This window comes from Polynucleobacter sp. KF022, from assembly GCF_027924105.1.
Lineage (GTDB): Bacteria > Pseudomonadota > Gammaproteobacteria > Burkholderiales > Burkholderiaceae > Polynucleobacter.
The window spans coordinates 1-57,671 of the sequence record NZ_AP026972.1 but is presented as its reverse complement, the minus strand read 5'-3'; the positions used below and the strand labels follow the sequence as shown (position 1 = coordinate 57,671).

49 protein-coding genes, 7 tRNA genes, 3 rRNA genes and 1 pseudogene (1 of these 60 running past the window's edge) are annotated in these 57,671 nt (G+C 46.4%); 6 read left to right on the top strand and 54 right to left on the bottom strand.

Going from position 1 to position 57,671, the window contains the following annotated elements; genetic code table 11:
• The 23 genes and pseudogenes from rpsJ to PKF022_RS00190 all read right to left on the bottom strand — a co-directional run.
• A protein-coding gene (rpsJ, locus tag PKF022_RS00300; protein ID WP_011901899.1) for a 30S ribosomal protein S10 crosses the window boundary here: on the bottom strand, nt 1-15 show its 5' portion. It extends 297 nt beyond the left edge of the window; only the first 15 of its 312 coding nucleotides appear in the window; its start codon is at nt 13-15; its stop codon lies off the left edge, out of view.
• 116 nt (nt 16-131) lie between these two features.
• On the bottom strand, nt 132-1,322 hold the full coding sequence (tuf, locus tag PKF022_RS00295) for an elongation factor Tu (protein ID WP_114637476.1): 1,191 nt from the start codon (nt 1,320-1,322) through the stop codon (nt 132-134).
• Between the two features lie 45 nt (nt 1,323-1,367).
• Nucleotides 1,368-3,470, bottom strand: coding sequence for an elongation factor G (fusA, locus tag PKF022_RS00290; protein WP_281776767.1), 2,103 nt, complete (start codon nt 3,468-3,470; stop codon nt 1,368-1,370).
• 27 nt (nt 3,471-3,497) lie between these two features.
• The gene (gene rpsG / locus PKF022_RS00285; RefSeq protein ID WP_068320103.1) at nt 3,498-3,968 is read right to left on the bottom strand and encodes a 30S ribosomal protein S7; all 471 of its coding nucleotides are present in this window, start codon (nt 3,966-3,968) and stop codon (nt 3,498-3,500) included.
• A 160-nt stretch (nt 3,969-4,128) separates the two neighbouring features.
• Nucleotides 4,129-4,509: a 30S ribosomal protein S12 gene (rpsL, locus tag PKF022_RS00280; protein ID WP_068320100.1), complete on the bottom strand. Its 381-nt coding sequence runs from the start codon at nt 4,507-4,509 to the stop codon at nt 4,129-4,131.
• A 177-nt stretch (nt 4,510-4,686) separates the two neighbouring features.
• A complete protein-coding gene (gene rpoC, locus PKF022_RS00275; protein WP_215360610.1) occupies nt 4,687-8,949 on the bottom strand; it encodes a DNA-directed RNA polymerase subunit beta' in 4,263 nt (1,420 codons plus the stop codon).
• A gap of 1 nt (nt 8,950) precedes the next feature.
• On the bottom strand, nt 8,951-13,051 hold the full coding sequence (rpoB, locus tag PKF022_RS00270; RefSeq protein WP_281776766.1) for a DNA-directed RNA polymerase subunit beta: 4,101 nt from the start codon (nt 13,049-13,051) through the stop codon (nt 8,951-8,953).
• A 226-nt stretch (nt 13,052-13,277) separates the two neighbouring features.
• Nucleotides 13,278-13,655, bottom strand: coding sequence for a 50S ribosomal protein L7/L12 (rplL, locus tag PKF022_RS00265; protein WP_068320094.1), 378 nt, complete (start codon nt 13,653-13,655; stop codon nt 13,278-13,280).
• Between the two features lie 153 nt (nt 13,656-13,808).
• A pseudogene (gene rplJ, locus PKF022_RS00260) lies at nt 13,809-14,324 on the bottom strand (50S ribosomal protein L10); the annotation flags it as partial.
• A 237-nt stretch (nt 14,325-14,561) separates the two neighbouring features.
• Nucleotides 14,562-15,263 (bottom strand): 50S ribosomal protein L1, encoded by a 702-nt coding sequence (rplA, locus tag PKF022_RS00255; RefSeq protein ID WP_215348179.1) that lies wholly within the window; start codon nt 15,261-15,263, stop codon nt 14,562-14,564.
• 2 nt (nt 15,264-15,265) lie between these two features.
• Complete coding sequence (gene rplK, locus PKF022_RS00250) at nt 15,266-15,697, bottom strand: 50S ribosomal protein L11 (RefSeq protein WP_068320088.1); 432 nt, start codon at nt 15,695-15,697, stop codon at nt 15,266-15,268.
• A gap of 178 nt (nt 15,698-15,875) precedes the next feature.
• Nucleotides 15,876-16,448 carry a transcription termination/antitermination protein NusG gene (gene nusG, locus PKF022_RS00245; RefSeq protein WP_114637484.1) on the bottom strand — a complete coding sequence of 191 codons (573 nt, stop codon included), beginning with the start codon at nt 16,446-16,448 and terminating at the stop codon, nt 15,876-15,878.
• Nucleotides 16,449-16,455: 7 nt separating this feature from the next.
• Nucleotides 16,456-16,833: a preprotein translocase subunit SecE gene (gene secE / locus PKF022_RS00240; RefSeq protein WP_216231084.1), complete on the bottom strand. Its 378-nt coding sequence runs from the start codon at nt 16,831-16,833 to the stop codon at nt 16,456-16,458.
• A 20-nt stretch (nt 16,834-16,853) separates the two neighbouring features.
• Nucleotides 16,854-16,929: transfer RNA gene (locus tag PKF022_RS00235), tRNA-Trp, on the bottom strand.
• A 14-nt stretch (nt 16,930-16,943) separates the two neighbouring features.
• Nucleotides 16,944-18,134 carry an elongation factor Tu gene (tuf, locus tag PKF022_RS00230; protein WP_114637476.1) on the bottom strand — a complete coding sequence of 397 codons (1,191 nt, stop codon included), beginning with the start codon at nt 18,132-18,134 and terminating at the stop codon, nt 16,944-16,946.
• Nucleotides 18,135-18,198: 64 nt separating this feature from the next.
• A tRNA-Thr gene (locus tag PKF022_RS00225) sits at nt 18,199-18,273 on the bottom strand.
• Between the two features lie 21 nt (nt 18,274-18,294).
• A tRNA-Gly gene (locus PKF022_RS00220) sits at nt 18,295-18,368 on the bottom strand.
• Between the two features lie 5 nt (nt 18,369-18,373).
• Nucleotides 18,374-18,458 (bottom strand) — tRNA-Tyr (locus PKF022_RS00215).
• A 105-nt stretch (nt 18,459-18,563) separates the two neighbouring features.
• Nucleotides 18,564-18,677 (bottom strand): 5S ribosomal RNA (rrf, locus tag PKF022_RS00210).
• Between the two features lie 106 nt (nt 18,678-18,783).
• Nucleotides 18,784-21,657 (bottom strand): 23S ribosomal RNA (locus tag PKF022_RS00205).
• 266 nt (nt 21,658-21,923) lie between these two features.
• A tRNA-Ala gene (locus PKF022_RS00200) sits at nt 21,924-21,999 on the bottom strand.
• Between the two features lie 30 nt (nt 22,000-22,029).
• Nucleotides 22,030-22,106 (bottom strand) — tRNA-Ile (locus PKF022_RS00195).
• 59 nt (nt 22,107-22,165) lie between these two features.
• Nucleotides 22,166-23,698: ribosomal RNA gene (locus PKF022_RS00190) — 16S ribosomal RNA — on the bottom strand.
• The 16S, 23S and 5S rRNA genes sit together here with 5 tRNA genes alongside, the layout of an rRNA operon.
• 490 nt (nt 23,699-24,188) lie before the next feature.
• Between PKF022_RS00190 and PKF022_RS00185 the strand changes: the two genes are divergently transcribed.
• Complete coding sequence (locus PKF022_RS00185; protein ID WP_281776765.1) at nt 24,189-24,845, top strand: GNAT family N-acetyltransferase; 657 nt, start codon at nt 24,189-24,191, stop codon at nt 24,843-24,845.
• Between the two features lie 11 nt (nt 24,846-24,856).
• Here the strand turns inward: PKF022_RS00185 and PKF022_RS00180 are convergent, their stop codons facing one another.
• From PKF022_RS00180 to PKF022_RS00170, 3 genes are read right to left on the bottom strand one after another with little or no spacing between them, the layout of a single operon-like run.
• Nucleotides 24,857-25,210, bottom strand: coding sequence for a c-type cytochrome (locus PKF022_RS00180; RefSeq protein WP_281776764.1), 354 nt, complete (start codon nt 25,208-25,210; stop codon nt 24,857-24,859).
• 18 nt (nt 25,211-25,228) lie between these two features.
• Nucleotides 25,229-25,879, bottom strand: coding sequence for a BON domain-containing protein (locus tag PKF022_RS00175; RefSeq protein ID WP_216231081.1), 651 nt, complete (start codon nt 25,877-25,879; stop codon nt 25,229-25,231).
• 34 nt (nt 25,880-25,913) lie between these two features.
• Nucleotides 25,914-26,516 carry a phosphoheptose isomerase gene (locus PKF022_RS00170; protein WP_281776763.1) on the bottom strand — a complete coding sequence of 201 codons (603 nt, stop codon included), beginning with the start codon at nt 26,514-26,516 and terminating at the stop codon, nt 25,914-25,916.
• 103 nt (nt 26,517-26,619) lie between these two features.
• Here PKF022_RS00170 and rsmI point away from each other — a divergent pair, with 103 nt between their 5' ends.
• Nucleotides 26,620-27,513, top strand: a complete 894-nt coding sequence (gene rsmI, locus PKF022_RS00165; RefSeq protein ID WP_281776762.1) for a 16S rRNA (cytidine(1402)-2'-O)-methyltransferase — start codon at nt 26,620-26,622, stop codon at nt 27,511-27,513.
• A gap of 52 nt (nt 27,514-27,565) precedes the next feature.
• Here rsmI and PKF022_RS00160 read toward each other — a convergent pair whose 3' ends face one another.
• Entirely contained in the window at nt 27,566-28,066 is a 501-nt protein-coding gene (locus PKF022_RS00160) for a c-type cytochrome (protein ID WP_216231078.1), read from the bottom strand.
• A 102-nt stretch (nt 28,067-28,168) separates the two neighbouring features.
• Between PKF022_RS00160 and PKF022_RS00155 the strand changes: the two genes are divergently transcribed.
• From PKF022_RS00155 to PKF022_RS00145, 3 genes are all read left to right on the top strand, one after another.
• Nucleotides 28,169-28,244: transfer RNA gene (locus tag PKF022_RS00155), tRNA-Arg, on the top strand.
• Nucleotides 28,245-28,434: 190 nt separating this feature from the next.
• Nucleotides 28,435-29,469 carry a fatty acid desaturase gene (locus tag PKF022_RS00150; RefSeq protein ID WP_348773183.1) on the top strand — a complete coding sequence of 345 codons (1,035 nt, stop codon included), beginning with the start codon at nt 28,435-28,437 and terminating at the stop codon, nt 29,467-29,469.
• Between the two features lie 41 nt (nt 29,470-29,510).
• On the top strand, nt 29,511-29,696 hold the full coding sequence (locus PKF022_RS00145; protein WP_041396810.1) for a hypothetical protein: 186 nt from the start codon (nt 29,511-29,513) through the stop codon (nt 29,694-29,696).
• Nucleotides 29,697-29,717: 21 nt separating this feature from the next.
• Here the strand turns inward: PKF022_RS00145 and PKF022_RS00140 are convergent, their stop codons facing one another.
• Entirely contained in the window at nt 29,718-30,356 is a 639-nt protein-coding gene (locus PKF022_RS00140; RefSeq protein WP_281777506.1) for an MBL fold metallo-hydrolase, read from the bottom strand.
• Nucleotides 30,357-30,444: 88 nt separating this feature from the next.
• Between PKF022_RS00140 and gcvH the strand changes: the two genes are divergently transcribed.
• A complete protein-coding gene (gcvH, locus tag PKF022_RS00135) occupies nt 30,445-30,837 on the top strand; it encodes a glycine cleavage system protein GcvH (protein ID WP_281776760.1) in 393 nt (130 codons plus the stop codon).
• Nucleotides 30,838-30,840: 3 nt separating this feature from the next.
• On the opposite strand, the gene priA is transcribed toward gcvH, so the two are convergent.
• From priA to dnaA, 26 genes are all read right to left on the bottom strand, one after another.
• Nucleotides 30,841-32,967 carry a primosomal protein N' gene (gene priA / locus PKF022_RS00130; RefSeq protein ID WP_281776759.1) on the bottom strand — a complete coding sequence of 709 codons (2,127 nt, stop codon included), beginning with the start codon at nt 32,965-32,967 and terminating at the stop codon, nt 30,841-30,843.
• 266 nt (nt 32,968-33,233) lie between these two features.
• On the bottom strand, nt 33,234-34,352 hold the full coding sequence (hemE, locus tag PKF022_RS00125) for a uroporphyrinogen decarboxylase (RefSeq protein WP_281777505.1): 1,119 nt from the start codon (nt 34,350-34,352) through the stop codon (nt 33,234-33,236).
• Nucleotides 34,353-34,361: 9 nt separating this feature from the next.
• Nucleotides 34,362-34,778: a F0F1 ATP synthase subunit epsilon gene (locus PKF022_RS00120; protein WP_215299186.1), complete on the bottom strand. Its 417-nt coding sequence runs from the start codon at nt 34,776-34,778 to the stop codon at nt 34,362-34,364.
• Nucleotides 34,779-34,790: 12 nt separating this feature from the next.
• On the bottom strand, nt 34,791-36,191 hold the full coding sequence (atpD, locus tag PKF022_RS00115; RefSeq protein WP_071467468.1) for a F0F1 ATP synthase subunit beta: 1,401 nt from the start codon (nt 36,189-36,191) through the stop codon (nt 34,791-34,793).
• Between the two features lie 55 nt (nt 36,192-36,246).
• Entirely contained in the window at nt 36,247-37,116 is an 870-nt protein-coding gene (atpG, locus tag PKF022_RS00110) for a F0F1 ATP synthase subunit gamma (protein WP_281776758.1), read from the bottom strand.
• Nucleotides 37,117-37,133: 17 nt separating this feature from the next.
• Complete coding sequence (atpA, locus tag PKF022_RS00105) at nt 37,134-38,675, bottom strand: F0F1 ATP synthase subunit alpha (protein ID WP_215348165.1); 1,542 nt, start codon at nt 38,673-38,675, stop codon at nt 37,134-37,136.
• Between the two features lie 45 nt (nt 38,676-38,720).
• Nucleotides 38,721-39,257 (bottom strand): F0F1 ATP synthase subunit delta, encoded by a 537-nt coding sequence (locus tag PKF022_RS00100; protein ID WP_216231072.1) that lies wholly within the window; start codon nt 39,255-39,257, stop codon nt 38,721-38,723.
• Between the two features lies 1 nt (nt 39,258).
• Entirely contained in the window at nt 39,259-39,729 is a 471-nt protein-coding gene (locus tag PKF022_RS00095; RefSeq protein WP_281776757.1) for a F0F1 ATP synthase subunit B, read from the bottom strand.
• 63 nt (nt 39,730-39,792) lie between these two features.
• The gene (atpE, locus tag PKF022_RS00090) at nt 39,793-40,059 is read right to left on the bottom strand and encodes a F0F1 ATP synthase subunit C (protein WP_012357116.1); all 267 of its coding nucleotides are present in this window, start codon (nt 40,057-40,059) and stop codon (nt 39,793-39,795) included.
• Nucleotides 40,060-40,104: 45 nt separating this feature from the next.
• Nucleotides 40,105-40,980 (bottom strand): F0F1 ATP synthase subunit A, encoded by an 876-nt coding sequence (gene atpB, locus PKF022_RS00085; protein ID WP_281776756.1) that lies wholly within the window; start codon nt 40,978-40,980, stop codon nt 40,105-40,107.
• 40 nt (nt 40,981-41,020) lie between these two features.
• Nucleotides 41,021-41,515 carry an ATP synthase subunit I gene (locus tag PKF022_RS00080; protein ID WP_281776755.1) on the bottom strand — a complete coding sequence of 165 codons (495 nt, stop codon included), beginning with the start codon at nt 41,513-41,515 and terminating at the stop codon, nt 41,021-41,023.
• A 69-nt stretch (nt 41,516-41,584) separates the two neighbouring features.
• On the bottom strand, nt 41,585-42,475 hold the full coding sequence (locus tag PKF022_RS00075) for a ParB/RepB/Spo0J family partition protein (protein WP_281776754.1): 891 nt from the start codon (nt 42,473-42,475) through the stop codon (nt 41,585-41,587).
• Nucleotides 42,476-42,498: 23 nt separating this feature from the next.
• Entirely contained in the window at nt 42,499-43,269 is a 771-nt protein-coding gene (locus PKF022_RS00070; protein WP_281776753.1) for an AAA family ATPase, read from the bottom strand.
• Nucleotides 43,270-43,287: 18 nt separating this feature from the next.
• Entirely contained in the window at nt 43,288-43,956 is a 669-nt protein-coding gene (rsmG, locus tag PKF022_RS00065; protein ID WP_216231066.1) for a 16S rRNA (guanine(527)-N(7))-methyltransferase RsmG, read from the bottom strand.
• Complete coding sequence (gene mnmG / locus PKF022_RS00060; RefSeq protein ID WP_281776752.1) at nt 43,949-45,871, bottom strand: tRNA uridine-5-carboxymethylaminomethyl(34) synthesis enzyme MnmG; 1,923 nt, start codon at nt 45,869-45,871, stop codon at nt 43,949-43,951. The genes rsmG and mnmG overlap by 8 nt, the downstream gene beginning before the upstream one ends.
• Nucleotides 45,872-45,977: 106 nt before the next feature.
• The gene (locus PKF022_RS00055; RefSeq protein WP_281776751.1) at nt 45,978-46,715 is read right to left on the bottom strand and encodes a TSUP family transporter; all 738 of its coding nucleotides are present in this window, start codon (nt 46,713-46,715) and stop codon (nt 45,978-45,980) included.
• Between the two features lie 124 nt (nt 46,716-46,839).
• Complete coding sequence (locus PKF022_RS00050; protein WP_216231061.1) at nt 46,840-47,769, bottom strand: branched-chain amino acid ABC transporter permease; 930 nt, start codon at nt 47,767-47,769, stop codon at nt 46,840-46,842.
• Nucleotides 47,770-47,771: 2 nt separating this feature from the next.
• Nucleotides 47,772-48,692, bottom strand: a complete 921-nt coding sequence (locus PKF022_RS00045; protein WP_216231060.1) for a branched-chain amino acid ABC transporter permease — start codon at nt 48,690-48,692, stop codon at nt 47,772-47,774.
• Between the two features lie 16 nt (nt 48,693-48,708).
• Nucleotides 48,709-49,935, bottom strand: a complete 1,227-nt coding sequence (locus PKF022_RS00040; protein WP_281776750.1) for an ABC transporter substrate-binding protein — start codon at nt 49,933-49,935, stop codon at nt 48,709-48,711.
• Between the two features lie 22 nt (nt 49,936-49,957).
• Nucleotides 49,958-50,662, bottom strand: coding sequence for an ABC transporter ATP-binding protein (locus PKF022_RS00035; RefSeq protein ID WP_281776749.1), 705 nt, complete (start codon nt 50,660-50,662; stop codon nt 49,958-49,960).
• Nucleotides 50,659-51,426: an ABC transporter ATP-binding protein gene (locus PKF022_RS00030; protein WP_216231056.1), complete on the bottom strand. Its 768-nt coding sequence runs from the start codon at nt 51,424-51,426 to the stop codon at nt 50,659-50,661. Before PKF022_RS00030 ends, PKF022_RS00035 begins: the two co-directional genes overlap by 4 nt.
• Before the next feature lie 106 nt (nt 51,427-51,532).
• Entirely contained in the window at nt 51,533-51,757 is a 225-nt protein-coding gene (locus PKF022_RS00025) for a DUF3717 domain-containing protein (RefSeq protein WP_216231910.1), read from the bottom strand.
• 2 nt (nt 51,758-51,759) lie between these two features.
• Nucleotides 51,760-52,254, bottom strand: coding sequence for an SET domain-containing protein-lysine N-methyltransferase (locus PKF022_RS00020; protein ID WP_281776748.1), 495 nt, complete (start codon nt 52,252-52,254; stop codon nt 51,760-51,762).
• A gap of 2 nt (nt 52,255-52,256) precedes the next feature.
• The gene (gyrB, locus tag PKF022_RS00015; protein WP_281776747.1) at nt 52,257-54,755 is read right to left on the bottom strand and encodes a DNA topoisomerase (ATP-hydrolyzing) subunit B; all 2,499 of its coding nucleotides are present in this window, start codon (nt 54,753-54,755) and stop codon (nt 52,257-52,259) included.
• A gap of 11 nt (nt 54,756-54,766) precedes the next feature.
• Nucleotides 54,767-55,882, bottom strand: coding sequence for a DNA polymerase III subunit beta (dnaN, locus tag PKF022_RS00010; RefSeq protein WP_281776746.1), 1,116 nt, complete (start codon nt 55,880-55,882; stop codon nt 54,767-54,769).
• Nucleotides 55,883-56,146: 264 nt separating this feature from the next.
• Nucleotides 56,147-57,571, bottom strand: coding sequence for a chromosomal replication initiator protein DnaA (gene dnaA, locus PKF022_RS00005; RefSeq protein ID WP_281776745.1), 1,425 nt, complete (start codon nt 57,569-57,571; stop codon nt 56,147-56,149).
• Nucleotides 57,572-57,671 lie beyond the last annotated feature (100 nt).

Sequence of the window (57,671 nt, the reverse complement as noted above, 5' to 3'; positions counted from 1 at the left end):
TTTTTGGTTTTGCATATTAATTCCAAAGAGCGTTGTGGTGCTGCCACGTTATACATCTAAAGAGCTCGGTGACATCAGCAGCACTGATGTCACCGGTTAGCAAACCGCTAAATATTGATTACTAGTAAAACTTAAGCCAAAATCTTTGCAACCACGCCGGCGCCAACAGTACGGCCACCTTCACGGATCGCAAAACGTAAACCTTCTTCCATCGCGATAGGAGCGATGAGTTTTACGGTAATTGTTACGTTATCACCAGGCATTACCATTTCTTTGTCTTTTGGCAACTCGATTGAACCAGTTACGTCCGTTGTACGGAAGTAAAACTGTGGACGATAGTTGTTAAAGAATGGAGTATGACGGCCACCTTCGTCTTTACCCAAGATGTAAACCTCGGCTGTAAAGTGAGTATGTGGAGTGATTGAACCTGGCTTAGCCAATACTTGGCCGCGCTCAACTTCTTCACGTTTTGTACCGCGTAACAAGATACCAACGTTATCGCCTGCTTGACCTTGGTCGAGCAATTTGCGGAACATTTCAACACCAGTACAAGTGGTCTTGAGTGTTGGTTTGATACCGATGATTTCGATCTCTTCACCAACCTTAACGATACCGCGCTCGATACGGCCTGTAACAACAGTACCGCGACCGGAGATGGAGAACACGTCTTCTACTGGCATCAAGAACGCGCCGTCAACAGCACGCTCTGGAGTTGGGATGTAGCTGTCTAATGCTTCAGCCAATTTCATGATGGCTTCTTTACCCAATGGGCCTTCGTCGCCTTCGAGAGCTAACTTAGCAGAACCTTGGATGATTGGTGTGTCATCGCCAGGGAAGTTGTACTTAGATAAAAGCTCACGAACTTCCATTTCAACTAACTCGAGCAATTCAGCGTCATCAACCATGTCGCACTTGTTCAAGAACACGACGATGTAAGGAACACCCACTTGGCGCGCCAAGAGGATGTGCTCACGAGTTTGCGGCATTGGGCCGTCAGCAGCAGAGCAAACTAAAATTGCGCCGTCCATCTGAGCAGCACCAGTAATCATGTTCTTAACGTAGTCAGCATGTCCTGGGCAATCCACGTGAGCGTAGTGACGGTTCGCTGTCTCATACTCAACGTGCGCTGTATTAATCGTAATACCACGTGCTTTTTCTTCTGGAGCAGCATCGATCTGATCGTATGCTTTCGCTTCGCCACCGAATGCTTTAGAAAGCACGGTTGCGATTGCTGCTGTCAATGTGGTTTTACCGTGGTCAACGTGACCGATGGTGCCTACGTTTACGTGCGGTTTTGTCCGCTCGAACTTTTCTTTTGCCATTTTTGTCTGCCTTCTTTAGCTAGTCAATATTCAAAAATTAATTAATTATTTCGCTTTAGCAGCCATAACTGCTTCTGCTACGTTCTTAGGTGCTTCTGCGTAATGCTTAAATTCCATGGTGTAAGTAGCGCGACCTTGGGTCAACGAGCGCAAGCCAGTTGAGTAACCAAACATCTCTGCCAATGGCACTTCAGCGCGAACGATCTTACCGCCGCCTGGAATGTCATCCATACCTTGCAAAATACCGCGACGTGATGAGAGGTCACCCATTACGTTGCCCATGAAATCTTCTGGCGTTTCAACTTCAACAGCCATCATTGGCTCTAGCAACACTGGAGCCGCTCTACGCATACCGTCTTTGAAAGCCATAGAACCCGCCATCTTAAATGCGTTTTCATTGGAGTCAACGTCGTGGTATGAACCGAAGAACAAAGTGGCTTTGACATCTACGACTGGGTAACCAGCCAAGACACCGGAGTTCAATGTTTCGATAATGCCTTTTTCAACTGCAGGGATGTATTCACGTGGAACTACACCGCCCTTAATAGCGTCAACGAATTCAAAACCTTTGCCTGGGGCTTGTGGCTCTAACTTCAAGACCACGTGACCGTATTGACCGCGTCCACCAGACTGCTTAACGAACTTACCTTCAACTTCGTCGCAGTTCTTGCGAATCGTTTCACGGTAAGCAACTTGTGGCTTACCAACAGTTGCTTCTACACCGAATTCACGCTTCATACGGTCAACCAAAATTTCCAAGTGGAGCTCGCCCATACCGGAAATAATTGTTTGGCCTGATTCTTCGTCGGTCTTCACACGGAAAGAAGGATCTTCTTGTGCTAAGCGATTCAAGGCAAGACCCATTTTTTCTTGGTCAGCTTTTGTCTTAGGCTCAACAGCTTGAGAGATCACAGGCTCTGGGAATACCATGCGCTCCAAAATAACGATGCTATCTGGATCACACAATGTTTCGCCTGTAGTTGCATCTTTTAGACCAACTGCAGCTGCGATATCGCCAGCGAACACTTCTTTAATTTCTTCACGTTCGTTTGCGTGCATCTGCAACAAACGACCAACACGCTCTTTCTTACCCTTGATTGGGTTGTAGATTGTGTCGCCAGATTTCATTACGCCTGAGTAAACGCGGAAGAAAATGAGCTGACCTACAAATGGGTCAGTCATGATCTTAAATGCCAATGCAGAGAACTTCTCAGCATCGTCAGCTTTACGTGTTGCAGGAGTGCCGTCTTCTAATTCACATGGAACTGGTGGCACATCTAGAGGTGATGGCAGCAATTCAACTACAGCGTCCAACATCGCCTGAACGCCTTTGTTCTTAAACGCCGTTCCGCACAGCATTGGAACGATTTCGTTAGCGATAGTACGTTGACGTAACGCTTTCTTGATTTCATCTTCGGTCAAGCCTTCACCACCGAGATATTTTTCCATCAACTCTTCTGAGCTTTCAGCTGCAGCTTCGAGCATCTTCTCGCGCCACTCTTCAGCGGAAGCTTGCAATTCAGCCGGGATATCTTCATAGGTAAACTTAGTGCCTTGTGAAGCTTCATCCCAATACACGGCCTTCATTTTTACCAAATCTACAACGCCTTTGAAGTTTTCTTCTGCGCCGATAGGAATTTGGATCAAGATTGGGTTTGCCTTGAGGCGAGTCTTCATTTGGTCGTAGACCTTGAAGAAGTTTGCACCAGTGCGGTCCATCTTGTTTACGAATGCTAAACGTGGAACTTGATACTTGTTAGCTTGACGCCAAACAGTTTCAGATTGTGGCTGAACACCACCCACCGCACAGTAAACCATGCAAGCGCCATCCAAAACACGCATTGAACGCTCAACTTCAATGGTGAAGTCTACGTGTCCTGGAGTATCAATAATGTTGATACGATGCTCAGGCATATTGCCTGCCATGCCCTTCCAGAATGTTGTAGTAGCAGCAGAAGTAATCGTGATACCACGCTCTTGCTCTTGCTCCATCCAGTCCATGGTTGCAGCACCGTCATGAACTTCACCAATCTTGTGATTAACACCGGTGTAGAACAAAACGCGTTCTGTAGTTGTTGTCTTACCTGCGTCAATGTGCGCAGAAATACCGATATTGCGGTATTTGTCGATAGGGGTTTTACGTGCCACTGTTGGTGCCTTTTCTTTACTATTTGGTTAGAAGCGGAAATGTGAGAAAGCTTTGTTAGCTTCTGCCATACGGTGAACTTCTTCACGCTTCTTCATTGCGCCGCCACGACCTTCAGCAGCTTCTAATAATTCGTTGGCTAAACGTTGAGCCATAGATTTTTCGCCACGCTTCTTAGCGGCTTCACGCAACCAGCGCATTGCCAAAGCGGAACGACGTGACGGACGAACTTCAACAGGAACTTGATAGTTAGCGCCACCAACACGACGACTCTTTACCTCAACCATTGGCTTAACGTTGCCCATGGCTGTTGAAAAAATTTCGAGTGGTTCTTTATTCGCTTTTTTCTCGATGTGATCAAAGGCACCGTAAACGATACGCTCTGCAACCGATTTCTTGCCGTCCAACATAAGGACGTTCATGAATTTAGCTACTTCTACATTGCCGAATTTTGGATCCGGCAAAATTTCCCGTTTGGGAACTTCACGACGACGTGGCATAACTACTCCTTCAGTTCAGTTAGGGATGTTCACATGAATCATCCGCTCCGGCTGTCCTACTATCTAAGGAGTTTCTTAGACGGAACAGCCACTTACTTGTCTTTTAAGTCTGACAAACAATGACTTACTACAAAAAACTACACTGCTTAATTACTAAAAATTAAGCAGCTTTCTTAGCGCGCTTAGCACCGTATTTAGAACGGGCCTGCTTACGGTCTTTAACACCCTGCAAGTCAAGTGAGCCACGAACGATGTGGTAACGAACACCTGGCAAATCCTTTACACGACCACCACGAATCAACACTACTGAGTGTTCCTGGAGGTTATGGCCTTCACCACCAATGTATGAAATCACTTCAAAACCATTGGTTAAGCGAACTTTGGCTACTTTACGTAGCGCAGAGTTAGGCTTTTTAGGAGTAGTTGTGTACACACGTGTACATACACCGCGGCGCTGCGGGCTGTTTTGCATCGCAGGGCTCTTGCTTTTAACGGTAAGCTTTGCTCTTGGCTTGCGTATTAATTGATTAATTGTTGGCATAAAATAGCTCGGTTAGTACTTCTTTGTTGCTTTCTTCAAGAAAATCAATGACTTAGAGAATTTCTAGGTCAAAAAGACCCTCTTCTGAATCAGTAGAACTCAGCATTCTAGCTTGGCCAGCCTTTTCCGTCAACCAAATGGGGAAAAAACTGGCCATTTATGGCCAGAATTACCAAATTAGCTTGGATCAGCCTCCCCAGCAGGAGCAACGACTTCAGCCTCGATTTCTACAGGCATATTGGCCATTGCTTCCTCTTCGGCGGCAATCATTTGAGCGCGATCACGCTCGAATTGCTCCCTGACCTTGCGTGCACGGCGATAAGACAAGCCGGTACCAGCAGGGATCAGACGACCAATAATGACGTTTTCCTTGAGGCCACGGAGTGTATCGGTCTTGCCCATAATTGCGGCTTCGGTCAATACACGGGTGGTTTCTTGGAAAGAAGCCGCTGAAATGAAGCTGTCGGTCGACAAGGATGCCTTAGTAATACCTAGCAACACGTTATCGAACTGAGCTGGGTGCTTACCTTGGGCGATCACTGCATCGTTAGCGTCATACAACTTAGAACGCTCAACTTGCTCACCAGTGATGAATGATGTGTCGCCTGGATCAGTTACCTGAACACGACGCAACATCTGACGCACGATAACTTCAATGTGCTTGTCATTGATCTTCACACCTTGGAGACGGTAAACGTCTTGAACTTCGTCAACGATGTAGATTGCCAACTCTTCGATACCTTTGAGAGTCAAGATGTCGTGTGGATCAGCAGGGCCTTCCACAATCATCTCGCCCTTGTTCACAACTTGACCGTCGTGAACGAGAACTTGCTTCTCTTTAGGAATCAAGAATTCATTGGCTTCACCGTCCATATCAGTAATCACCAAACGTTGTTTACCTTTGGTTTCTTTACCGAAGGAAACTGTTCCAGTAACTTTCGCCAATACAGCTGCATCTTTTGGTGAACGTGCTTCGAACAATTCTGCAACGCGTGGCAAACCACCGGTAATGTCGCGAGTCTTCTGTGATTCGATTGGAATACGTGCCAATACTTCACCGACTTCAACCTTCTGACCATCTTTAACGGTAATCAAAGCGCCTACCTGGAGGCCAATGTTTACTGGATGATCAGTACCAGCGATCATGACTTCATTGCCCTTTTCATCAACCAAGTTGATCATTGGGCGAACGCCTTTGCTTGCTGCTGAACGACGCTTACCGTCAATCACCACCAAAGTGGAAAGACCGGTAACTTCGTCAACCTGCTTAGCAACAGTTACACCTTCTTCGACGTTGTCGAAGCGAGCGATACCAGCGTACTCAGAAATAATCGGACGTGTTAATGGATCCCATGTCGCCAAGCTTGCGCCAGCCTTAACAGCCGCATCTTCTTTCAACAAGAGAGTTGCGCCGTAAGGTACTTTGTGACGCTCGCGCTCGCGGCCGTTCTCATCAACGATCAAGGCTTCACCAGAACGTGAAATCACGATCTGCTCACCCTTCGCGTTCTTCACAACACGCATCGTGCCGGAGAACTTCAAAGCACCGTTAGATTTGGCTTCAATATTGCTTGCAACCAAGGCGCGTGACGCTGCACCACCGATGTGGAAGGTACGCATCGTCAACTGTGTGCCTGGCTCACCGATCGACTGAGCAGCGATAACACCAACTGCCTCACCAACGTTAACCAAACCACCGCGACCTAGATCACGTCCGTAGCACTTAGCGCATAAGCCAAAGCGAGTTAAGCAAGACAATACTGTGCGAACTTTAACTTCGTCGATGCCCAATGCCACGATTTGATCAACGTGATCTTCATCAAGCAATGTGTCGTTAGGAACGATCACTTCTTGTGTGTCAGGGTGAACGATGTCACCGATACATACACGACCCAAAATACGGTCACGCAATGCTTCGATAATCTCGCCGCCTTCAACAAGCGCCTTCATTGTTACGCCAGTAGTCGCGCCGCAATCCTCTTCGATCACCACGAGATCTTGAGTAACGTCGCACAAACGACGTGTCAAGTAACCAGAGTTCGCTGTCTTCAATGCTGTATCAGCCAGACCTTTGCGAGCACCGTGGGTTGAGATGAAGTACTGCAACACGTTCAAGCCTTCACGGAAGTTCGCAGTAATTGGGGTTTCAATGATGGAGCCATCAGGCTTAGCCATCAAACCACGCATACCAGCTAACTGACGAATTTGCGCTGCAGATCCACGCGCACCGGAATCCGCCATCATGTAGATGGAGTTAAAGGATTCTTGGCGAACAGTCTTGCCGTTACGGTCGAGTACGTCAACGTGTGACAACTCATCCATCATCGCCTTACCAACTTGGTCGCCTGCGGCACCCCAAATATCAACCACGTTGTTATAACGTTCTTGGTTGGTTACGAGACCTGACATGAACTGCTTGTCATACTCTTTAACCTTGGCAGAAGCTTCAGTGATGATGCGCTCTTTAGATGTTGGGATCAACATATCGTCGATCGCAACAGAGATGCCAGCATTGGTTGCCAAGCGGAAACCAGACTGCAGGAGGCGGTCAGCAAAAATGACTGTTTCACGCAAACCGCACTTACGGAATGATGTGTTGATCAAACGTGAGATTTCTTTTTTCTTTAAAGGCTTGTTGATTTCCTCGAAAGACATGCCTTTAGGCAAGATCTCAGACAAGATTGCACGGCCAACTGATGTTTGATAGATCTTGGTCTTCTCAGCAAAACGCGCATCGCCTTCTGCCTTCTTGTCCACGATCTCATACTCAGTAATACGCACAGCAACACGAGAAGCCAATTCAACTTGACCTGCTTCGTATGCACGTACTACTTCAGTAATGTTGGCGAAAACCATGCCTTCGCCCTTACCGTTGATCTTGTCACGTGTAGCGTAGTACAGACCCAACACTACGTCCTGTGAAGGAACGATTGATGGTTCGCCGTTAGCTGGGAACAATACGTTGTTCGAAGCCAACATCAATGTGCGTGCTTCCATTTGCGCTTCAAGCGACAAAGGAACGTGAACCGCCATTTGGTCACCGTCAAAGTCCGCGTTAAATGCCGCGCAAACTAATGGGTGCAATTGGATTGCCTTACCTTCAATCAGCATTGGCTCGAAAGCCTGAATACCGAGACGGTGCAATGTAGGCGCACGGTTCAACATGATTGGATGTTCACGAATCACTTCTTCGAGAATGTCCCAAACGATTGGAGTCTGGCTTTCAACTTCTTTCTTCGCAGCCTTGATAGTGGTTGCAATTCCCAAAGTCTCAAGCTTGTTAAAAATGAATGGCTTGAACAATTCCAAGGCCATCAATTTTGGTAAGCCGCACTGATGCAATTTCAATGTAGGTCCAACCACGATGACTGAACGACCTGAGTAGTCAACACGTTTACCCAACAAGTTTTGACGGAAACGACCGCTCTTACCTTTAATCATCTCAGCCAAGGACTTGAGAGGACGCTTATTAGCGCCAGTCATAGCCTTACCGCGACGACCGTTGTCGAGCAATGAGTCAACCGCTTCTTGCAACATACGTTTTTCGTTACGAACGATGATCTCTGGGGCGCGCAACTCTAACAAACGCTTTAAACGGTTGTTACGGTTAATCACGCGACGATAAAGGTCGTTCAAATCGGAGGTAGCAAAGCGACCGCCATCCAATGGCACCAATGGGCGCAATTCAGGTGGCAATACTGGCAATACTTCCATGATCATCCAGTCAGGCTTGATGCCTGAAGTCTGGAACGCTTCGAGCACTTTTAAGCGCTTAGCGTATTTCTTGATCTTGGCATCGCTACCAGTAGCTTTCAAGTCAGCACGAATGGTTTCTACTTCACGATCGATATCAATCGAACGCAAGAGATCACGAATACCTTCCGCGCCCATGATGGCAGTGAATGCACCGTCACCATACTCTTCAGTCTTAGCAATGTACTCGTCTTCAGACATGATCTGACCACGCTTCATTGCGCCTTCAGGAGTCATGCCAGGATCAACTACTACATATGCTTCAAAGTAGAGAACGCGCTCGATATCACGCAAAGTCATATCGAGAACCATACCCAAACGGGATGGCAGGGACTTCAAGAACCAGATGTGCGCTACAGGGGCTGCCAACTCAATGTGGCCCATGCGCTCACGACGTACCTTAGCGAGAGTAACTTCAACACCGCACTTCTCGCAGATAACGCCACGGAACTTTAAGCGCTTGTACTTACCGCATAAGCACTCGTAGTCTTTGGTTGGTCCAAAAATCTTGGCGCAGAACAAACCATCACGCTCGGGCTTAAAAGTCCGGTAGTTGATGGTTTCTGGTTTGCGTACTTCACCAAAAGACCATGAGCGAATTTTCTCAGGAGATGCGAGACCAATTTTGATGACATCAAACTGCTCTTCGCCCTGCGTTTGCTTAAATAAATCGAGCAATGCTTTCATATCAGTTGCGCTCCATGTCAATGTCAATACCCAACGAACGGATTTCTTTTACCAGCACGTTGAAGGATTCGGGCATGCCAGCATCAATCGTGTGCTCGCCCTTGACGATGTTTTCGTAAACTTTGGTACGGCCTGCGACGTCATCGGACTTCACTGTCAGCATTTCCTGCAAGACATATGAAGCACCGTATGCTTCGAGGGCCCAGACTTCCATCTCACCAAAGCGCTGACCACCGAACTGAGCTTTACCGCCCAATGGCTGTTGCGTTACTAAAGAGTAAGGTCCGGTTGAACGAGCATGCATCTTGTCATCGACCAAATGGTGGAGTTTCAAGACGTGCATTACGCCAACAGTTACTGGACGCTCGAACTGATCGCCAGTACGGCCGTCGCACAAAATCATTTGCTGACGTGAAGGCGTCATCTTCAAAGAAGTTGCTACTTCTTCTGGATAAGCCAACTCGAGCATACGTCCGATTTCTGCTTCTGTAGCACCGTCAAACACTGGAGTTGCAAATGGCAAGCCTTGGCGGAGATTCTCAGCCAATACTGTGATTTGCTCGTCAGTGAAGTTGTCGATGTCTTCAATACGGCCTGTTTCGTTGTAAAGCTGTTTGAGGAACTTACGGAGTTCAGCTTGTTTAGCTTGTTGACGAACCATCTCGTCGATACGCTTACCAATACCTTGAGCAGCCCAACCTAAGTGGGTTTCCAAGATCTGACCAACGTTCATACGGGAAGGAACACCCAATGGGTTCAAGACGATGTCAACAGGGCGTCCGTCAGCCATAAATGGCATGTCTTCAGCTGGAGCGATTTTAGAAACCACACCTTTGTTACCGTGACGACCGGCCATCTTGTCACCAGGCTGTAAGCGACGCTTAACAGCCAAGTACACCTTAACCATCTTCGTTACGCCAGGTTGCAAATCATCGCCCTGGGTAAGCTTGGTGCGCTTCTCTTCAAAGGCTTCATCAAACTGTTTGCGTTTCGCTTCGATAGAAGATTTAATCGCTTCAACTTGTGAGGCAACCTCATCATCTGCTGGACGAACATCAAACCAATGGTATTTATCCAAGCCAGCAAGGTATTCCTTGTCGATCTTAGTGCCTTTAGCTAATTTCTGAGGACCGCCATTGGCAACTTTGCCAATCAACAGTTTTTCTAAACGCATGAAGGCATCGCCTTCAACAATACGCAACTGGTCGTTCAAATCCAAACGATAGCGTTGCAATTCTTCTTGAATGATTGACTGTGCACGGGCATCGCGCTCAATACCTTCACGGGTGAAGACTTGAACATCGATAACAGTACCGATCATTCCTGATGGAACGCGCAAAGAGGTATCTTTTACGTCAGATGCTTTTTCACCGAAGATCGCACGGAGGAGCTTCTCTTCAGGGGTGAGAGTTGTCTCGCCCTTTGGAGTTACCTTACCAACCAATACGTCGCCAGCTTCAACTTCAGCACCAATGTAGACAATACCGCTCTCATCCAAGCGGGAGAGTTGTGACTCAGCCAAGTTGGAGATATCGCGAGTAATTTCTTCTGAACCAAGCTTGGTATCACGCGCAACCACTGACAACTCTTCAATGTGAATAGAGGTGTAACGGTCGTCAGCAACAACTTTCTCAGAGATCAAGATTGAATCTTCGAAGTTGTAACCGTTCCATGGCATAAATGCCACAGTCATGTTTTGACCCAAAGCCAACTCACCTAAATCGGTAGATGCACCGTCAGCAACTACGTCGCCGCGGGCTACACGATCGCCAACCTTCACGATTGGACGTTGATTAATGTTGGTATTTTGGTTTGAACGGGTGTACTTGATGAGGTTATAAATATCCACACCAACTTCACCAGCTGCAGTTTCATCATCATTCACACGAATCACAACACGATTCGCGTCAACGTAATCAACAATACCGCCACGCGCTGCCAATACGACAGTGCCGGAGTCAACCGCAACAATACGCTCTAAACCTGTGCCAACCAATGGCTTATCTGGACGCAAGCAAGGAACCGCTTGACGCTGCATGTTCGCACCCATCAACGCACGGTTCGCATCATCATGCTCTAAGAATGGAACGAGTGAGGCAGCAGCAGAAACGATCTGGCTAGGAGCAACGTCGATGAAATCAATGCGCTCTGGGCTAACCATCATGGTTTCACCAGCTTGACGGGCTGAAACCAGCTCGTCAGCCAACTTACCGCTCTTGTCGATAGTTGCATTTGCCTGAGCAATCACATACTTCGCTTCTTCAATCGCAGAGAGGTAAACCACTTCGTCGCTTACTTTGCTGTTAGCAACTTTACGGTATGGAGTCTCAAGGAAACCATGCTCATTCAAACGCGCAAATAACGCGAGTGAGTTGATCAAACCAATGTTTGGTCCTTCTGGAGTTTCGATTGGGCAAACACGTCCATAGTGGGTTGGATGCACGTCGCGCACTTCGAAGCCTGCGCGCTCGCGGGTCAAACCACCAGGTCCCAATGCAGAAATACGACGCTTGTGCGTGATCTCTGAGAGTGGGTTGGTTTGGTCCATAAACTGGGACAACTGTGAAGAGCCGAAGAACTCACGAATAGCAGAAGAGATTGGCTTGCTGTTAATCAAGTCATGCGGCATGAGGTTTTCTGTTTCGGCTTGGCCGAGACGCTCTTTAACCGCACGCTCAACACGTGACAAACCAGCACGGAATTGGTTTTCTGCCAATTCGCCAACGCAACGTACACGACGATTACCTAAGTGGTCGATATCGTCTACTTCGCCTTTGCCGTTACGCAAATCTACTAGGGACTTAATGGTGTCGAGAATATCTTCGTTTGACAGAACCATTGGACCTTCCATTTCTGGACGGTTCAAGCGGCTGTTGACCTTCATACGGCCAACGCGTGACAAGTCGTAGGTATCTTCGCTATAGAACAAGCGCTGGAACAAGGCTTCAACAGCATCTTCTGTTGGAGGCTCGCCAGGACGCATCATGCGGTAGATGGCGATACGAGCAGCCATTTGATCTGCAGTTTCGTCAGTACGCAATGTCTGTGAAATGTACGCACCAGAATCTAAATCGTTGGTGTAGATGGTTTCTAACTGCTTGATACCTGCATCGCGCAATGTCGCCAACAACTCTTCAGTAATTTCATCATTAGCGTAAGCCAAGATTTCACCGGAGTCTGGATCAACAATATTGCGTGCAACTACACGACCAATTAAATAGTCATCTGGTACAGCGATTGTTTTTGTTTTTGCAGCTTCAAGTTCGCGGATATGCTTTGCATTGATACGCTTGTCTTTTTGAATGACTACAACGCCATTCTTGTCGAGCACATCAAAGCTGGCTAACTGACCACGCAAACGCTCTGGCACAAATTCCATTGAACCACCATTAGCAGTCAATGAGAAATGGTCAAAGTTAAAGAAGTTAGCAAGAATCTGTTCGTTGTTTAAGCCAATTGCTTTGAGCAAAATAGTGACAGGCATCTTACGACGACGGTCAACGCGGAAATAAAGAATATCTTTTGGATCAAACTCGAAATCGAGCCATGAACCACGGTAAGGAATGATGCGCGCTGAGAACAGCAACTTACCTGAGCTATGTGTCTTTCCCTTATCGTGCTCAAAGAACACGCCTGGGGAACGGTGCAACTGAGAAACGATCACGCGCTCAGTACCGTTGATTACAAAAGAGCCGTTTTCTGTCATGAGTGGAATTTCACCCATGTAGACTTCGCTCTCTTTTACCTCTTTAACCTTAGTAGGCGCTTCGCGATCATAAATAATCAAGCGAACTTTTGCGCGTAAGGCAGAGTGGTATGTGTAGCCACGTTGTTGACATTCTTTAACGTCAAATGGTGGCTGTGATAACTGGTAAGACACGTATTCCATACGTGCATAGCCGTTGTTAGACACAATTGGGAATGCTGATGTAAAGGCAGCTTGAAGTCCCTCAGTAAGACGAGACATTGCCGGCTTATCAGCCTGTAAAAATTTAGCGTAGGATTCCAGCTGCGTTGCGATCAGGTACGGAACCTGGTGGTTGTTTACTCGCTTAGCAAAGCTTTTACGGACTCGCTTGCGTTCGGTGAAGCTATAGTTCATTTCATCTCCGAATTCAGCGACTGTACAAAGATTTGGCGATTGGCCACTACCAATCACTGGCGGACAACACTAAACCGATAGATCTAGTGTCCGACCAAACTTGCATTCTGCAGTCGTATCAGAAGGCAAACCCGATTTCAATCAGAAATGAAATCGGGTTTGACCTCTAGAGGTCAAACCCAACATGGCTAACGCCCCTTTTTGAGAGGCGCCAGCAGTGTGTTTATTACTTAAGTTCTGCTTTAGCGCCAGCTTCTTCAAGCTTCTTCTTAGCTTCTTCAGCAGTTTTCTTGTCAACGCCTTCTTTGATTGGCTTCGGTGCACCGTCAACCAAGTCCTTAGCTTCTTTCAAGCCAAGACCAGTAATTTCGCGAACTGCCTTAATTACTGAAACCTTGTTTGCGCCAGCTTCGAGCAAGTTAACAGTGAATTCTGTTTGCTCTGCACCACCAGCATCGCCACCAGCTGCGCCAGCAGGACCAGCAACAGCCATAGCTGCAGCTGAAACTCCAAACTTCTCTTCGAACGCTTTAACCAAGTCGTTCAAATCCATAACGGACATGCTACCTACTGCATCAATGATTTCTTCTTTAGTAATCGCCATTTTTAGCTCCTAATACTTAAATAGTTAATCTGTCGCTTATTCAGCGGCAGGGGTTTTGTTTGCTTCTGTTCCAGCTTCTGGGGCTGCGGCTGCAGGCTCAGCGGCTGCTTCTGGAGCGGCTTCAGCGGCTACTGCTGCTGGGGCTGCTGCTTCTGCAGGTGCTGCTGCGGGAGCGGGTGCTCCAGCTGCCTTTTGTGCTGCTACTGCGCCCAATACGCGAGCCATCGCAGATACCGGTGCCAACATCACACCTAACAACTGAGATAACAACTCGTCGCGGCTTGGAATTGTTGCGAGAGCTTTTACACCTGCAACGTCTAACAACTTGCCGTTATATAAGCCAGCTTTAATGACTAGCAAGTCTTGAGTCTTAGCAAAGCTCTGCAATACTTTTGCCGAAGCAATCGGATCAGCAGAAATGCCGTAAATCAAGGGGCCAACCATCGAATCAGCAAGAGGCTCAAACTGTGTGCCTTGTGCAGCACGGCGTGCCAATGTGTTCTTCAAAACGCGAAGATATACACCTTGGTCACGTGCGCTAGCACGTAGCTTTGTCAACTGCTCTACTGGAATACCACGGTATTCAGCGAGCACGACAGTTTGGGCTCCAGCCAATTGAGCGCCGACATCAGCAACAATCGCTTTTTTGTCTTGTACATTCAAAGGCACGGTTTAACTCCATAAAAACCAACTGTTTCCAGTTGGGGTTACACACCAGCGTCTGATCATTTGTTCACAAAGTCTCTTGTGAAAATCTTTTCAGGGTCGCCATCTGCGCTGGCTATTACTTTCGTAACGATTAAGAATTAACTCTGTAATAGCAACTAATTCACCAACGGTCTTTGATGTTCGACTCTCACTCAAAGAGCGGGAGTCGACCCAAAGTTCTTTTTTGTTACAAGCTAATTAAGCTGCAGCCTGTAACGATGCTTGGTCTACGCGTACGCCTGCACCCATGGTGCTGCTTACGGCAACCTTCTTTAAATAGATGCCCTTAGATGCAGGAGGTTTTGCTTTATTCAAAGCCTCAAGCAATGCGAGCAAGTTGGATTTCAATGCAGTTGGTTCGAATGAACGACGGCCAATGCTTGCGTGCACGATACCGGCTTTGTCCACACGGAACTGAACTTGACCAGCTTTTGCATTTTTAACTGCAGTAGCGACGTCAGGAGTAACTGTTCCAACTTTTGGATTTGGCATCAAACCACGTGGGCCCAATACTTGACCTAAAGTACCAACAATTTTCATTGTGTCTGGAGATGCGATCAAAATATCAAAATCAATTTTGCCGCCTTTAATTTGTTCAGCAAGATCTTCCATGCCAACGATTTCTGCACCAGCAGCTTTAGCTTGTTCAGCTTTCTCACCTTGTGCAAAAACAGCAACACGAACATGCTTACCTGTACCAGCCGGGAGCACTACTGCGCCACGCACAACTTGGTCAGATTTCTTAGCATCAATACCCAACTGAACAGCAACGTCGATAGACTCATCAAACTTAGCAGTTGCACACTCTTTAACGAGGTTCAATGCGTCATCTAATGAATAGAACTTGTTACGATCAACTTTAGATTGAATTGCTTTTACGCGTTTAGATAACTTAGTCATGATTAGAGACCTTCCACAGTGATGCCCATGGAACGGGCGCTACCAGCGATAGTTCTAACAGCTGCGTCCATATCGGCTGCTGTCAAGTCTGGCATTTTTGCTTTAGCGATTTCTTCCGCTTGAGCACGAGTAATTGAACCAACCTTATCGGTATGGGGACGTGGTGATCCTTTTTCGATCTTCGCAGCCTTCTTAATCATGATGGTTGCTGGAGGAGTCTTCATGATGAATGTGAAGCTCTTATCAGCGAACGCTGTAATCACGACTGGAATTGGTAGGCCAGGTTCCATGCTCTGAGTTTGAGCATTAAACGCCTTACAGAATTCCATAATGTTGAGGCCGCGTTGACCCAATGCTGGACCTACGGGAGGTGATGGATTTGCTTTACCTGCAGGGATCTGCAGCTTAATAAAGCCAATAATCTTCTTTGCCATGTGTTGCTCCTAAAAGCGCGCCTAACCTCATTAGGAAAGACCGCTGTTGAGTAAACGCTTCGCTAGTTTTTGGCTTTCTAGCTCCGCTCCTCGGTTAAATACAAAAACTAAATAACCATCTAAAACTGTTTTTACTTCTACCGCCACTGCACTGCAAAACTGGACTAAGTCCTTGTTTTTACATCTTTTCTACTTGGCCGAACTCCAGCTCAACTGGGGTACCGCGGCCAAAAATTGTAACAGAAACGCGCAATCTTGACTTCTCATAATTCACTTCCTCAACGTTTCCGTTAAAGTCTGTAAACGGACCTTCTTTAACGCGAACCATCTCACCCACCTCAAACAAGGTCTTGGGCTTAGGTTTATCAACCCCAGCCTGCATTTGATCCATGATTTTGGTGACTTCTGCAGTAGAAATCGGGCTTGGGCGGTTACGAACGCCGCCTACGAAACCGGTCACTTTTGGCGTGTTTTTCACCAAATGCCAGCTCTCATCGGTCATTTCCATCTCAATCAGGACGTATCCTGGGAAGAAGCGACGCTCAGAAACTGATTTTGTACCGGATTTGATTTCCACAACCTCTTCGGAGGGAACCAAAATACGACCAAATTTCTCAGGCATACCAGAACGTGCAATACGCTCTTCAAGGCCTTTTTTCACGCTCTTTTCCATTCCGGAATAAGCATGAATAACATACCAGCGCATATTGCCGGTAGCTTGTGGATTTGCGGCTACTTCAGAATCAATCATTTTTTACTCACTTCCAGCCTAAAAAGACTGAAAAAACTAGCCATTCAATCAATTTGTCTGCAATCCATAAGAACAAGGACATGATCAGAACAAAGCCAAATACGACTAGAGTCATTTGGGTAGTCTCTTTACGAGTCGGCCAAACAACCTTTTTTACTTCATACCAAGAATCTTTGGCATAGGCGATAAAGCGACGCCCATCCGGTGAAATCGCCACAATTAAAACTGCAACCGCAATACCGCCAAACAAAACAGCCAGGCGAACCAACATAGACTGGTCAACCAGCGTGTAGTAAAGCACTAACGCGGCGACAACGATTAAAGCAGCGAGTCCAGAGACCCAGCTGCTTTTTTCTTCAGATTGACTTGCTGTTTGTTGAGACATATTGCTTTCAGTTCAAATCGTGGCAGGGGCGGAGGGCATCGAACCCCCAACCTTTGGTTTTGGAGACCAACGCTCTGCCAATTGAGCTACACCCCTTTATAAAAAACTACTTAAGCCAAAATCTTTGCAACCACGCCGGCGCCAACAGTACGGCCACCTTCACGGATCGCAAAACGTAAACCTTCTTCCATCGCGATAGGAGCGATGAGTTTTACGGTAATTGTTACGTTATCACCAGGCATTACCATTTCTTTGTCTTTTGGCAACTCGATTGAACCAGTTACGTCCGTTGTACGGAAGTAAAACTGTGGACGATAGTTGTTAAAGAATGGAGTATGACGGCCACCTTCGTCTTTACCCAAGATGTAAACCTCGGCTGTAAAGTGAGTATGTGGAGTGATTGAACCTGGCTTAGCCAATACTTGGCCGCGCTCAACTTCTTCACGTTTTGTACCGCGTAACAAGATACCAACGTTATCGCCTGCTTGACCTTGGTCGAGCAATTTGCGGAACATTTCAACACCAGTACAAGTGGTCTTGAGTGTTGGTTTGATACCGATGATTTCGATCTCTTCACCAACCTTAACGATACCGCGCTCGATACGGCCTGTAACAACAGTACCGCGACCGGAGATGGAGAACACGTCTTCTACTGGCATCAAGAACGCGCCGTCAACAGCACGCTCTGGAGTTGGGATGTAGCTGTCTAATGCTTCAGCCAATTTCATGATGGCTTCTTTACCCAATGGGCCTTCGTCGCCTTCGAGAGCTAACTTAGCAGAACCTTGGATGATTGGTGTGTCATCGCCAGGGAAGTTGTACTTAGATAAAAGCTCACGAACTTCCATTTCAACTAACTCGAGCAATTCAGCGTCATCAACCATGTCGCACTTGTTCAAGAACACGACGATGTAAGGAACACCCACTTGGCGCGCCAAGAGGATGTGCTCACGAGTTTGCGGCATTGGGCCGTCAGCAGCAGAGCAAACTAAAATTGCGCCGTCCATCTGAGCAGCACCAGTAATCATGTTCTTAACGTAGTCAGCATGTCCTGGGCAATCCACGTGAGCGTAGTGACGGTTCGCTGTCTCATACTCAACGTGCGCTGTATTAATCGTAATACCACGTGCTTTTTCTTCTGGAGCAGCATCGATCTGATCGTATGCTTTCGCTTCGCCACCGAATGCTTTAGAAAGCACGGTTGCGATTGCTGCTGTCAATGTGGTTTTACCGTGGTCAACGTGACCGATGGTGCCTACGTTTACGTGCGGTTTTGTCCGCTCGAACTTTTCTTTTGCCATTTTTAATCTGCCTTTAGTTAACTCTTAAACCAAACACGAAATACATAATTAATAAAACCAAACATGGTGCCCATGGGCAGGATCGAACTGCCGACCTCTCCCTTACCAAGGGAGTGCTCTACCACTGAGCCACATGGGCGTAATCTAATGCAACAAATTCTGGAGCGGGATAAGAGAATCGAACTCTTGACCGAAGATTGGAAATCTGCTGTTTTACCATTAAACTAATCCCGCACATCTGGTGGAGGGGGTAGGATTCGAACCTACGTAGGCGTAGCCAACAGATTTACAGTCTGCCTCCTTTAGCCGCTCGGACACCCCTCCGCGAACCCAATATTCTGACTCCAAATGGAGTTTCTGTCAATCTCTCTAAACGCTTTGCACAAGTAAAAACGCCCAGACCTAAAAGGGTCTGGGCGTCGCATTGGTGCCCGGCAGTTACCTACTTTCACACGGGTAATCCGCACTATCATCGGCGTAGAATCGTTTCACTGTCCTGTTCGGGATGGGAAGGAGTGGTTCCAATTCGCTATGGTCACCGGGCGTAGAGGGTCGAGTTGCTGATTAAATCAACAACTCTATTTGAGTAAGCATGTAATAAGGATGCAGATTAAATCTGGCAAACATCCAACACAATAGTGCTGGTTATAGGATCAAGCCTAACGGGCAATTAGTATCGGTTAGCTTAATGCATTACTGCACTTCCACACCCGACCTATCAACGTTGTGGTCTTCAACGACCCTTTATGTAGGTTAAACCTACGGGAGATCTCATCTTCAGGCAAGTTTCCCGCTTAGATGCTTTCAGCGGTTATCTCTTCCGTACATAGCTACCCTGCGATGCTTCTGGCGAAACAACAGGTACACCAGCGGTACGTCCACTCCGGTCCTCTCGTACTAGGAGCAGCCCCCGTCAAATCTCCAACGCCCATGGCAGATAGGGACCAAACTGTCTCACGACGTTTTAAACCCAGCTCACGTACCTCTTTAAATGGCGAACAGCCATACCCTTGGGACCGGCTACAGCCCCAGGATGAGATGAGCCGACATCGAGGTGCCAAACACCGCCGTCGATATGAACTCTTGGGCGGTATCAGCCTGTTATCCCCAGAGTACCTTTTATCCGTTGAGCGATGGCCCTTCCATACAGAACCACCGGATCACTATGACCTGCTTTCGCACCTGCTCGACTTGTCGGTCTCGCAGTTAAGCACGCTTTTGCCATTGCACTTTAGGTACGATGTCCGACCGTACCAAGCGTACCTTCGTACTCCTCCGTTACACTTTGGGAGGAGACCGCCCCAGTCAAACTGCCTACCATGCACTGTTCCCGACCCGGATAACGGGCCAAGGTTAGAACCTCAAATAAATCAGGGTGGTATTTCAAGGTTGGCTCCAACAGAACTAGCATCCTGTTATCAACGCCTCCCACCTATCCTACACAGACCGATTCAAAGTCCAATGCAAAGCTACAGTAAAGGTTCATGGGGTCTTTCCGTCTAGCCACGGGTAGATTGCATCATCACAAACATTTCAACTTCGCTGAGTCTCAGGAGGAGACAGTGTGGCCATCGTTACGCCATTCGTGCAGGTCGGAACTTACCCGACAAGGAATTTCGCTACCTTAGGACCGTTATAGTTACGGCCGCCGTTTACTGGGACTTCAATCAAGAGCTTGCACCCCATCATTTAATCTTCCAGCACCGGGCAGGCGTCACACCCTATACGTCCACTTTCGTGTTTGCAGAGTGCTGTGTTTTTATTAAACAGTCGCAGCCACCTTTTTATTGCAACCCTTTCGTCCTCCCGTTGTTCACGGTCAAACTACAAGGGCGCACCTTATCCCGAAGTTACGGTGCAAATTTGCCGAGTTCCTTCTCCTGAGTTCTCTCAAGCGCCTTAGAATACTCATCTCGCCCACCTGTGTCGGTTTGCGGTACGGTCTTGTTAGACTGAAGCTTAGAGGCTTTTCTTGGAACCACTTCCAATTGCTTCGCGAATAAATTCGCTCGTCTCACGCCCTTGAATTACGCTACCGGATTTACCTAATAGCCATCTCCAACGCAAGAACCGGGACTTCCAACACCCGGACAACTTTCCGCGATCCGTCCCCCCATCGCATCTAACAATGGTCAAGGAATATTAACCTTGTTCCCATCAGCTACGCATCTCTGCCTCGCCTTAGGGGCCGACTCACCCTGTTCCGATGAACGTTGAACAGGAAACCTTGGGCTTACGGCGAGGGGGCTTTTCACCCCCTTTATCGCTACTCATGTCAGCATTCGCACTTCTGATACCTCCAGCATCCTTTACAAGACACCTTCACAGGCTTACAGAACGCTCTCCTACCATCACATTACTGTGATCCGCAGCTTCGGTTATATGCTTAGCCCCGTTACATCTTCCGCGCAGGACGACTCGATCAGTGAGCTATTACGCTTTCTTTAAAGGATGGCTGCTTCTAAGCCAACCTCCTGACTGTTTTAGCCTTCCCACTTCGTTTCCCACTTAGCATATATTAGGGACCTTAGCTGGCGGTCTGGGTTGTTTCCCTCTTGACACCGGACGTTAGCACCCGATGTCTGTCTCCCGTGCTTGCACTTGTAGGTATTCGGAGTTTGCTATGGCGCAGTAATCCGCAATGGACCCCACTACCATGACAGTGCTCTACCCCCTACAGTGATACACGAGGCACTACCTAAATAGTTTTCGGAGAGAACCAGCTATTTCCAGTTTTGTTTAGCCTTTCACCCCTATCCACAGCTCATCCCCTAACTTTTCAACGTTAGTGGGTTCGGTCCTCCAGTACGTGTTACCGCACCTTCAACCTGGCCATGGATAGATCAACTGGTTTCGGGTCTACACCCAGCAACTAGCGCCCTATTCGGACTCGCTTTCGCTACGCCTTCCCTATTCGGTTAAGCTTGCTACTGAATGTAAGTCGCTGACCCATTATACAAAAGGTACGCAGTCACCCCTTACGAGGCTCCTACTGTTTGTATGCACACAATTTCAGGATCTATTTCACTCCCCTCCCGGGGTTCTTTTCGCCTTTCCCTCACGGTACTTGTTCACTATCGGTCGATTACGAGTATTTAGCCTTGGAGGATGGTCCCCCCATATTCAGACAGGATTTCACGTGTCCCGCCCTACTTGTCTCTAGCCTAGTACCACCCAATAATTTTCACATACGGGACTATCACCCTTTATTGTTGGACTTTCCATTCCATTCTGTTAATTACTGAGCTATCACTAGAAGGCTCTTCCCATTTCGCTCGCCACTACTTTGGGAATCTCGGTTGATGTCTTTTCCTCTCGCTACTTAGATGTTTCAGTTCACGAGGTTCGCTTCTCATACCCTATGTATTCAGGTATGGATACCACAAAAGTGGTGGGTTTCCCCATTCAGAAATCCCCGGATCAAAGCTTATTTACCAGCTCCCCGGGGCTTATCGCAGGTTATAACGTCTTTCGTCGCCTGTAATCGCCAAGGCATCCATCATGTGCACTTATTCACTTGATCCTATAACGAGCACCATTGCTAGTACCTGTTACAGGTTTACTTCTACTTCTGACATGTTTGCCGTAATCCAAACTGTAAGTACTTTGTTAAGAACTTGGTAAAACTCGTTTGTATTACTGATTGATGATTCAATCTTTACCCTTATTACATTGTCAAATGTCCTCTCAAAGAAACATTTGACACTTTGCTTACTCAAATTTTTAAAGAACAGCCATAAATGGCAAAACTAAACAATAAAAAATTGCTTAGTTTTGACATTTAGATGATGGTGGAGGATGACGGGATCGAACCGACGACCCCCTGCTTGCAAAGCAGGTGCTCTCCCAGCTGAGCTAATCCCCCAACGTCCCACTAAGTCTTGTTTCTGGCTGGTGGTGGGTCTGGTAGGACTTGAACCTACGACCCCTGCGTTATCAACACAGTGCTCTAACCAGCTGAGCTACAGACCCGTGGCTTTTATTGTCAACCGATAAGTGTGGGCACTATAGATCCAGCATCTTTTCTCTAGAAAGGAGGTGATCCAGCCGCACCTTCCGATACGGCTACCTTGTTACGACTTTACCCCAGTCATGAACCCTGCCGTGGCAGTCGCCCCCCTTGCGGTTAGGCTAACGGCTTCTGGCAAAACCCACTCCCATGGTATGACGGGCGGTGTGTACAAGACCCGGGAACGTATTCACCGCGACATTCTGATCCGCGATTACTAGCGATTCCAGCTTCACGTAGTCGAGTTGCAGACTACGATCCGGACTACGATGCATTTTCTGAGATTAGCTCCCCCTCGCGGGTTGGCAACCCTCTGTATGCACCATTGTATGACGTGTGAAGCCCTACCCATAAGGGCCATGAGGACTTGACGTCATCCCCACCTTCCTCCGGTTTGTCACCGGCAGTCTCTTTAGAGTGCTCTTGCGTAGCAACTAAAGACAAGGGTTGCGCTCGTTGCGGGACTTAACCCAACATCTCACGACACGAGCTGACGACAGCCATGCAGCACCTGTGTTCACTTTCTCTTACGAGCACCTAATGTATCTCTACTTCGTTAGTGACATGTCAAGGGTAGGTAAGGTTTTTCGCGTTGCATCGAATTAATCCACATCATCCACCGCTTGTGCGGGTCCCCGTCAATTCCTTTGAGTTTTAATCTTGCGACCGTACTCCCCAGGCGGCTGACTTCACGCGTTAGCTACGTTACTCAGGATGTAAATCCCGAACAACTAGTCAGCATCGTTTAGGGCGTGGACTACCAGGGTATCTAATCCTGTTTGCTCCCCACGCTTTCGTGCATGAGCGTCAGTGTTATCCCAGGGGGCTGCCTTCGCCATTGGTATTCCTCCACATATCTACGCATTTCACTGCTACACGTGGAATTCTACCCCCCTCTGACACACTCTAGCTATACAGTCACAGGCGCCATTCCCAGGTTAAGCCCGGGGATTTCACGCCTGTCTTGTATAACCGCCTGCGCACGCTTTACGCCCAGTAATTCCGATTAACGCTCGCACCCTACGTATTACCGCGGCTGCTGGCACGTAGTTAGCCGGTGCTTATTCTTCAGGTACCGTCATTCCCGGACTGTGTTAGAGCCGGTGTTTCTTCCCTGACAAAAGAGCTTTACAACCCGAAGGCCTTCTTCACTCACGCGGCATTGCTGGATCAGGGTTGCCCCCATTGTCCAAAATTCCCCACTGCTGCCTCCCGTAGGAGTCTGGGCCGTGTCTCAGTCCCAGTGTGGCTGATCGTCCTCTCAGACCAGCTACTGATCGTCGCCTTGGTGGGCTTTTACCCCACCAACAAGCTAATCAGGCATCGGCCGCTCTAATCGCGCGAGGTCTTTCGATCCCCCGCTTTCCCCCTCAGGGCGTATGCGGTATTAGCACAGCTTTCGCTGCGTTATCCCCCACGATAAGGTACGTTCCGATGTATTACTCACCCGTTCGCCACTCGCCACCAGGTGCAAGCACCCGTGCTGCCGTTCGACTTGCATGTGTAAGGCATGCCGCCAGCGTTCAATCTGAGCCAGGATCAAACTCTTCAGTTCAATTCCTGTGATCCTTGCGGATCGTCGCACTCATTCAAGAAATTGACTTGGTAATAAAACCAAATCTTTTTACTGTCTATGAGTACTATTTATTTACATCTGTCCCGAAGGACTGGATGCTTTCACTTAGTACCCACAATTATCGGTTGACTAATTTTTAAAGAGGGCTGACTTGTTTCTTGTTTCAAAAAACATTCAGCAGAGAGGTGAGACTATATCCCACTTTTTCAGGGTCGTCAACACCTTTCGTACTCTTTTACTCAAAAAAGGCAGGGTTTTTTCCTACTTTTTAAATTAATTCAATAAAAACAATGGGTTAGTTTTCAAAAAAAATTTATCTTTTTTTCTAAATGCTCTCTATTTTTAAGTTTTTTGTGGGTGGGTTGAGGAATTTATCCTCTTTTTAAGCCCCGCTTCATGGCTAATGGCATAGAAGCCACATGTTAGGGAAAACCCTGAAAATTATTCTAATTCCTGCTAATATATTGCTATGCACAATAAATTAGCGAATAGTCACTTACCTGCTAGCCCATATACGGCAGGGCAGGCTGTGCCCGTTCGCGAGCTACACGCAGGTTACAGGCAAGAGATCCTGAATCATTTGCTACAACTAAATGATGAAGATAGGCGCTTACGCTTTGGCACACAAACCCCTGATGAAGTCATTCGCCACTATGTAAAACACCTTGATTTCAATAAAGACTCTATTTTTGGCGTATTTGATTTGGACTTAAAACTCATTGGCATGGCACATCTGGCCTATTTGCCAGAACATAAAGGACAAGCGAGAGCTGCTGAATTTGGTGTCTCTGTTTTGCCAGAAGGGCGTGGACAGGGCTTAGGCACAGCGCTATTGCAACGTTCAGCTGTCCATTCGCGCAATACTCGCATTGAAACGCTGTTTGTTCACTGCCTTGCAAACAATAAGGCAATGATGCATTTGGCGCAAAAGGCTGGCATGACAGTTGAGTTTGCTTATGGTGATGCCGATGCCTGCTTAAAGTTACCACCGGCAAGTCCCGCAACCATTGTGGAAGAAGCTGCAAACGAACAGTGGGCTGATATGGATTACGTACTAAAGAAAAACCTCAAGCAATCCAATCAAGCATGGTGGTGGTTTTTGGGTAGACCCGGACTCGCGCGTTAATTAATTCTGCATTAATTTTTGTTGGGTGCGCCACGCAATATCCAACTTGTTAATGCAGATAGATCCGCCTCATTCAATTTTGCATTTGCAGGCATTGGCACAACGCCCCAAGAGCCCGTGCCCCCTTTGGCAATTTTATTTTTTAAAAATGTTTGAGCATTTGGATCGCTCTTATATTTTTCTGCAACCGCCTGAAAGCTTGGGCCAACAATTTTTTTATTGATTGCATGACAACCTAAGCAAGCGTTTTGTTTTGCAATGGAGAATGCTTTTTCATCTTCAGCGCTTGCTTGCGCAATAGGTGCGAAAAAAGCGAGCGATGTAAACAAAAAAATTGTTGCTACAGCTACTCGCTTTTTAAACATTAGCCACCTTCAAAAAAATTATTGAAATTTTGGCGGGCTGTTTGGTTGTTCTTGATCGGCTTTACCTTGTTTTTCTAAGCGCACTTTTTCTGCATCAGAAATAATGTCAAAGTAAACATAAACATCTTTGACACCATTGGTATTGCTGGCAACCTTCTTCGCAAGATCTGCTTCGCCCTGGGTCAAGATACCCATCAGATAAACACTGCTGCCTTCAGCCACTATCGCCATCGAGTTAGAAGGCAGTTGATCAGTAAAGATCATTTGGGTTTTGATCTTAGACTCTAGATAAGAATCATTTGCACGAGATGTATAGCTGCTATTGGGTCCAATAATTAACTCATTAAATACAGAGCGCGCATTCTTCATTGCTTTTACATAAGCCCCAGCTGCGGCCTTAATGTCAGCATCCTTTACTTCACCAGTCAGCAATACTTTTTGGTTAAATGACGTGACATTAATATGTGCGTTATCACCGAATCGTTTTGACAGAGCATTCTCTGCCTCTAATTCAATTCCCTTGTCGATGGCCTGCACAGCTGGCGTGCGACGATCTGCCATCACGGTTGCGCCTGCAGCAACTCCACCAACAGCAACTACCGCACAACCTGAAACCTGAGACGCAATAAGAGCGGCGAGAAATAATCTTTTAAGAAATGAAATTTTCATTGGGGGTTTTTCTGTGTTGAGGTATCAATAACTTTTAGTCAAGCAAAACATGGTCTACGCCATCACATAAAGCGTGAAGTAAAACCAAATGGGTTTCTTGTATGCGTGCAGTGCGAGTTGATGGTGCGCACAAATGAATGTCATCTTTATCTAGCAGCTGAGCAATTTTTCCGCCGCCATTTCCGGTCAAGGCAATAATTTTGATTCCCATCTTTTTTGCAGCTTCAATTGCCTTCACAACATTCTTTGAGTTACCGGATGTAGAAATTCCCAGCAGGATGTCACCTTTTTTTCCAAGCCCACGAACTTGTTTGCTAAAAACTTCGTCATAGCTGTAATCATTCCCAACGGCTGTCAGAATAGAAGTGTCAGTTGTCAAAGCAATCGCTGCCAGTTCTTGACGTTCTCTTTCAAATCGGCCAATAAGCTCAGCCGCAAAGTGCTGAGCATCTGCTGCCGAACCGCCATTACCGCAAGCCATTACCTTACCGCCAGCACGAAGACATTCGACCATTGCCAATACACCCAGGGCAACTGACTCGGGAAGCAGCTTCTCAGCCTCTTGCTTAACAGCAATGCTGTCTAGAAAATGCTGGGAGGCGCGCTTGCGCAAACGTTCGTTAAGATCTTTTTCCATAGCAATATTATGCGCCAAAGATGCCCCAATTTCACCAGCAATCACCCGATCTCAAAAGCAACGTATTCTCTTGTTAATTACTTAACTTTTATCAGGCAGCTTCATGGAACTTGGCTCATTTGATTTTTTAAAACAGCAGGATCTTCCTGCTGGGGCTCTTTACATGGTGGCCACACCTATCGGGAATTTAGGCGACATTACTTTACGCGCCCTGCACGTATTAAATGCGGTTGATGGAATTGCTTGTGAAGATAAAAGACATAGTGCGGCATTACTCCAGCAGTTTGGAATTCATAAGAAGTGTTTGGCACTGCATGAGCACAACGAAATCAGCGGCGCTCAAACGGTTATCCAGCACCTTTCCAATAATGAACGTTGGGCCTATATTTCTGATGCCGGCACACCAGGCGTTTCAGACCCTGGGGCAAGATTGGTAAATGAAGTTCAAAAAGCAGGGCTGCGAGTCATTCCCGTTCCTGGAGCAAGCGCAGTATCTAGCGCAATTTCAGCGGCAGGATCCGTGATGCATAGTGCAGAAGGGCGCTTTCAGTTTTTAGGTTTTTGGCCCAACAAAACCAAAGATCGTGACAACTTCTTGCAAGATATTTCGAGCAGCAAAAAAGCCAGCATCTTTTTTGAGTCCCCACACCATATCAAAGAGACTTTGGCCTTGCTGGCAAATCATTTAGATTCTGATCGTCAGCTTTTAGTTTGTCGTGAGCTCACCAAAAAATTTGAAGACATTGTTTCTCTAGAAGCAAAAAATGTTGCTGCTTGGCTTGAAAGCGCGGAGAGTCTTAGGGGCGAATTTGTGATTGTGGTTGCAGGACGCCCAGCCAATGGTGACGAGGCTCCTGAGCATGCGGCTCTCTTGCTGTGGGCCAATGCGCTAAGCCCCTATATGGGAAGTAAAGAAATCGCCTCAGTCCTCTCGCAAAATTTGGGATTAACAAAAAAAGAGGCCTACCAAATTGCCTTGGATGCAAAAAGCGAATAGCTAAAAATAAAAAGCTGGCACATGGCCAGCTTTTAAATGGGTGCAACAAAAATTATTTTGCAGCAGGAGCAGCTGGCGCTTTTGGCTCTGGCAATTTTCCACCAGCAGAGTTAGCCAAATACACAACTGCTCGGCCTAACTCGTAATCGCTAACATCAGCAGGGGCTGCTCCACCCCGCGCAGGCATAGCGCCTTTACCTTTAATGACGGATGTCAGTAAACCATCGTAGCCTTTGCCTAAACGTGAAGCCCATGCACCGGCATCACCAAATTTAGGGGCACCTGCAGCGCCGCTCGCATGGCATGCAGCACAAACCGCCTTATAAACCTGCTCACCTGTTTGCAGCTCCTTAGGAGTGCTAGCGTCCTTAAAGTTCAACTGCGCTACTGGCTTAATCAGTTGCTCGGCACTTGCAGAGGAATCGGTGCGCTTGCCATTGTTCACAAACACCATTAACAGCAAAATAATGATGAGTGGCACAAAAAAGCTTGCAAACACCATGATGATGAGTTGTTTTGGGGACTTAATCAGACTTCCGTGCTCGTTGCTCATAAGAATTTATCGTTTGACGGGTTTTAGGGTTGCTTTGCCGTGATTATAACTAGAGAGTAGGGTTATAGGCACTTACAATAGGGAGGAGCCAGATTTTCACTGGCGCCCGTAGCTCAGTGGATAGAGTATTGGCCTCCGAAGCCAAGGGTCGCAGGTTCGATTCCTGCCGGGCGCGCCAAAAACAGAGGGGTTTTTGACTTACATCATGCGAAAAATTGCGAAAACCGCTATCATTTGCACCTAACTTATTGATTCTTATCGTGTCTACACATCTAAATACCGCCCTTTCAGAGCCCTCCCTCACCAACCCTTTGCCGCCAGAGGCACCATTACCGCATCGAAAAATCATTCGTAGCTGGCTAATTCCAATGGCACAGGGTGAAACTGGGCGTGCAATCTTGCTCCTAGTAATCGATGCTCTCTTATGGCTTGGCTGCATTGCAGGAACTATTTTTGTTGAAAGTATTCTGCTCAAAATTATTTTTGGTTTGGTCGCAGGCTTTGTAACAGGACGCATCTTTATTCTGGGTCATGACGCTTGTCACCAAAGCTACACCCCTAATCGCGAACTCAACAAAGTGTTGGGTCGTATTGCATTCTTGCCATCACTCACACCATATAGCTTGTGGGATGTTGGTCATAACGTTGTACATCATGGCCAAACAAATTTGAAGGGTTTTGACTTTGTTTGGGCGCCTTTATCAAAATCAGAATTCGACGCGCTTCCCGCATGGCGTAAAGCTCTAGAGCGCCTTTACCGCAGCGGCTGGGGTCCTGTTTTCTATTACCTAATTGAAATTTGGTGGAGACGTGAGTACTTCCCAAATGCAAAAAATAAACCCGGTGATCGTCCAATTTTCCTAAAAGATAATCTGCTTGTTACCGCATTTGCGATTGTTTGGATCGGCTGCTTAATCGCTGGCGCTATCGCTACAGGACAATCTATCTGGGTTGGCTTAATCACTGGTTTTGTAGTTCCATTTTTGTTCTGGAACGGCATGATTGGATTTGTAGTCTACGTACACCATACCCACCCAAAGGTATCTTGGTATGACAAGAAATCTGAGTGGCTACGTGCTCAACCGTTTGTCTCTACAACCGTACATCTGACTTTTAACTGGATTTGGGGCAAATTGATGCACCACATCATGGAGCATACTGCCCACCACGTCGATATGAGCGTACCGCTTTATCGCTTGCCAGAGGCCCAACAGACACTAGAGACCATCCTTCCAGAGCGTATTTTTGTACAAAAGTTCTCCTGGTCTTGGTATTTCGATACTGCTCGCAAATGCAAGCTATACGACTTTGAGAACAAGGCATGGCTCGATTTTGATGGCAATAAAACAGCAGATTCGGTCCGGGTTGTGCTTAGCCCAGCCCCAGCGGGACAAAACGGGTAAAATAGATCTTCTGTATAAGATTTGCCTTACCCGGATTGCCCATGACTACCTCGACTCCAGCAGCTACCCAAGAAACCTCTCAGAGCCTTAAATTTTGCTCTTCTTGCAGCCGTGAAAAACGACTTGAGGGTGGCACTTGGATTCCAACAAGCAATCGTAAGCAACGCTGGATCTGCGCTAGCTGTTTATACAACCGTACTCATCGTACCGGCTCAGCAAAAACCTAATATCACTAGTAGTAAAAAGTTTTAAGCGCGATCCCCAACATAGGGATTCGTTTTTCGTTCTTGGCCGATTGTCGACATGGGTCCATGGCCCGGCACAAACTGAACATCATCCCCCAAAGGCCACAATTTTGTTTTAATCGCGTTAATTAAATCTGCGTGGTTACCTCGTGGAAAGTCTGTTCTTCCGATTGATCCGGCAAACAAGACATCGCCGACAATTGCCAAACGATCCTCTTTATCAAAAAATACAACGTGACCGGGAGTGTGTCCTGGACAATGAAACACTTCAAGATCAATATTGCCCACCTGCACATGATCGCCATTATTCAACCAACGATCAGGCTCAAAAACTTTAGCATGTCCAAAACCAAAGCGCACCGTTTGCTCTGGTAATTGATCAATCCAAAATCGCTCGTCTTCCTGCGGCCCCTCAATAGGCACGCCCAGCTGATCAGCCAAGTCTTTGGCAGCTGCACAATGATCAAGATGCCCATGAGTGAGCAAGATCTTTTTAACGCTTCCACCCATCTGCTTAACGCCATCAAGGATCTTTTCAATATCTCCACCTGGATCTACCACCGCAGCGTCGCCAGTCTCTTGGCAAACCAAGATGGAGCAATTTTGCTCATAAGGCGTAACAGGTACGATTCCTAATTTGATTGGCATATATATCCAGCAGATAAATTCATAATTTGATGATCATTCATTTTATGAGAGTGGGCATAAAATGTGCTTAAAGGATAAAACAATGAACAGCCAAGATACTTTTAAATTTGCAGAAACCCACGAATGGGCCGATCAGGAAGATGATGGCCTAATCTGGGTTGGCATCAGCAACCACGCCCAAGAGGCGCTTGGTGATGTCATGTTCTTTCAAGCACCAAAGCTTGGTCAACAAGTCAAGCAGGGCGAAGCTATTGCAGTGATTGAATCAGTAAAAGCTGCGAGCGATATTCATGCGCCCGTGAGCGGAGAAATTGTTGCTCTTAATGAAGAAGTGGATGGATCGCCTGAGCTTGTTAATGAAAATCCTTATGGTGTTTGGTTATTCAAAATCAAACCCATATCTGATGCGAGTCTTACCTCTGATTTAGGTCAGCTCTTAACTTTAGAAAAATATAATGCAGGTCCTGGGGCCTAAAAGTTAGATTGAAATTGGGTCGCGCTCAATAAGCCAACGGATACGACCTTCCTTGCTAATGCGCCCCTGAGAATTCTCACGCAAATAGCGATCTACTGCTTCTAAAATTTCTTGTAGGTTTTTGCGGTCATCTGACTCCACCAATAGTTGGGCACGCTCTGAGCCTGCCACGCGCATCATGGCCTTGGGAACGGGGTCATAGACTCTGAGGCCTTTAGATATATGGCCGCCAGACTTTAGGTATCCCTTCAAGGTACCCAAAAATTGAATGGCCTTATCCAGGCTTTTAGCCTCAGCATGCACTAATGCCTGATAGGCAAATGGGGGCAGGCCCGCTTCTTTCCTTTCATTTGCCGTAAAGGATAAAAATCCATCGACGTCGTGACGCAGCAAAAACTGGAAGACTGCTGCCTCCGGAAACTGGGTTTCAATATAAATTGCGCCGCTCGCATCACCATCTTTGCCAGATCTTCCGGCACGACCAGCTACCTGAACCAGCTGTGCAAATAATCTTTCTGCTGCCCTGAAGTCTTGAGAAAACAATCTACTGTCAGCATCTAATACGGCCACTAAGCCGATGTTTTGATAATCGTGCCCCTTGGCAATCATCTGGGTGCCAACAACGATATCTACATTCCCCGCATGTATCTCCTGAAAAAGCTCTTCAGCACCCTTGCTTTTTCTGCTTGAGTCCGTGTCGACCCTCAATACCCGGGCATTGGGCCACATCTCCTCAATAGAGTCTTCAACCTTTTGGGTGCCTTGTCCCAAAGTCTTCAGATCAGCATTTCCACAGTCGGGACAATGATTGGGAATCGCCTTCACTAAACCGCAATGGTGACAACTTAGCACGGATTTCCTACCCAAAGCGCCGGCCTTATGAAGCACCATATAAGAGCTACATTGCTCGCATCTCGATAGCCATGAGCATGCGCCACAACTCAGAACTGGCGCATATCCGCGTCGATTAATAAGTATTAGGCTTTGCTGCTTGCCCTCTAAATTCCGACTAACAGCATGCGCAAGCGTTTTTGTAATAAGGCTTTTAGACTTTGGTCTCTCTGCATCGCCAGGACTAAATTGTGTTTGTGGATCACGCGTGTTCACCAAATGCACTTCGGGAAGGCTTGCACCTTGAGAGCGCTGATCTAAGCGAATGTTTTCATAGCGGCCAGCCCTAGCAGCTATCCAGGTTTCAAGTGATGGCGTGGCGGATGCCAAGAGAATCGGAATATTTAAATCATGAGCGCGCCAAATAGCAAGATCGCGTGCAGAGTAACGAATTCCGTCTTGTTGTTTATAAGATGGGTCATGCTCTTCATCAACAACAATAGCGCGAAGATTGGGTAGCGGCGTTAAAGCGGCAAGACGTGTGCCTAAAATAATTTGGGCTTTGCCAGTCATTGCATCGTGCCATGCAATACCTCTGACTTTTTCACTTACGCCGCTGTGAAGCACGACCATTTTTTTGTCTGGGAAATACGCGCGTACCCTGCGCTCTAACTGTGGCGTTAAATTTATCTCGGGAACCAAGAGCAACACTTGTGCATCTGCATCTTGCAAAATTCCACTGAGCCAATTTAAAAATACTGCAGTCTTTCCGCTTCCAGTTTGTCCTTGTAAAAGAATTGCTTTGAATTTATTCGAGGGGCAGGCACGCAATTTTTCTAACGCAAGTTTTTGTCCTTCGTTTAAATGGCCTTCATCGACATATCCCTCAACAGCTTCTTGTTTCGTTTTTTTCTTTTGCTTTTCTTCGTCAGCAACTAACTTTTTTGGAATTTTTTCCCAGTCATCCGGCTTTTTCCACATCTGTGGAATGGTGGGGATAATGGTTTCCCCAAGAGCATGGATGTAATACTGACTAGCAAAGTTCATTAAGCGCAGCACTGCTGGGTCTAAAGGGGGCAGTGGGGCAACCTTAGAAACTTTTTTTAATTTATCAATCTCGTAGTCAGAGTGAGCACTTACTTTAATAACAATTCCGACAAGCGAGCTACGCCCAAAGGGGGCCTCTACCAGCGCACCAATAGTTGGCGGGCCTCCTAGTAACCCCTCATCCCACAGGTAGTCAAAGCCCTGAGCAAGGGGCTTGTCAACGACGACCTGAACAACGATTGGAGGGGCCATGAATTACGTCTGATTTCTTATTTAGCTTGTGGATAAGTCTGTGGATATCATCCGAGGATTCTGATTTATAAACTAATTTATCAGCTTTCCGTTTTTGCACTCTTTTAAAGCTTTTTTGTTATTTTCTATATATATCAATGACTTATAGAGATATTCGAATGTGAAGTTTCATCTTTAATCGCAATCTCACTGAATTTCAAATTTTGTCGCTATCTGTGCATAACTTTCGTTAAAAAAATTATTGGCAAGTTAGCGACTACTCAGGATTATGACTTTGTTCTGAGTGACCTAGAGCGATTAATGACAGCTTCAGCCAGTGCAGTGACGCTCTCAGGAGGAGTGAACTGAGAAATGCCATGGCCCAAATTAAAGACATGTCCATCTAAAGGATGTAAGCCAGATTTAAGGGCTGGTGCGCTCGCCAAATCTTCCAGAATGAGGTTTGCTTGTTCGGCAATTTGTTTTGGCTCTGCGAACAGAATTAGCGGGTCTAAATTACCTTGCAATGCTAAAGGCTTATTCATTGCGAGCAATTGTTTTCTTGCACGACTTAATGACATCGTCCAGTCAATCGCAATCACATCAGCACCAACTTGCGCCATGTCATTGAGCCAAATTGCGCCACCCTTAGTAAACATAATCACAGGAATTTTTCTACCCTCATACTCGCGTGGCAACATAGCAATCACTTTTTGCATAGACGCCAAAGATATCTTTTGATACCAACCATCTGGAAGCATCCCGCCCCAAGTATCAAAAATCATTAGCGCCTGTGCACCGGCCTTTACTTGCTCAGTTAAATAGGCGGCAACCGATTGTGCATTGACATCAAGAATATGCTGCATCAAGTCAGGGCGACTAAACATCATGGTTTTAGCATGACGGAAATCATCAGCGCTAGAGCCATCAACCATGTAGCAAGCTAATGTCCATGGGCTTCCAGAGAAGCCAATTAATGGAACGCGCTGTTTGCCATCCTGAATTAATGCTTTACGAATTTCTGAAACAGCATCAAAAACATATTTAAGCTGATCCATATCAGCTAGACGTAATTTCTTAACCGCTTCTTCTGTGCGAAGAGGGTGCTCAAAGCTTGGGCCTTCGCCAGCCGTAAATTTCAGACCCAATCCCATTGCATCGGGAATAGTCAAAATATCGGAGAACAAAATAGCCGCATCCAATGGATAACGATCCAAAGGCTGAAGGGTTACTTCAGTAGCATAGGCAGGATTTTTTGCGAGCCCTAGAAAACTTCCAGCTCTGGCCCGTGTAGCGTTGTATTCAGGGAGATAGCGGCCGGCTTGACGCATGAGCCAAAGCGGTGTTTGATCAACCGCTTCGCCCAGGCAGGCTTTTAAAAACCGATCATTTAACAGCAAGGAGATGACCGGCTATTACTTTTTACGACGGAAACGAGCAATTGCAGCCAACTGTGCTGCTGCCATTGCAAACTCGGACTGGGCCAAAGCCAAATCAAAGTCAGTGCCACGATTTTGCATAGCTTCTTCAGCGCGCTTCTTGGCTTCAGTAGCTTTAGCTTCATCGAGGTCATGACCGCGAATGGCAGTATCTGCCAATACGGTAACGTGATCAGGCTGAACTTCTAAATAGCCACCTGCTACGAAAACAAACTCTTCATCGCCGTCAGCTTTTTCAATACGAACTGAACCTGGACGAATACGTGTAATCAAAGGAGTGTGGCCGCGCAAAATGCCGAGCTCACCACTTTCGCCAGGAAGCGCAACAAACTTCGCTTCCCCACTGAAAATAGACTGCTCAGCACTTACTACATCGACGCGTATGGTTGACATAATTTCCCTAGATTAAAGCTTCTTGGCTTTCTCGATGGCTTCATCAATTGAACCCACCATGTAGAACGCTTGCTCAGGCAAGTGATCCAATTCGCCGCTGCAGATCATTTTGAAACCACGGATAGTTTCTTTCAATGGAACGTATTTGCCTGGTGAACCAGTAAACACTTCAGCAACGTGGAAAGGCTGTGACAAGAAACGCTGAATCTTACGAGCACGTGATACAGCCAATTTATCTTCTGGAGACAATTCGTCCATACCCAAAATCGCAATAATGTCGCGCAATTCTTTGTAGCGCTGCAATGTCATCTGTACGTCACGAGCAACTTCATAGTGCTCTTGACCAACCACTTGTGGGTCAAGCTGACGGCTGGTTGAATCCAATGGATCAACCGCTGGGTAAATACCCAATGCAGCGATGTCACGTGACAACACAACTGTGGAGTCTAAGTGCAAGAAGGTTGTAGCTGGTGACGGATCGGTCAAGTCATCCGCAGGAACGTAAACGGCCTGAATAGAGGTAACAGAACCAGTCTTAGTGGAAGTAATACGTTCTTGCAATTTACCCATCTCTTCAGCCAATGTAGGTTGGTAACCCACAGCAGAAGGCATACGACCGAGCAACGCAGAAACTTCAGTACCGGCCAATGTGTAACGGTAGATGTTGTCAACGAAGAACAAAATGTCACGGCCTTCGTCACGGAATGCTTCAGCCATTGTCAAACCAGTCAACGCAACGCGCAAACGGTTGCCTGGAGGTTCGTTCATCTGACCAAACACCATCGCCACTTTGTCGATAACGTTAGATTCTTTCATCTCGTGGTAGAAGTCATTACCTTCACGAGTACGCTCACCAACACCCGCAAACACTGATAAACCTGAGTGTTGCTTAGCGATGTTGTTAATCAATTCCATCATATTCACGGTCTTACCAACACCCGCACCACCGAACAAGCCAACCTTACCGCCTTTAGCGAATGGGCAAACTAAGTCAATAACCTTAATGCCTGTTTCGAGCAAGTCAACAGAAGGGGAGAGCTCATCAAACTTCGGTGCTGGTTGGTGAATAGCGCGACGCTCTTCAGTTGCAATCGGACCTGCGTCGTCAATTGGGCGACCCAAAACGTCCATAATGCGGCCCAAAGTTGCTGGGCCAACTGGCACAGAAATTGGCTTACCTGTAGATTTCACTTCCATGCCACGACGCAAGCCATCGCTCGCACCCATGGCAATCGCGCGAACTACACCGTCGCCGATTTGTTGCTGAACTTCAAAGGTCAACCCTTTTTCAGCAAATGATTTTTCGCCGCTATCAACTAATGTCAATGCATCATAAATGTTTGGCATTTTGTCGCGTGGGAACTGAATGTCCACCACTGGACCGATACACTGCACGATATTTCCGTTACTCATCGCATTTCTCCGCTTTTAATTCCTGAATTCTTTCGTATTCCTAAACGCTGACCGCTTAAACCGCAGCCGCTCCGCCAACAATTTCTGACAACTCTTTAGTAATAGCAGCTTGTCGTGTCTTGTTGTAATCCAATTGCAATTCGCCAATTACGTTCTTCGCATTATCTGAAGCGGCCTTCATTGAGACCATACGTGCAGACTGCTCAGAAGCCATGTTTTCAGCAACCGCCTGATAAATCATTGCTTCAACGTAACGCTTAAGCAGGCCATTCAAAATGGACTCTGCGTCAGGTTCGTAGATGTAATCCCAAGAGTTGCCTGTTTTCTCTTCTGGAGTCAAAGCTTCTGCCTCCAAAGGCAAGAGTTTTTCTAAAACAGGCTCTTGTTTCATTGCATTTACGAAGCGGGTATATGCCAAATAAACAGCATCAATCTCGCCGCGCTCAAACGCTTCCAATTGGGTAGTAATCGCACCAATCAAAACATCCAAATGCGGCGTATCGCCAATTTGAATTGTTTGAGAAATCAGTTTTGCTTTTGAGCGATTCAAAAATTGCAAACCTTTTGAACCAATTGCGGTGTACGCAATCTCAATATTGTTTTCTTGCAAATCGCGCACTTGGTTAGCAATCAAACGCAAGACGTTGGTATTTAAACCGCCGCACAAGCCCTTGTCTGTCGTAACCAAAATCGTACCAACCTTCTTCACTTCACGAGTTGCCATGTAAGCAGGGCGGAACTCGGGATTTGCTTTAGAAAGATTGGCAACAATCTCACGAATTTTTTCAGCGTATGGGCGCGCATTACGCATGCGCTCCTGGGCGCGACGCATCTTGGATGCGGCGACCATTTCCATTGCCTTCGTGATCTTGCGCGTGTTTTGCACGCTCTTGATCTTAGATCGTATCTCTTTTGTGCTTGCCATGATTTATGCGAGCCCTCTTAGAAAGAGGCAGAACGCTTGTAATCCTCAATAGCGGCGCGCAATGCAGCTTCGTCATCTTTGCTCAAGTCTTTAGTCTCTTCAATACGAGCAACTAAGTCAGCGTATTTAGATTTCAAATGATCTTGCAAACCTTTTTCGAAGGCCAATACATTCTTCACTTCGAGGTCATCGAAGTAGCCGTTATTAACAGCATAGAGTGAAGCAGCCATTTCCCAAACTTGGAGTGGCTTGTATTGAGCTTGCTTACACAATTCAGTAACACGACGACCGCGCTCTAACTGCTTGCGGGTTGCTTCGTCGAGGTCAGACGCGAACTGTGCAAACGCTGCCAATTCACGATATTGCGCTAAGTCGGTACGAATACCGCCAGACAATTTCTTAATAACTTTAGTTTGTGCAGCACCACCAACGCGGGATACAGAAATACCAGCGTTAATCGCAGGACGTACACCAGCGTTGAACAAGTCAGTTTCCAAGAAGATCTGACCGTCAGTAATCGAAATTACGTTGGTTGGAACGAATGCAGAAACGTCGCCAGCTTGAGTTTCAATAATTGGCAATGCGGTCAAAGAACCAGTTTTACCTTTTACTGCGCCGTTAGTGAACTTCTCAACATACTCAGCATTTACACGAGCAGCGCGCTCGAGCAAGCGTGAGTGGAGGTAGAACACGTCGCCAGGATAAGCTTCGCGGCCTGGTGGGCGGCGGAGCAACAAGGAGATTTGACGATAAGCAACTGCTTGCTTGGTCAAGTCATCGTAAACAATCAAAGCGTCTTCGCCGCGGTCACGGAAGTATTCGCCCATGGTGCAACCTGCGTAAGCAGAGAGGTACTGCATCGCTGCAGACTCAGAAGCACTCGCTGCAACAACCACGGTGTACTCCATCGCGCCCAATTCTGTGAGCTTGCGAACAACGTTAGCAATAGTAGAAGCTTTTTGACCGATCGCTACGTAAACGCAATAAACGCCTTTACCTTTTTGGTTAATGATCGCGTCAACCGCAACAGCTGTCTTACCAGTTTGGCGGTCGCCAATGATCAACTCACGCTGACCACGGCCAATTGGAACCATCGCATCAATCGCCTTCAAACCAGTTTGTACTGGCTGGCTAACAGATTGACGTGCGATAACGCCAGGAGCAACTTTTTCAATAAAGTCAGTTAACTTGGTGTTGATTGGGCCTTTGCCATCAATCGGTTGACCGAGCGCGTTTACAACGCGACCGAGCAACTCTGGGCCAACTGGAACTTCCAAAATGCGACCAGTACATTTAACTGGGTCGCCTTCTTTAATGTGGGTGTATTCACCCAACACTACGGCACCAACAGAATCACGTTCAAGGTTTAACGCGAGGCCGATAGTGTTGTTTGGAAACTCCAACATTTCGCCCTGCATAACGCCTGACAAGCCATGTACGCGGCAAATACCGTCGGTCACTGAAATAACAGTGCCTTCGTTGCGAACTTGGGAGTCAACGCCCAATTCGCTAATTCGGCTTTTGATCAGCTCGCTGATCTCGGAAGGGTTGAGTTGCATTACTTACTCCTGGGTCTTATTTCGTATGTTCTTAATAGGGATCACTTATGCGCCAAGACTTGCTTGCATTTGAGCTAACTGGGCCTTAACTGAACTATCCATTACTTCGTCGCCAACTTGAATGCGAACACCGCCAATCAATGTTGGGTCAACTTGAATAGTTGGGCGCAATTCTTTACCCCCAAAGCGCTTCTTCAAACTTGACAACAAATCATTCAACGCAGAACCCTCTAAAGGGAATGCGCTGGTAATGTTTACTTCTGCTGCGCCTTCGCTCTTGTTTTTCATTGCTTCAAATTGATGAGCAATTTCAGGAACAGCCGCTAAGCGGTGGTTTTGATTTACAAGATTCAGAAAGCTAGCAACCTTGCCATCAAGCTTGGTCTTCACCATGCCAGAGAGCAGCTTGCTCAAATCATCAGCGGATACTTTTGGGTTGTTTGATAAAGCAGCAACTTCTGGCAAAGCAGCAAGCTGCGCCAATTCGTTTAACTGCTCCAAACATCCAGCAAGCTCAGCCGGCTTGGCGCTTTGAAAAAGCGCTTCCGCATAAGGACGTGCAATAGTGGCTAAATCAGCCATATCAAAGTTCTGCCTTTAGTTGGTCAAGCAACTGGCCATGAGCTTTTGCATCAACTTCACGACGCAAAATTTGCTCGGCACCTTTAACAGCCAACAAAGCTACTTCAGCGCGCAATACTTCGCGAGCGCGAGTTACTTGTTGATCTGCATCTTGCTTTGCTTGAGAAATGATTCGAGCTGCTTCAGCTTGTGCGTTAGCGCGAATTTCTTCGGCTGACATTTGTGCACGTTTTTCAGCTTCGGCAACGCGTTGAACACCTTCTTGGCGTGCTTTTGTTAATTCTTGCTCAGCTTCATTGCTGGCTAATGCGAGAGCTTCTTTACCGCGCTCGGCAGCAGCTAAACCATCAGCAATTTTGCTTGAACGTTCATCTAACGCCTTAACAAGCGGCGGCCACACAAAGCGTGCAACAACCCACCATAAGACGAAGAAAACGATCATTTGCGCGAATAGGGTCGCGTTCAGATTCACGATATTCCTTTCAGTATTGTTGAGAACAGTTGGATGACCCCTTGGTCATCCACGCCAAAACAATTACTTAATAACTGCGAGCAGTGGGTTTGCGAAAGCAAACAACATTGCAACACCAACGCCGATCAAGAACGCAGCGTCGATCAAACCAGCCAAAAGGAACATCTTAGTTTGGAGTGGCTCCATCAATTCTGGTTGACGTGCACAAGCTTCGATGTACTTACCGCCCATCAATGCAATACCTAAACAAGCACCGATCGCGCCGAGGCCGATGATGATGCCGATAGCGATTGCTGTGAAACCTTGAATGTTTGCGAGAAATTGTTGCATGTTGCTGACTCCTGAAGTTAAAGAGATAAGTTAAAAATAAAAATCTTAGTGATGGCTATGCGCTTGCCCGATGTAGACCAAGGTCAACATCATGAAAATAAAGGCTTGCAACAAAATAACCAAAATGTGGAAGATGGCCCAAGCTGATCCAGCAATAACATGGCCCACCAATCCGAACAGGGATAAATCTAAATTAAATGTCCACACACTACCTAGCAGTGCGATCAATAAGAAAACCAGCTCGCCGGCATACATGTTGCCGAAAAGTCGCATTCCCAATGAAACGCCTTTTGCAAGATATTCGATGATGTTCAAAGCAAGGTTAAATGGGGCCAAGTACCACTTAGCGCCAAACGGTGCAGAAACGAGCTCATGCAAGAATCCGCCAAAACCTTTTACCTTGAAGCTGTAAAAGAAAACCAAGAGCAAAACAGACATAGACATGCCCATCGTTGCATTGAGGTCAGTTGTTGGCACAACTTTATGGTGTGGCACATGCACGCCAAAACTTTCAATGAAATGATTTACACCCAATACCCAATCCACCGGCACTAAGTCCAAAGTGTTTAGCAAGATGATCCAAAAGAATACAAATAGTGCAAGCGGGGCAATGTAAGAACGATCGCCATGAACAATGCTCTTAGATTGTGTCTCTGCCATTTCAACAATCATTTCAACAAAGCACTGGAAACGACCTGGTACGCCAGGGGTTGCACGACGAGCCGCAATCAACAAAATAAATACAGCGAGCAAACCCATGAGGGATGCCCAAAAAATCGTGTCTAAATTGATAATGCTGAAATCAATAATGGACGTCTGTTGTCCACCTGAATTGTTGAGGTTTTGTAAGTGCTCAGAAATATACGCTGTTGGCGTCATTTGTTCTGCTGCCCCGTGGGCTTGGTTTACTTCGCTAGACATCTCTTAACTAGTCCTTTGTTTCAATCTCAATTGTCACTACTTAGCGCCACAACCACGCCAGCCAAACACACTTCAAGGCAAGCAGGTAAGTCACCAATAAGGGGACCCAAAGCACGCCTGGGACTAAATACGCAATCCCAATAAACAGCATTAAAGTCACGACGATTTTGATAAATTCGCCTGAAACTAATGCCGCCAAAAATCTTCCTGGATTCAATATTTGCGATTTTTTTGCCAACTCCAACCTGATTAAAAATAGGGTTGCGGGCAAGACGCTAATTAAACCACCTAAAAAGGCCGACTGAGTATAAAGGCTTACCCCTACCGGCTCCCCAAAAATTGACCAAAACACCATGCTGATAGTCGTAATCAACATTTGAGCCAACACTATTTTCCAAGGTGAAAGCGCTCGGTACTTTGTCGCATTGCTTTGCTGCAACGCAACAATCTCTTCCTTGCTGTAGACCCGAATTACTTCTTCTTCGGGCTCATCCCACTCATTTACCTCGGAAAATTGATTTTTTTGAGGAATCAATTTAGCCCCGAAAGTTTAATGTGTGCACTGCAATATGTCAAAGGATTTGGGGACATTTTTCGCCCTTATTTATGACTCAATACCCAACTTTTTTAATAAGGAATCAAGCTCATCAAATTGACTAAAGCGGATTCTGAGCTCTCCGCCGTTGCCTTTAAGCTTAAATTCCGTACTTAAACCAATTAAATCCGCTATTTCTTGGGTTAAACGCTGCATATCGGGATCGGCGCTTTTTGCTGGGCTACCAGGTTTACTTTTAGCTTTTTTGTCGCCTATTTGACCGCCAGCAATCACCAAAGCAGCTGTCATTCTTTCCGCTTCACGGACTGATAGGCCTTGAGCAGAAATTCTTTGGGCTAGAGCAACCTGACTAGAGCCTGGAAGCGGAAGTAGCGCGCGGGCATGTCCCATGTCTATGTCACCAGCCAGCAGCATGGCTTGTACCGGCTTTGCCAGCTGGGCCAGCCGTAACAAGTTAGTAATGGCACTGCGAGATTTTCCTACCGCCTTAGCGGCCTGCTCATGCGTAAAACCAAACTCCTCGATCAACCTGGCTAAGCCTTGGGACTCTTCAAGAGGATTTAAATCTTCACGCTGCATATTTTCAACCAAAGCCATTGCGGCGGCGGCTTGATCATCTGCACCAGAAACTAAAACAGGAACCTCTTTTAACCCAGCAATAGTGGCGGCGCGAAAACGTCTTTCGCCAGCGATGATTTCATATTTGCCGGGGGCCACCAAACGAACTAACAGCGGTTGCATCACGCCTTGTTCACGAATACTTTCTGCCAACTCTTGTAATGCGCCCGCTTCCATTTTTTGGCGCGGCTGATATTTGCCTGCCTGAAGAGCTGTTAGCGGTAAACGGTTAATGTCGGTGGATGGGCTGGCTTGTTGGGTTTTTTCTCCAAGCAAAGCTTCAAGACCTCTACCTAAGCCTTTTTTCTTAATAGCAACCATGTTCAATATTTTCTCTTTAAAAATTACATCTGCTTAATGCGTTCAACCATCTCGGCGCCAAACTCTAGATACGCTTTTGCGCCACGCGATGACTTATCAAAAGCAACCCCAGGAAGCCCATAGGAAGGGGCTTCGGCTAGGCGCACGTTGCGCGGAATAATGGACTTGAAAACTTTGTCGCCGAAGTGTTCGAGCAACTGATCGGAGACTTGTTGTTGCAATGTCATGCGCGCGTCAAACATTACGCGCAACAATCCAATGATGACTAAATCTGGATTTAAATTTGCGTGCACTTGTTTGATGGTGTTAACCAAATCAGACAATCCTTCCAACGCAAAATATTCACATTGCATTGGAACGATCACGCCGTTTGCTGCGCACAATCCATTGAGTGTTAACAATGACAAAGCGGGCGGACAATCGATCAAAATAAAATCGTAGTCATCAGCGACCTGTGAAAGCGCATCCTTCAATCGCACTTCGCGCAAATCTAAATCGACCAATTCAATTTCAGCGCCGGCTAAATCACGATTGGCTGGTAACACGTCATAGCCAGAACTTTCACAACGCTGTGCGCATTCTTTAACGGAAGCCATACCAATTAACACTTGGTATACGCTGCTATTTAACTCGGCTTTTTCTACTCCGGACCCCATGGTTGCATTACCCTGTGGATCTAAGTCAACCAATAAAACGCGCTGCTTAAGCCCCGCCAAACCAGCGGCCAAATTAACGGCAGTAGTGGTCTTGCCAACGCCGCCTTTTTGATTTGCGATACAGAATATTTTTGCCATAGCTACTTTTGGGTCTACTTAAGGGGTGAGGGTGGATTTTCTCACGGGGGAGAGCACCAAAAGGCGTCGCTCCACCGCTAAATTGGGAATATGTAGGGGCTCATCGGCGACTAAGCGCCACTCCTCCATGGAAACATCTTTCATTTCATCATCTGCACGCTTAGCCTTCATTGCAAATACCAGACCATCAGGCTTTAGAAAAGGTAATGACAGCTCTAAAAAGCGCGCCAGGTTAGTAAATGCACGAGAAATGACTGCATCAAACTGTGCTGGTTGCTGCACTGCAACAACCTCGACTCGCTCACAGAGTACTTCAATGTTTTTTAACTTTAACTTTCCGCGCACATGCTGCAAGAATGCCGTCTTTTTACGTATGGCTTCAATCAAAGAAAGTTGCCACTCCGGCTGAACAATCGCAATCGGAACTGCCGGCAAACCACCTCCAGAACCAAGGTCTGCAATTCGAGGGGATGCATCTTTTAAAAATCGCCTCATTACAGGCAAAACTGCAATAGAATCAATAAGATGGAGTCGCACAGAATCTTGTTCGCCCTCAATAGCCGTGAGGTTATGAACCTGGTTCCAGCGTCCCATTTCTTGTAAAAATTGCTCTAAATCGGCAATATTGGCCGCACTTAATTTCAGACCAAGATCCTCAATTCCTAAAGCAAGAAGCTCCTCACTCATGTGTTTCTTGAGTGCGTCCCAAGCCCTTTTTCAGATGCACCAATAAAAGGGAAAGGGCTGCGGGGGTAACCCCGGAAATGCGGCCTGCTTGACCCAATGTTTCTGGTTTATGCAAGTTGAGCTTTTGCTGAACCTCTTTGGACAAACCAACAACTTGTGAATAATCGAGCGATTCCGGAAGGGGAAATGTCTCATTGTGTTCTTGACGAGCAATTTCGGTCGCTTGACGCTCGATGTAGCCCTGATATTTGACCGAAATCTCTACTTGGTCGCTTATTTGGGCAGCCAGCCCGAGATCTTCATCCAAAGATTCTGGGGCCCACATTCCGCTGTCCAGAGCCGTAATCGCCTCATAAGTAATACCTGGGCGCCTCAGAAGCTCAGCCAAACTACATTCATGGGAAAGATCTTGCCCCAACAATTGAGAAACAAACGGGGCGGCCTCGCTCTTGGGGCCCACCCAAATATTCTGCAAACGAGATGTTTCACGTGAAACAGCCTCCTGTTTCCTACAAAACACTTCCCAGCGATAGTCATCGACCAGGCCCAACTCTCGCCCAATAGTAGTCAAACGCATATCAGCGTTATCTTCCCGTAAGCTCAGACGATATTCGGCTCGGCTTGTAAACATGCGATAGGGTTCTTGAACCCCGCGAGTGATCAGATCATCAACCAAAACACCTATGTAAGACTCGCTACGCTTAGGCAACCAAGGCTCTTTTCCTTTAGCGGCTAAACCAGCGTTGATGCCGGCCAGCATTCCCTGCGCCGCAGCCTCTTCATAACCCGTGGTGCCGTTGATCTGGCCCGCAAAGTAAAGGCCGCCAATAACCCTAGTCTCTAGACTATGGCGCAATTGGCGCGGATCAAAGAAATCGTATTCAATTGCATACCCTGGCCGCACGATTACTGCAGACTCCATGCCCCGGATGCTTCGAACCAAATCCCACTGCACGTCAAAGGGCAGGCTCGTAGAGATCCCGTTTGGATAAAACTCGTTAGTTGTTAATCCCTCTGGCTCTAGAAAGATCTGATGGCTATTTCTAGAGGCAAAGCGGTGAATCTTGTCTTCAATGGAAGGGCAGTAGCGGGGACCGACCCCCTCGATCACCCCGGTATACATTGGTGAACGATCTAATCCTCCACGAATAATGTCGTGGGTTCGTTCATTGGTATGAGAAATCCAGCAGGGAACCTGTCTAGGATGCTGCTCTGGACGACCCAAATAAGAAAACACCGGAACAGGGTCTAAATCCCCAGGCTGCTCCAACATTACCGAGAAATCTATTGTTCTACCGTCAATTCGGGGTGGGGTACCCGTTTTAAGCCTGCCCTGAGGAAGTTTTAACTCCTTTAACCTAGCAGACAAAGAAATTGCTGCGGGGTCGCCAGCGCGACCACCGGCATAATTATTTAGCCCAACGTGAATCTTGCCATCCAAAAAGGTGCCCGCTGTAAGTACCACCTTTTTGGCCATAAATTCCAGGCCCATTTGGGTAACAACACCCTGCACCTCATCACCCTTAACCAATAGGTCATCAACAGCAGCCTGAAACAAACTTAAATTGGTTTGGTTTTCTAGACGACGGCGAATTGCCGCTTTGTAGAGAACGCGATCGCCCTGGGCACGAGTAGCTCGTACAGCGGGGCCCTTGCTTGAATTCAAAATCCGAAACTGAATGCCGGCCTCATCAGTAGCGGCAGCCATAGCGCCGCCCATAGCATCAATTTCTTTAACTAAGTGGCCTTTGCCGATGCCGCCGATCGAAGGGTTGCAGCTCATAGCGCCTAAATTTTCAATGCTATGTGTAATTAATAACGTGTCACAACCCATGCGCGCAGAGGCGAGGGCAGCCTCAGTCCCGGCATGACCGCCACCAACCACAATGACATCGAAATTTTTGGAATAACGCATGATTTGCCTCAGATAGGGCGATGATCATAGCATTTTGTTTGTTTCACGTGAAACAAAACATCACAAATTCCTAGAAAATTGAACGAGTGAATTCTAAGTAATTGATTTAATTGACGAAATAAGCGTTCCAGGCAGACTTCAAAATGAGCACGCTCACAATAACCAGAAAAGCCTTTCTAACAAAGGTGCTGCCGTGCTTAATTGCTAGGCGACTTCCAAATTGGCTGCCAGCAATATTGGCAATCATCATGGCAAAACCAAGCGTCCAGTTAATTTGCCCAAGGCTGGCTAGCATCAAAATAGCCGCCAGATTGGTTGCAACGTTTACCAGCTTTGTTGCAGCAGAAGCATGCAGAAAATCAAAGCTGAAGAAGCGAACAAAACCAAACAGCAAGAAGCTGCCCGTGCCCGGACCAAAGAAGCCGTCATAAAAACCAATTGTTAAACCAAGAATTGCTGCCTTAAGCTGTTGAAAGCGTCCAAGGATTTTTGGCGCGTGGGCCTCACCGAGCGAAGGCTGAAACCAGGTGTACAACAATAGAAATAACAATACAAAAGGCAAAGCCTTGCGAAGTGGTTCTGCCGGAAAGTTGCTTACCGCATTAGCGCCCAATAACGAACCAAGAAAACCCGCAACAATTGCGGGGCCAACTACAGCCCACGGCAAAGACACGTGCCGTAAATATCTTCGCGCAGCATTGAGCGTACCGCCAACCGCAGACACCTTATTGGTTGAGAGCAGGGTTGCGGGCGGCGCATCTGGGTAGGCTGCAAAAAGAGCGGGGACCTGAATTAGGCCACCACCACCAGCCACCGCATCAACCAGCCCGGCAAAAAAAGCCATCGCTAAAAGCAGTGGCCAGATATAAATTGAAAATTCGATGAGAGTCTCTTTTAATTAAATGGGTGTGACGCAATTAAAAATTGCCGTCACACTAAAACCAAATAATAAAAGGAAAAAACAAAAATTAGTTTTTGTTTTTGAAGTGCGCAGCGATTTCACCAACAACGCCGCGACGGAAAGCTAGAACGCAAATTACAAAAATAAATCCAGTGGCAATTGTGCTCCAAGATCCAATGTTAGCTAGATAGTTTTGCAAACCAACAACAATTCCCGCGCCAACTACTGGGCCAAGAATAGTTCCCATTCCACCAAGCAAAGTCATCAATACAACTTCACCCGACATATGCCAATGAACATCGGTCAGTGTGGCCAACTGGAATACCAAAGATTTCATGGACCCGGCCAAGCCGGACAGCGCTGCAGAAATTACAAAAGACATTAACTTAAATCTATCGACGTCATAACCCAAAGAAATTGCACGCGGCTCATTCTCGCGAATGGCCTTGAGCACCTGACCGAATGGAGAGTGAACAGCGCGCATGATGAGCGCAAAACCAAATAAGAAAACGGCCAATACAAAGTAATACATCGCAACGTCATTCTTTAAGTCAATCAGACCAAATAACATTCCACGAGGCACACCCTGAATGCCGTCCTCACCACCGGTAAATGGCATCTGAACGGCTAAAAAGTAAATCATTTGCGAGAGTGCCAAGGTCACCATCGCAAAATAAATACCTTGTCTACGAATCGCCAATGCACCAATTAAGAACCCGAGAATACCGGAACCAGCCACACCTAAAACAATGCCTAACTCAGGCGAAAGGCCGGCCTCTTTACAAAAGTAAGCGGTGATATATGCTGCTGTTCCAAAGAATGCAGCGTGGCCAAATGACAGCAAGCCTGTAAAACCTAGAAGCAAATTAAATGCGCATGCGAACAATGCGAAACATAAAACCTTCATCGCAAACACAAGATAAATAAAATCTTGGAATGGCAATAACAGTCCAATGAGGACCAAAATTCCGTAGAGCAATTTTGTTTTTGGATTCATATTTATTTCTCCCGCCCAAATAGTCCGGCAGGACGAATTAACAAAACAATTGCCATGATCACAAAAATTACAACTCCGGAAGCCTCTGGATAAAAGACTTTGGTTAGACCCTCAATCAAGCCCAAACCTAAACCGGTCAAGATCGCACCCATGATGGAGCCCATACCGCCAATGACTACCACCGCAAAAACAACGATGATGAGATTGGAGCCCATTAGTGGGTTCACTTGAAAAATAGGGGCCGCTAAAACGCCAGCAAAACCAGCCAAGCCAACGCCATAGGCGTAAGCCAACGAAATCATCAAAGGCACATTAATACCGAAAGCCTGCAACAGCTTTGGATTTTCAGTTCCCGCGCGCAAATAGGCGCCCAGCTTTGTTCTCTCAATCACATACCAAGTGGAGAAGCAAACAACCAAGGAGATAACCACCACCCATACACGATACTTCGGCAGAATAATGCCGATAGACTCCAAGGGAATGGCGCCCTGCAGCATCTCTGGGGCTGGATAGCTTTCACCAGAGATTCCATACCAATGACGGAACATGCCCTCAATAATGAGCGCCAAACCAAAAGTCAGCAATAGTCCGTATAGATGGTCCAAGTGATACAAACGGCGCAACATCGTGCGCTCAAGGATCAAGCCAAAGCCCGCCAATACCAACGGAACCACAATTAAAGCAAACCAATAATTGATTGATAGCTCAGGAAAGCCAAGCCATTGGCTAATTTGAGTTAAACCAATCCAGGCAATAAAAGCACCCATGGTGTACTGAGCACCATGCGCAAAATTAATGATGTTGAGAAGGCCAAAAATAATGGCCAATCCCAAACTCAATATGGCATAGAACGAGCCATTAATAAGCCCCACCAAGAGCTGGGCAACCAGCCCTTGAGGGGTAATTCCAAGAAGTTCAAACATGCTTAATAGAGTTCAATTACTTGTTAGTAACCAACTTGCATCGTGACAATGAAAGTGGTTGAGTTGCTTCAGCAGCAGGAATAACTGCCTTCACGTTGTAGTAATCCCATGGGCTTGTAGACTCTGAAGGCTTCTTCACTTCTAGCAAGTACATGTCATGCTCAAACTTGCCGTCAGCACGAATCTTGCCTTTGAAAAGACCGTCATCAATGTTTGTAGACTTCAATGCCTTCATCACCGCTTGGGTGTCATCAGTACCAGCTTTTTGTACGGCAGTTAAATAAGCAAGAACAGATGAGTAAACGCCAGCTTGAACGCTAGATGGCATACGCTTGTGTTGCAAGATGAAGCGTTTTGAAAAAGCGCGAGTCTTTTCATCTCTATCCCAGTAGAAGCCTTCTGTAAGGTACATGCCTTGTGCAGCATTTAAACCCAAAGAGTGAACGTCAGTAATAAACATCAACAAAGGCACAACAGTTTGCTTTTTGTTAATGCCAAACTCGGAAGCTTGTTTAACGCTATTAATAGTATCTTGACCGGCATTTGCTAAAGCAACCACATCTGCACCACTAGCCTGGGCCTTTAAGAGGTAAGAAGAAAAGTCGCTGTTTGGGAATGGGTGCTTGCTAGTGCCCAATACCTTGCCGCCATTAGCGTTAACAACGTTGGTTGAATCTCTTTCCAATGCTGCGCCGAAAGCATAGTCCGCAGTAAGGAAGTACCAGTTCTTTTTACCTTGTTTAACAACGGCTTTAGCTGTGCCGTTTGAGAGTGCATAAGTGTCATAGGTCCAGTGAACATTGTTCGCTGTACATTTTTCATTGGTAATTGGCAAGGATGCTGCGCCAGAAACCAAAGTAATCTTGTTCTTTTGTTCGGCCACTTCCATTACAGCCAAGGCCACGTTGGTTGAAACCAACTCAACAATAACGTCAACACCGTCTTTGTCGTACCACTCGCGAGCCTTGTTTGCAGCAATGTCGGCCTTGTTTTGGTGATCAGCGCTAACTAACTCAATCTTCTTGCCAATTACAGTGCCGTCTTTAGAAAAATCTGCAATCGCCATCTTTGCCGCGATTACAGCGCCCGGGCCAGCCAAGTCAGAATAGGTTGAGGAAAGGTCGGTTAACACACCAATCTTAATAACATCGCCACTAACCTTCGGTGCGCCTTGCGCAAACACTGGGTTTGAACCAAACATGGTCGCCGCAACCAGACACGCGGTTATTTGCTTTAACTTCATTGCCATCTCCTATAGAAATCCATTAAACACCTAGATACTCATTTAATAAAGCTGCTTTTTCAGCAAGCTCGTTCTGACTTACAACCTCAACCACATTTCCATGTTCAACAACATAATGGCGATCAGCCAAAGGTGCCGCAAAACGGAAATTTTGTTCAACTAAAACAATGGTGAACCCTTTATTGCGTAGACTAGTTACAACCTCTCCAAGTTTTTGCACAATAACCGGTGCCAAACCTTCGGTAATTTCATCAAGCAATAGAAGTTTGGCGCCCGTCCTCAAAATACGAGCCATAGCCAACATTTGCTGCTCGCCACCAGAAAGACGAGTGCCAGGGCTATTTCTTCTCTCGTAGAGATTGGGGAACATTTCATATATTTCATCTAAACCCATACCGCCAGGGGCAATCTCCGGCAAAAGCAACAAGTTCTCTTCGGTGCTTAAGCTTGCAAAAATCCCTCTTTCTTCGGGACAAAAACCGACACCCAGGCGCGCAATCTTGTATGTAGGCATCGAAATTGTCTGGGTACCATAAACCTCTACCGAACCAGTTCTTTTGCTTGTTAGTCCCAAAATCGTTTTCAGAATGGTGCTTCTTCCGGCGCCATTTCTTCCAAGCAAGGTCACAACCTCCCCATCTCGCACGGCAAAATTTACACCGTGCAAAATGTGTGACTCGCCATACCAAGACTCTAGGTTTTTAACCTCTAATGCCATGGTGCTCATAGGTTGTCTCCCCCATGGCTTCCCATATAGGCCTCAACAACCAATGGGTTGTTAGAAACCTCGTGATAGGACCCTTCGGCCAAAACTGAGCCGCGCTGCAATACGGTAATTCGGTCAGCAATAGAAGAAACCACCTTCATGTTGTGCTCAACCATGAGAATCGTCCGCCCTTTGGCAACACGATCAATTAATTCGGTTACACGCTCTACATCCTCGTGACCCATGCCCTGAGTTGGCTCATCCAAGAGCATGAGCTCCGGCTCCATAGCCAACGTGGTTGCAATTTCAAGCGCCCTTTTGCGGCCATATGCCAGATTTAAGGTTTCTTCGTGCGCAAAATCCTCAAGCCCCACTTCATGCAGGAGCTCCAAGGCACGATCATTTAAAACATTTAGCGAATCGCCGGATTTCCAGAAATGGAACTCTGTTCCCAAGCCTCGCTGCAGTGCAACACGAACATTCTCCAATACCGTGAGGTGTGGGAAAACTGCTGAAATTTGAAAAGATCGAATAACCCCGCGCCGCGCAATTTGTGCGGGGGCCTCATTAGTAATGTCAAAACCATTGAACAAGATTTGACCACTACTGGGCTCTAAAAATTTAGTTAGTAAATTAAAGCAGGTGGTTTTGCCGGCCCCATTCGGCCCAATCAAGGCGTGAATGGTTCCCCGAGTGACATCTAGGTTCACATCAGTAACCGCAGAAAATCCTTTAAATGATTTCCCTAGTCCAATTGTTTTTAATATTGTTTCTTGCAATCTCATACCCTCTACCCCCTACTTGGGAGCAAGAATATGAGAATACTCCAAGATAGCTTCGCTATATATAGCAATAACCCTAAACAACTCGGACAAAATAATCAAAAAATGTTTAAGCTATTTTTTGAAATTGTTGAATTGCGGAACGCGCAAGCTCATCAAGGACATCTACTGGTATGCGCTGTGCGCCCTGCACAATCATGAGCGCATAAGGCTTGGCAAGCGCCGCAGCTTCAGGGCAAAGACGCAGCTCATCACCCTCGGAGGGTGATTGACTACGCCAATAATTGATTGCCGCCTCTAGCTCTTGGATTGTTACAAACAGCATGAAAGTTATTTTTACTTCTCTTTGGTTGCTAGCATGGTACCGCGGCACTTTTTAGCGCCACAACGGCATTCATAATCTTTTTTCATTTGCTTGGTAATTTTTCCCTCGATATCTAATGAATAGTCATAAAACAACTCTTCACCAACTTTGAGGGCGCGCTTGGCGTAAATAAAGACCCTTGGCTCGCCGTCGAAGGTGTCTTCACGGGTTTCACAAATAGGCTTGCATGAGTGATTAATCCAGCGCGCGGCATTGCCGCCATATTTCGCATCAATCACACGGCCATCCTCTAATGAAAAATAGAAAGTGTGATTTGGGTCTTTGGGGTCATGCGGGTGACGCTTTTCAGCCAACTTCCAACTAATACGTTCGCCCTTGTACTCAATAATGGCCGCGCCCTTTTTAATGGGTTTGGCTACGAATACACCTTTGCCATGAATTGGGGAGGATTTAACAACAATGGAAGATCTGTCCACCTTTGGTGGTTTTAATTTTTTAGCTGCCATTTTTAAACGTCTAGGTTACGAGCAATCAGGGCGTTCTTTTCAATGAACGCTCGACGAGGCTCAACCTCGTCGCCCATTAGTGTTGTAAAGACCTGGTCAGCAGCAATCGCATCTTCGATCTTTACTTGCAAGAGGGTTCTTGAGCTTGCATCCATGGTGGTTTCCCACAATTGTGATGGATTCATCTCACCAAGACCCTTATAGCGCTGACGACTTAATACGCGCTCAGCCTCAGTTAGCAACCACGCAAATGCCGCCCTAAAGTCTGCAATAGTTTGCTCTTTTTGATTCTTGTCTGGATCGCCACGACGAACTTTGGAACCCGGAACCACCTTGCCTGACAAAACGGCGGCGGCATTTGCTAAGCTTTGATAGTCATCACCATGGACAAAATCAGAGTTAATGGAAGACAGCTTGAGGTTTCCATGAATGCGGCGGGACAGCAGCAAGCGGAAACGCTCTGTGCGATCTTCTTTTTGCACAATGATTTCAGGTGCCACAGCCAATGGATTTAAAGAGTCGGCTAGCGCTTGTCTTAGACGATTAGCGGACTCATTGGCTGATTTTTCAGTATCCAGATTTAATGAGGTGCCTGAAGCAATGGCGCGCAAAGCATCTTCATCGATAGTGCGAGATAAGCGGTCAACGATGGACTGAATTACTTGGTAGTGTTTTGCTAACTCGTTTAATGCGTCGCCCTCAATAACTTCGCCGGATGGTGTTTGTAGAGAGGCGGTTTCAAGAGCAATTGTCAGCAACAGTTGATTCAGTTCGTTGTCATCTTTAATGTACCGTTCGCTTTTACCAAACTTCACTTTATAAAGCGGTGGTTGGGCGATATAGATGTGGCCACGCTCAATCAACTCTGGCATTTGTCTATAGAAGAAAGTTAATAGCAAAGTTCGAATGTGGCTTCCGTCTACGTCCGCGTCGGTCATGATGATGATGCGGTGATAGCGCAGTTTGTCTGCCTTATATTCTTCAATACCAATACCCGTACCAAGAACGGTAATTAAAGTAACCACTTCTTGGCTTGCGAGCATTTTGTCGAAGCGGGCTTTTTCAACGTTTAGGATTTTGCCTTTTAAGGGGAGAATTGCTTGGAAGCGGCGATCGCGTCCTTGCTTAGCAGAGCCGCCCGCAGAATCACCCTCGACAATAAACAGCTCAGATTTTGACGGGTCTTTTTCTTGGCAGTCCGCCAACTTTCCGGGCAAGCCCAATCCATCTAAAGCGCCTTTGCGACGAGTCATGTCCCGCGCTTTGCGTGCTGCTTCGCGAGCACGCGCTGCGTCAACAATCTTGCCGCACAAAATCTTAGCGTCTGCTGGGCGCTCTTGCAGATAAGCGCTCAATGCTTCAGCAACAATTTCCTCTACAGGTCCACGAACTTCGCTAGAAACCAGTTTGTCTTTGGTTTGGCTGGAGAATTTTGGCTCAGGAACTTTTACTGACAATACACATGCCAAGCCTTCGCGCATGTCATCACCAGAAATTTCAACTTTAGCCTTTTTAGCAACCTCATTTTCATCAATATATTTATTAATGACACGAGTCATTGCAGCGCGTAAGCCGGTTAAATGGGTTCCGCCATCTCGTTGTGGAATGTTGTTAGTAAAGCAAAGCACCTGTTCACTAAAGCTGTCATTCCACTGCATAGACACTTCAGCAGTAATTTGACCACCAAGATCCGAGGGACGAACACCTTCAGCGTAAAAAATGTTTGGATGCAAAACATTTTTAGTTTGATTGATGTACTCAACAAATCCCTTAACACCGCCAGAAAACGCAAAATCTTCTTCTTGGCCTGTGCGTTGATCAATCAACTTAATGTGTACGCCATTATTTAAGAAGGAAAGCTCACGAATACGTTTAACTAAGATTTCATAATGGAATTCTACGTTTCCAAAAATTGTCTCGTCAGCCAAAAAGTGAACCTCAGTCCCTGAAAGTTCTGTATCGCCAGTTACCGTAATTGGTGAAACCAACACACCGTTCTCATCAACAACGTTACGATTTTGAATAACGCCGCGGGCAAACTCCATATGGTGAGCTTTGCCATCACGACGAATGGTCAACTTCAACCATTTAGATAATGCATTCACACAACTAACACCTACACCATGTAAACCACCAGAAACTTTATAGCTATTTTGGTCAAACTTACCGCCTGCATGCAGCTCAGTCATCACAATTTCTGCAGCACTTCTCTTGGGTTCGTGTTTGTCGTCGTACTTAATACCAGTAGGAACACCGCGTCCGTTGTCAACAATAGAAATTGAGTTATCAGTTTGAATAACAACCGTAATCTCTGAACAATATCCAGCTAAAGCTTCATCAATAGAGTTATCTAAAACTTCAAAGACAAGGTGATGCAAGCCAGTTCCATCGGATGTATCCCCGATATACATACCAGGACGTTTACGAACAGCCTCAAGACCCTCTAGGATTTGAATCGATGCAGCGCCGTACTGCTCTACTACTTTTTTTTCTTCAGTCATTTTTTTCTAAGTTAAATACGCATTGGCATCACAACATACTTAAAACTCTCTGAGCCAGGCAGAGTAATCACAGCACTACTGTTCGCATCACCCAAACTAATTTGAATTTTTTCACTCTTAAGATTGGATAAAACATCAAGTAAGTAACTTACATTAAAACCAATCTCCACTGCATCACCAGCATATTCAGTCTCAATCTCTTCTTGCGCCTCTTCTTGTTCAGCGTTGGTTGATTGAATTGTGATGCGATTAGGAGATAAAGAGAAACGAACACCCTTAAATTTATCTGTTGTCAAAATGGCTGCACGCTGAAGAGCGGATTGCAGTGCATCTCGACCAACTACTAAAGAGTTTTTTTGACCTTTTGGAATAACTCTTTGGAAGTCAGGGAATTTTCCTTCAACTAATTTTGAAATCAACTCAATATCACCAAAAGAAAACTTCACTTGATTTGCGGTCAAGCTAATTTCAAGAGGCTCTTCAGAGTCCTCCAATAAATGTTGGCATTCCAAAATAGTTTTGCGGGGAATGATAATTTCTTGTTTTTGACCTGCGCCAGTGGGCGCTTCGGCTAATTCAACTTGTGAATACGCAAGACGATGACCATCAGTTGCCACGGCCACCACCTCTTTACCCTCAATCACCAACAACATACCATTCAAGTAATAACGAATATCTTGCTGCGCCATTGAAAAGTGCACTTGACTAATGAGTTGACGGAAGCTCTTCTGAGACATCTTCCATGCAGCAGTAACTTCACCGACGCTTTGCATTACAGGAAATTCGGTTGCAGATAGTGTCTGTAAAGAAAAACGGCTCTTACCGCTCTGAACCACCATCTTATTGTCTTTAAGATTTAAAGACACTGGTCCCTCAGGTAGAGCACGCAAAATGTCTAACAATTTTCTTGCAGCAACAGTAGTTGTGACATCCTCAGTACCGACACCAAAATTCGCATTAGTTGTAATTTGAATTTCAATATCAGTAGAGATAAAAGAAACTTTCTCTCCTACTTTCTTAAATAAGAGATTTGCCAAAATTGGCAGTGTATGTCTGCGTTCAACAATTCCACTAACAACCTGAAGGGGTTTTAGTAAGCTATCGCGAGAAGTGTTAACGAGTTGCATTGCTTTTAAATCCTTGTATATATCTTAGTAGTAATAGTAATAAGGGTTTGAAATTCCGTGGATAAGTCAAAAACCCTTTATAAAACAACACATTAAACGCTAAAAAACTTGTGGAAAACTCTTGTATAAACACTGCATAAAACGGGGATAACTTTTTATCAACACCCTATTTTTGCATGAAGCTGAGACTTTCCACAATTTATCCACATGTAATCCCCAAACTTATCCCTATGGTTCTCCATAGGCTTATCCACAACCCAAAAATTATGCCTTCAAGGTTTGCTCGATAACGTGGATTTCATGGTTTAGTTGACTGTCATGAGCACGTTCGTCTGCAATCTTGCGAACAGCATGCAAAACGGTTGTGTGATCCCTGCCACCAAACAACTCTCCAATCTCAGGAAGACTTTTTTGTGTCAATTCTTTAGCCATAAACATCGCGATTTGGCGTGGTCTAGCAATGTTTGCTGGGCGCTTCTTGGAGTACATGTCCGCAACCTTAATGCTGTAAAAGTCAGCAACAGATTTTTGAATGTTTTCGACTGAAATTTGTCGATTTTGGATTGAAAGTAGATCTTTTAGGGCCGTTCTAGCAACCTCAATGGTGACCTCTTTCCCATGAAAGCGAACAAACGCCAAGATTTTTCTCAAAGCGCCCTCTAATTCCCTAACATTTGAGCGGAGGTGTTTGGCAACAAAGAAAGCCACATCCTCACTCATGGGGATACCTTCATTAATTGCCTTTTTCATCAAAATAGCAACCCGCATTTCGAGTTCTGGGGGCTCAATCGCCACCGTAAGCCCAGAATCAAAGCGTGAAATTAGGCGATCGTCGATACCAGCCATTTCTTTGGGGTAGGTATCACTCGTGATGATGACTTGAGACTTATTGCTTAATAACGCTTCAAACGCATAAAAGAACTCCTCTTGCGTTCTTGATTTGCCACTAAAAAATTGAATGTCGTCAATTAACAATAGATCTAATGAGTGGTAGTAGCGCTTAAAACGATCAAAAGCCTTTTGTTGGTATGCGCGGACCACATCAGAAACGTATTGCTCGGCATGGATGTAACGAATTCGAGCGTTAGGCTTCTCTTTTAGAAGGTGATTACCAATCGCGTGAATTAAGTGTGTTTTGCCTAAACCCACCCCGCCATATAAAAACATGGGGTTATAGGATGTGCCTGGATTGTGGGCAACTTGAATAGACGCCGCTCTTGCCAACTGGTTCGCTTTACCTGTAACAAATGTTTCAAAGGTGAGATTTGGGTTTAATTTTGAGTGGTCCTCAATTTCAAAACCTCCATCTTCGACAGAAATAACAGGCTCTGAAACCTCTGAAACAACCACCTTTTGTTGTGTCTCTTCAGGTGCAACAACACTTTTGCTCTCTGGGCTCGCCTCCGTCGCCAATGTAAAGCCCACATTAATAGGCCTTCCAAAGTAGTGGGATGCCAACTCTTGGAACCGATCGGCAAACGTTTTCTTAATCCAGTCCAACTTAAATCTATTGGGGGCGCCAATTGTCAGTGAGTCATCACTTTCAATAAAAGACAAGAGTGTTAGTGGCTGAATCCATGTTTTAAACTGTTGGGGCGACAGTTCGCGGGACAAAATGCCAATGGCTTCGTCCCAAAACCCCAGTGGGCTAATTGAATTCAAGGCGGGGGGATTGTGTAAGTTGCTCATATTTTTGGAGGATCCATTGTAGCGATCCCGCAAAGTTATCCACAAGGTAAAAAAACGTGGAAAAGCTGTGGATAACTTGTGAATAATAAAAAATTCTCTA

Coding starts and splice junctions, on each gene's coding strand:
- PKF022_RS00020 (WP_281776748.1), bottom strand. CDS start 52,254: ATGGCAGCTAAAAAATTAAAACCACCAAAGGTGGACAGATCTTCCATT.
- rplL (WP_068320094.1), bottom strand. CDS start 13,655: ATGGCGATTACTAAAGAAGAAATCATTGATGCAGTAGGTAGCATGTCC.
- rsmG (WP_216231066.1), bottom strand. CDS start 43,956: ATGAGTGAGGAGCTTCTTGCTTTAGGAATTGAGGATCTTGGTCTGAAA.
- rpoC (WP_215360610.1), bottom strand. CDS start 8,949: ATGAAAGCATTGCTCGATTTATTTAAGCAAACGCAGGGCGAAGAGCAG.
- PKF022_RS00180 (WP_281776764.1), bottom strand. CDS start 25,210: ATGTTTAAAAAGCGAGTAGCTGTAGCAACAATTTTTTTGTTTACATCG.
- PKF022_RS00030 (WP_216231056.1), bottom strand. CDS start 51,426: ATGAGATTGCAAGAAACAATATTAAAAACAATTGGACTAGGGAAATCA.
- PKF022_RS00040 (WP_281776750.1), bottom strand. CDS start 49,935: ATGAAGTTAAAGCAAATAACCGCGTGTCTGGTTGCGGCGACCATGTTT.
- rplA (WP_215348179.1), bottom strand. CDS start 15,263: ATGACTAAGTTATCTAAACGCGTAAAAGCAATTCAATCTAAAGTTGAT.
- PKF022_RS00075 (WP_281776754.1), bottom strand. CDS start 42,475: ATGGTTGCTATTAAGAAAAAAGGCTTAGGTAGAGGTCTTGAAGCTTTG.
- PKF022_RS00160 (WP_216231078.1), bottom strand. CDS start 28,066: ATGAGCAACGAGCACGGAAGTCTGATTAAGTCCCCAAAACAACTCATC.
- PKF022_RS00120 (WP_215299186.1), bottom strand. CDS start 34,778: ATGTCAACCATACGCGTCGATGTAGTAAGTGCTGAGCAGTCTATTTTC.
- dnaN (WP_281776746.1), bottom strand. CDS start 55,882: ATGCAACTCGTTAACACTTCTCGCGATAGCTTACTAAAACCCCTTCAG.
- PKF022_RS00035 (WP_281776749.1), bottom strand. CDS start 50,662: ATGAGCACCATGGCATTAGAGGTTAAAAACCTAGAGTCTTGGTATGGC.
- PKF022_RS00100 (WP_216231072.1), bottom strand. CDS start 39,257: ATGGCTGATTTAGCCACTATTGCACGTCCTTATGCGGAAGCGCTTTTT.
- atpD (WP_071467468.1), bottom strand. CDS start 36,191: ATGAGTAACGGAAATATCGTGCAGTGTATCGGTCCAGTGGTGGACATT.
- PKF022_RS00055 (WP_281776751.1), bottom strand. CDS start 46,715: ATGGCTTTTTTTGCCGGGCTGGTTGATGCGGTGGCTGGTGGTGGTGGC.
- PKF022_RS00050 (WP_216231061.1), bottom strand. CDS start 47,769: ATGAATCCAAAAACAAAATTGCTCTACGGAATTTTGGTCCTCATTGGA.
- atpE (WP_012357116.1), bottom strand. CDS start 40,059: ATGCAACAATTTCTCGCAAACATTCAAGGTTTCACAGCAATCGCTATC.
- rsmI (WP_281776762.1), top strand. CDS start 26,620: ATGGAACTTGGCTCATTTGATTTTTTAAAACAGCAGGATCTTCCTGCT.
- rpsG (WP_068320103.1), bottom strand. CDS start 3,968: ATGCCACGTCGTCGTGAAGTTCCCAAACGGGAAATTTTGCCGGATCCA.
- nusG (WP_114637484.1), bottom strand. CDS start 16,448: ATGATTGATTCTGAAGTAGCCGCAAATCCACAAGCTACCGGCAATATG.
- rpsL (WP_068320100.1), bottom strand. CDS start 4,509: ATGCCAACAATTAATCAATTAATACGCAAGCCAAGAGCAAAGCTTACC.
- PKF022_RS00185 (WP_281776765.1), top strand. CDS start 24,189: ATGCACAATAAATTAGCGAATAGTCACTTACCTGCTAGCCCATATACG.
- PKF022_RS00170 (WP_281776763.1), bottom strand. CDS start 26,516: ATGGAAAAAGATCTTAACGAACGTTTGCGCAAGCGCGCCTCCCAGCAT.
- gyrB (WP_281776747.1), bottom strand. CDS start 54,755: ATGACTGAAGAAAAAAAAGTAGTAGAGCAGTACGGCGCTGCATCGATT.
- gcvH (WP_281776760.1), top strand. CDS start 30,445: ATGAACAGCCAAGATACTTTTAAATTTGCAGAAACCCACGAATGGGCC.
- priA (WP_281776759.1), bottom strand. CDS start 32,967: ATGGCCCCTCCAATCGTTGTTCAGGTCGTCGTTGACAAGCCCCTTGCT.
- dnaA (WP_281776745.1), bottom strand. CDS start 57,571: ATGAGCAACTTACACAATCCCCCCGCCTTGAATTCAATTAGCCCACTG.
- mnmG (WP_281776752.1), bottom strand. CDS start 45,871: ATGCGTTATTCCAAAAATTTCGATGTCATTGTGGTTGGTGGCGGTCAT.
- PKF022_RS00150 (WP_348773183.1), top strand. CDS start 28,435: ATGGCACAGGGTGAAACTGGGCGTGCAATCTTGCTCCTAGTAATCGAT.
- PKF022_RS00070 (WP_281776753.1), bottom strand. CDS start 43,269: ATGGCAAAAATATTCTGTATCGCAAATCAAAAAGGCGGCGTTGGCAAG.
- tuf (WP_114637476.1), bottom strand. CDS start 1,322: ATGGCAAAAGAAAAGTTCGAGCGGACAAAACCGCACGTAAACGTAGGC.
- PKF022_RS00175 (WP_216231081.1), bottom strand. CDS start 25,879: ATGAAAATTTCATTTCTTAAAAGATTATTTCTCGCCGCTCTTATTGCG.
- secE (WP_216231084.1), bottom strand. CDS start 16,833: ATGTCTCAACAAACAGCAAGTCAATCTGAAGAAAAAAGCAGCTGGGTC.
- rpoB (WP_281776766.1), bottom strand. CDS start 13,051: ATGAACTATAGCTTCACCGAACGCAAGCGAGTCCGTAAAAGCTTTGCT.
- atpB (WP_281776756.1), bottom strand. CDS start 40,980: ATGTCTAGCGAAGTAAACCAAGCCCACGGGGCAGCAGAACAAATGACG.
- rplK (WP_068320088.1), bottom strand. CDS start 15,697: ATGGCAAAGAAGATTATTGGCTTTATTAAGCTGCAGATCCCTGCAGGT.
- atpG (WP_281776758.1), bottom strand. CDS start 37,116: ATGGCAAGCACAAAAGAGATACGATCTAAGATCAAGAGCGTGCAAAAC.
- PKF022_RS00145 (WP_041396810.1), top strand. CDS start 29,511: ATGACTACCTCGACTCCAGCAGCTACCCAAGAAACCTCTCAGAGCCTT.
- PKF022_RS00045 (WP_216231060.1), bottom strand. CDS start 48,692: ATGTTTGAACTTCTTGGAATTACCCCTCAAGGGCTGGTTGCCCAGCTC.
- atpA (WP_215348165.1), bottom strand. CDS start 38,675: ATGCAACTCAACCCTTCCGAGATCAGCGAGCTGATCAAAAGCCGAATT.
- tuf (WP_114637476.1), bottom strand. CDS start 18,134: ATGGCAAAAGAAAAGTTCGAGCGGACAAAACCGCACGTAAACGTAGGC.